This window comes from Streptomyces roseus (assembly GCF_001044425.1).
Lineage (GTDB): Bacteria > Actinomycetota > Actinomycetes > Streptomycetales > Streptomycetaceae > Streptomyces > Streptomyces roseus.
Window position 1 is genome coordinate 56,500 of the sequence record NZ_LFML01000006.1, and the last position, 47,150, is coordinate 103,649.

At 71.5% G+C, this 47,150-nt stretch carries 51 protein-coding genes (1 of these 51 running past the window's edge); 21 read left to right on the top strand and 30 right to left on the bottom strand.

Annotated features, from left to right (window positions below; all coding sequences use genetic code 11):
* On the top strand, nucleotides 1-680 hold the 3' portion of the coding sequence (locus ACS04_RS00915) for an AraC family transcriptional regulator (RefSeq protein WP_048474503.1). It extends 331 nt beyond the left edge of the window; the window shows 680 of its 1,011 coding nt (coding positions 332-1,011); its start codon lies beyond the left edge, outside the window; it ends in the stop codon at nucleotides 678-680.
* Between the two features lie 170 nt (nucleotides 681-850).
* On the top strand, nucleotides 851-2,056 hold the full coding sequence (locus ACS04_RS00920) for a lipase family protein (protein WP_048474504.1): 1,206 nt from the start codon (nucleotides 851-853) through the stop codon (nucleotides 2,054-2,056).
* 81 nt (nucleotides 2,057-2,137) lie between these two features.
* On the opposite strand, the gene ACS04_RS00925 is transcribed toward ACS04_RS00920, so the two are convergent.
* On the bottom strand, nucleotides 2,138-2,569 hold the full coding sequence (locus ACS04_RS00925) for a MarR family winged helix-turn-helix transcriptional regulator (protein ID WP_048474505.1): 432 nt from the start codon (nucleotides 2,567-2,569) through the stop codon (nucleotides 2,138-2,140).
* Nucleotides 2,570-2,689: 120 nt separating this feature from the next.
* Here ACS04_RS00925 and ACS04_RS00930 point away from each other — a divergent pair, with 120 nt between their 5' ends.
* A complete protein-coding gene (locus ACS04_RS00930; protein WP_048474506.1) occupies nucleotides 2,690-3,151 on the top strand; it encodes a GlcG/HbpS family heme-binding protein in 462 nt (153 codons plus the stop codon).
* 114 nt (nucleotides 3,152-3,265) lie between these two features.
* Here ACS04_RS00930 and ACS04_RS00935 read toward each other — a convergent pair whose 3' ends face one another.
* A complete protein-coding gene (locus ACS04_RS00935; protein WP_048474623.1) occupies nucleotides 3,266-5,125 on the bottom strand; it encodes an AMP-dependent synthetase/ligase in 1,860 nt (619 codons plus the stop codon).
* Nucleotides 5,126-5,357: 232 nt separating this feature from the next.
* Between ACS04_RS00935 and ACS04_RS00940 the strand changes: the two genes are divergently transcribed.
* A complete protein-coding gene (locus tag ACS04_RS00940; protein WP_048474507.1) occupies nucleotides 5,358-6,977 on the top strand; it encodes an ABC-F family ATP-binding cassette domain-containing protein in 1,620 nt (539 codons plus the stop codon).
* A gap of 174 nt (nucleotides 6,978-7,151) precedes the next feature.
* On the top strand, nucleotides 7,152-8,339 hold the full coding sequence (locus ACS04_RS00945) for an NHL repeat-containing protein (protein WP_063839218.1): 1,188 nt from the start codon (nucleotides 7,152-7,154) through the stop codon (nucleotides 8,337-8,339).
* 12 nt (nucleotides 8,340-8,351) lie between these two features.
* Here ACS04_RS00945 and ACS04_RS00955 read toward each other — a convergent pair whose 3' ends face one another.
* Together ACS04_RS00955 and ACS04_RS00960 are read right to left on the bottom strand one after the other, a co-directional pair.
* A complete protein-coding gene (locus tag ACS04_RS00955; RefSeq protein WP_245236229.1) occupies nucleotides 8,352-9,173 on the bottom strand; it encodes a helix-turn-helix domain-containing protein in 822 nt (273 codons plus the stop codon).
* A gap of 325 nt (nucleotides 9,174-9,498) precedes the next feature.
* A complete protein-coding gene (locus ACS04_RS00960) occupies nucleotides 9,499-9,837 on the bottom strand; it encodes an ATP-binding protein (protein ID WP_342449350.1) in 339 nt (112 codons plus the stop codon).
* 223 nt (nucleotides 9,838-10,060) lie between these two features.
* Here ACS04_RS00960 and ACS04_RS00965 point away from each other — a divergent pair, with 223 nt between their 5' ends.
* Both ACS04_RS00965 and ACS04_RS00970 read left to right on the top strand, forming a co-directional pair.
* Nucleotides 10,061-10,921 (top strand): helix-turn-helix domain-containing protein, encoded by an 861-nt coding sequence (locus tag ACS04_RS00965; protein ID WP_048474510.1) that lies wholly within the window; start codon nucleotides 10,061-10,063, stop codon nucleotides 10,919-10,921.
* A complete protein-coding gene (locus tag ACS04_RS00970) occupies nucleotides 10,918-11,109 on the top strand; it encodes a DUF397 domain-containing protein (protein ID WP_048474511.1) in 192 nt (63 codons plus the stop codon). Before ACS04_RS00965 ends, ACS04_RS00970 begins: the two co-directional genes overlap by 4 nt.
* A gap of 10 nt (nucleotides 11,110-11,119) precedes the next feature.
* Here the strand turns inward: ACS04_RS00970 and ACS04_RS00975 are convergent, their stop codons facing one another.
* Nucleotides 11,120-11,776 (bottom strand): hypothetical protein, encoded by a 657-nt coding sequence (locus ACS04_RS00975; protein ID WP_158977148.1) that lies wholly within the window; start codon nucleotides 11,774-11,776, stop codon nucleotides 11,120-11,122.
* 84 nt (nucleotides 11,777-11,860) lie between these two features.
* On the opposite strand from ACS04_RS00975, the gene ACS04_RS00980 reads away from it, so the two are divergent.
* The gene (locus ACS04_RS00980) at nucleotides 11,861-12,172 is read left to right on the top strand and encodes a hypothetical protein (protein ID WP_158977150.1); all 312 of its coding nucleotides are present in this window, start codon (nucleotides 11,861-11,863) and stop codon (nucleotides 12,170-12,172) included.
* Between the two features lie 180 nt (nucleotides 12,173-12,352).
* Here ACS04_RS00980 and ACS04_RS00985 read toward each other — a convergent pair whose 3' ends face one another.
* The 5 genes from ACS04_RS00985 to ACS04_RS01005 all read right to left on the bottom strand — a co-directional run bounded on the left by ACS04_RS00985 (nucleotide 12,353) and on the right by ACS04_RS01005 (nucleotide 16,725).
* A complete protein-coding gene (locus tag ACS04_RS00985) occupies nucleotides 12,353-13,672 on the bottom strand; it encodes a dicarboxylate/amino acid:cation symporter (protein ID WP_078864326.1) in 1,320 nt (439 codons plus the stop codon).
* Between the two features lie 329 nt (nucleotides 13,673-14,001).
* Nucleotides 14,002-14,268, bottom strand: a complete 267-nt coding sequence (locus tag ACS04_RS00990) for a DUF4229 domain-containing protein (protein WP_048474625.1) — start codon at nucleotides 14,266-14,268, stop codon at nucleotides 14,002-14,004.
* 145 nt (nucleotides 14,269-14,413) lie between these two features.
* Entirely contained in the window at nucleotides 14,414-14,938 is a 525-nt protein-coding gene (locus tag ACS04_RS00995) for a GNAT family N-acetyltransferase (protein WP_048474515.1), read from the bottom strand.
* A 95-nt stretch (nucleotides 14,939-15,033) separates the two neighbouring features.
* Nucleotides 15,034-16,197 carry an aminofutalosine synthase MqnE gene (gene mqnE, locus ACS04_RS01000; protein ID WP_048474516.1) on the bottom strand — a complete coding sequence of 388 codons (1,164 nt, stop codon included), beginning with the start codon at nucleotides 16,195-16,197 and terminating at the stop codon, nucleotides 15,034-15,036.
* Between the two features lie 72 nt (nucleotides 16,198-16,269).
* A complete protein-coding gene (locus tag ACS04_RS01005; RefSeq protein WP_030161227.1) occupies nucleotides 16,270-16,725 on the bottom strand; it encodes an Lrp/AsnC family transcriptional regulator in 456 nt (151 codons plus the stop codon).
* A 138-nt stretch (nucleotides 16,726-16,863) separates the two neighbouring features.
* Between ACS04_RS01005 and ACS04_RS39975 the strand changes: the two genes are divergently transcribed.
* Nucleotides 16,864-16,998: a hypothetical protein gene (locus ACS04_RS39975; protein WP_268257432.1), complete on the top strand. Its 135-nt coding sequence runs from the start codon at nucleotides 16,864-16,866 to the stop codon at nucleotides 16,996-16,998.
* On the opposite strand, the gene ACS04_RS01010 is transcribed toward ACS04_RS39975, so the two are convergent.
* From ACS04_RS01010 to ACS04_RS01025, 4 genes are all read right to left on the bottom strand, one after another.
* Entirely contained in the window at nucleotides 16,995-17,681 is a 687-nt protein-coding gene (locus tag ACS04_RS01010) for a UbiX family flavin prenyltransferase (RefSeq protein ID WP_048474517.1), read from the bottom strand. The genes ACS04_RS39975 and ACS04_RS01010 overlap by 4 nt on opposite strands.
* An 80-nt stretch (nucleotides 17,682-17,761) precedes the next feature.
* Nucleotides 17,762-18,682, bottom strand: a complete 921-nt coding sequence (gene mqnP, locus ACS04_RS01015) for a menaquinone biosynthesis prenyltransferase MqnP (RefSeq protein WP_048474626.1) — start codon at nucleotides 18,680-18,682, stop codon at nucleotides 17,762-17,764.
* Entirely contained in the window at nucleotides 18,682-19,158 is a 477-nt protein-coding gene (locus ACS04_RS01020) for a hypothetical protein (protein ID WP_048474518.1), read from the bottom strand. Before ACS04_RS01020 ends, mqnP begins: the two co-directional genes overlap by 1 nt.
* Nucleotides 19,155-20,612, bottom strand: coding sequence for a menaquinone biosynthesis decarboxylase (locus ACS04_RS01025; RefSeq protein ID WP_048474519.1), 1,458 nt, complete (start codon nucleotides 20,610-20,612; stop codon nucleotides 19,155-19,157). Before ACS04_RS01025 ends, ACS04_RS01020 begins: the two co-directional genes overlap by 4 nt.
* 90 nt (nucleotides 20,613-20,702) lie before the next feature.
* Here ACS04_RS01025 and ACS04_RS01030 point away from each other — a divergent pair, with 90 nt between their 5' ends.
* The 3 genes from ACS04_RS01030 (at nucleotide 20,703) to ACS04_RS01035 (ending at nucleotide 21,921) form a co-directional block, all read left to right on the top strand.
* Nucleotides 20,703-20,993 (top strand): PLD nuclease N-terminal domain-containing protein, encoded by a 291-nt coding sequence (locus ACS04_RS01030; protein WP_048474520.1) that lies wholly within the window; start codon nucleotides 20,703-20,705, stop codon nucleotides 20,991-20,993.
* 115 nt (nucleotides 20,994-21,108) lie between these two features.
* A complete protein-coding gene (locus ACS04_RS39125) occupies nucleotides 21,109-21,249 on the top strand; it encodes a hypothetical protein (RefSeq protein WP_245236231.1) in 141 nt (46 codons plus the stop codon).
* 201 nt (nucleotides 21,250-21,450) lie between these two features.
* Nucleotides 21,451-21,921 carry a hypothetical protein gene (locus ACS04_RS01035; RefSeq protein ID WP_053080656.1) on the top strand — a complete coding sequence of 157 codons (471 nt, stop codon included), beginning with the start codon at nucleotides 21,451-21,453 and terminating at the stop codon, nucleotides 21,919-21,921.
* Here the strand turns inward: ACS04_RS01035 and ACS04_RS01040 are convergent.
* The 8 genes from ACS04_RS01040 to hemL form a co-directional block, all read right to left on the bottom strand.
* Nucleotides 21,897-22,391, bottom strand: a complete 495-nt coding sequence (locus ACS04_RS01040) for an SRPBCC domain-containing protein (RefSeq protein WP_425337805.1) — start codon at nucleotides 22,389-22,391, stop codon at nucleotides 21,897-21,899. The two genes, ACS04_RS01035 and ACS04_RS01040, sit on opposite strands and share 25 nt — an antisense overlap.
* Nucleotides 22,392-22,475: 84 nt before the next feature.
* Nucleotides 22,476-23,588, bottom strand: a complete 1,113-nt coding sequence (gene ccsB, locus ACS04_RS01045; protein WP_048474522.1) for a c-type cytochrome biogenesis protein CcsB — start codon at nucleotides 23,586-23,588, stop codon at nucleotides 22,476-22,478.
* Nucleotides 23,585-25,282, bottom strand: a complete 1,698-nt coding sequence (gene resB / locus ACS04_RS01050; RefSeq protein ID WP_048474523.1) for a cytochrome c biogenesis protein ResB — start codon at nucleotides 25,280-25,282, stop codon at nucleotides 23,585-23,587. Before resB ends, ccsB begins: the two co-directional genes overlap by 4 nt.
* Before the next feature lie 13 nt (nucleotides 25,283-25,295).
* The gene (locus tag ACS04_RS01055) at nucleotides 25,296-26,003 is read right to left on the bottom strand and encodes a cytochrome c biogenesis CcdA family protein (protein WP_078864341.1); all 708 of its coding nucleotides are present in this window, start codon (nucleotides 26,001-26,003) and stop codon (nucleotides 25,296-25,298) included.
* Between the two features lie 76 nt (nucleotides 26,004-26,079).
* Complete coding sequence (locus tag ACS04_RS01060) at nucleotides 26,080-26,676, bottom strand: TlpA family protein disulfide reductase (protein ID WP_048474525.1); 597 nt, start codon at nucleotides 26,674-26,676, stop codon at nucleotides 26,080-26,082.
* Between the two features lie 67 nt (nucleotides 26,677-26,743).
* Nucleotides 26,744-27,994, bottom strand: coding sequence for a polysaccharide deacetylase family protein (locus tag ACS04_RS01065; RefSeq protein ID WP_398024265.1), 1,251 nt, complete (start codon nucleotides 27,992-27,994; stop codon nucleotides 26,744-26,746).
* Nucleotides 27,995-28,069: 75 nt separating this feature from the next.
* Complete coding sequence (locus ACS04_RS01070; protein WP_048474527.1) at nucleotides 28,070-28,744, bottom strand: histidine phosphatase family protein; 675 nt, start codon at nucleotides 28,742-28,744, stop codon at nucleotides 28,070-28,072.
* On the bottom strand, nucleotides 28,741-30,075 hold the full coding sequence (hemL, locus tag ACS04_RS01075) for a glutamate-1-semialdehyde 2,1-aminomutase (protein WP_078864327.1): 1,335 nt from the start codon (nucleotides 30,073-30,075) through the stop codon (nucleotides 28,741-28,743). The genes ACS04_RS01070 and hemL overlap by 4 nt, the downstream gene beginning before the upstream one ends.
* A 305-nt stretch (nucleotides 30,076-30,380) precedes the next feature.
* Between hemL and ACS04_RS01080 the strand changes: the two genes are divergently transcribed.
* The gene (locus tag ACS04_RS01080; protein WP_030161262.1) at nucleotides 30,381-30,818 is read left to right on the top strand and encodes a hypothetical protein; all 438 of its coding nucleotides are present in this window, start codon (nucleotides 30,381-30,383) and stop codon (nucleotides 30,816-30,818) included.
* Nucleotides 30,819-30,876: 58 nt separating this feature from the next.
* On the opposite strand, the gene ACS04_RS01085 is transcribed toward ACS04_RS01080, so the two are convergent.
* The 3 genes from ACS04_RS01085 to ACS04_RS01095 form a co-directional block, all read right to left on the bottom strand.
* On the bottom strand, nucleotides 30,877-31,938 hold the full coding sequence (locus tag ACS04_RS01085; RefSeq protein WP_245236232.1) for a serine hydrolase domain-containing protein: 1,062 nt from the start codon (nucleotides 31,936-31,938) through the stop codon (nucleotides 30,877-30,879).
* Nucleotides 31,939-32,038: 100 nt separating this feature from the next.
* A complete protein-coding gene (locus ACS04_RS01090; protein ID WP_078864328.1) occupies nucleotides 32,039-33,499 on the bottom strand; it encodes an FAD-binding oxidoreductase in 1,461 nt (486 codons plus the stop codon).
* Nucleotides 33,500-33,561: 62 nt separating this feature from the next.
* Nucleotides 33,562-34,461 carry an NADP-dependent oxidoreductase gene (locus tag ACS04_RS01095; RefSeq protein ID WP_048474630.1) on the bottom strand — a complete coding sequence of 300 codons (900 nt, stop codon included), beginning with the start codon at nucleotides 34,459-34,461 and terminating at the stop codon, nucleotides 33,562-33,564.
* A 163-nt stretch (nucleotides 34,462-34,624) separates the two neighbouring features.
* Between ACS04_RS01095 and ACS04_RS01100 the strand changes: the two genes are divergently transcribed.
* Together ACS04_RS01100 and ACS04_RS01105 are read left to right on the top strand one after the other, a co-directional pair.
* Nucleotides 34,625-35,035 (top strand): winged helix-turn-helix transcriptional regulator, encoded by a 411-nt coding sequence (locus ACS04_RS01100; RefSeq protein ID WP_048474529.1) that lies wholly within the window; start codon nucleotides 34,625-34,627, stop codon nucleotides 35,033-35,035.
* 104 nt (nucleotides 35,036-35,139) lie between these two features.
* A complete protein-coding gene (locus tag ACS04_RS01105; RefSeq protein WP_048474530.1) occupies nucleotides 35,140-35,880 on the top strand; it encodes a Mut7-C RNAse domain-containing protein in 741 nt (246 codons plus the stop codon).
* Between the two features lie 53 nt (nucleotides 35,881-35,933).
* On the opposite strand, the gene ACS04_RS01110 is transcribed toward ACS04_RS01105, so the two are convergent.
* Complete coding sequence (locus ACS04_RS01110; protein ID WP_053080658.1) at nucleotides 35,934-36,440, bottom strand: hypothetical protein; 507 nt, start codon at nucleotides 36,438-36,440, stop codon at nucleotides 35,934-35,936.
* A gap of 122 nt (nucleotides 36,441-36,562) precedes the next feature.
* Between ACS04_RS01110 and ACS04_RS01115 the strand changes: the two genes are divergently transcribed.
* Together ACS04_RS01115 and ACS04_RS01120 are read left to right on the top strand one after the other, a co-directional pair.
* Nucleotides 36,563-36,898 (top strand): YnfA family protein, encoded by a 336-nt coding sequence (locus ACS04_RS01115; protein ID WP_048474531.1) that lies wholly within the window; start codon nucleotides 36,563-36,565, stop codon nucleotides 36,896-36,898.
* 86 nt (nucleotides 36,899-36,984) lie between these two features.
* The gene (locus ACS04_RS01120) at nucleotides 36,985-37,749 is read left to right on the top strand and encodes an SDR family NAD(P)-dependent oxidoreductase (RefSeq protein WP_048474532.1); all 765 of its coding nucleotides are present in this window, start codon (nucleotides 36,985-36,987) and stop codon (nucleotides 37,747-37,749) included.
* A gap of 13 nt (nucleotides 37,750-37,762) precedes the next feature.
* On the opposite strand, the gene ACS04_RS01125 is transcribed toward ACS04_RS01120, so the two are convergent.
* Nucleotides 37,763-38,065, bottom strand: coding sequence for a polysaccharide deacetylase family protein (locus tag ACS04_RS01125; RefSeq protein ID WP_048474533.1), 303 nt, complete (start codon nucleotides 38,063-38,065; stop codon nucleotides 37,763-37,765).
* Nucleotides 38,066-38,072: 7 nt separating this feature from the next.
* A complete protein-coding gene (locus tag ACS04_RS01130) occupies nucleotides 38,073-39,266 on the bottom strand; it encodes an RtcB family protein (RefSeq protein WP_048474534.1) in 1,194 nt (397 codons plus the stop codon).
* A gap of 175 nt (nucleotides 39,267-39,441) precedes the next feature.
* Here ACS04_RS01130 and ACS04_RS01135 point away from each other — a divergent pair, with 175 nt between their 5' ends.
* The 3 genes from ACS04_RS01135 to ACS04_RS01145 all read left to right on the top strand — a co-directional run bounded on the left by ACS04_RS01135 (nucleotide 39,442) and on the right by ACS04_RS01145 (nucleotide 42,776).
* Entirely contained in the window at nucleotides 39,442-40,290 is an 849-nt protein-coding gene (locus ACS04_RS01135; RefSeq protein WP_245236233.1) for a DUF3558 domain-containing protein, read from the top strand.
* A gap of 177 nt (nucleotides 40,291-40,467) precedes the next feature.
* Complete coding sequence (locus ACS04_RS01140) at nucleotides 40,468-41,244, top strand: DUF3558 family protein (RefSeq protein ID WP_048474535.1); 777 nt, start codon at nucleotides 40,468-40,470, stop codon at nucleotides 41,242-41,244.
* Between the two features lie 128 nt (nucleotides 41,245-41,372).
* Entirely contained in the window at nucleotides 41,373-42,776 is a 1,404-nt protein-coding gene (locus ACS04_RS01145; protein ID WP_048474536.1) for a DUF2637 domain-containing protein, read from the top strand.
* A gap of 103 nt (nucleotides 42,777-42,879) precedes the next feature.
* Here the strand turns inward: ACS04_RS01145 and lysS are convergent, their stop codons facing one another.
* Complete coding sequence (gene lysS / locus ACS04_RS01150) at nucleotides 42,880-44,619, bottom strand: lysine--tRNA ligase (RefSeq protein WP_048474537.1); 1,740 nt, start codon at nucleotides 44,617-44,619, stop codon at nucleotides 42,880-42,882.
* A gap of 181 nt (nucleotides 44,620-44,800) precedes the next feature.
* On the opposite strand from lysS, the gene argS reads away from it, so the two are divergent.
* Complete coding sequence (gene argS / locus ACS04_RS01155; RefSeq protein WP_048474538.1) at nucleotides 44,801-46,561, top strand: arginine--tRNA ligase; 1,761 nt, start codon at nucleotides 44,801-44,803, stop codon at nucleotides 46,559-46,561.
* Nucleotides 46,562-46,768: 207 nt separating this feature from the next.
* On the opposite strand, the gene ACS04_RS01160 is transcribed toward argS, so the two are convergent.
* Nucleotides 46,769-47,041 (bottom strand): DUF1876 domain-containing protein, encoded by a 273-nt coding sequence (locus ACS04_RS01160; protein ID WP_048474539.1) that lies wholly within the window; start codon nucleotides 47,039-47,041, stop codon nucleotides 46,769-46,771.
* Nucleotides 47,042-47,150 lie beyond the last annotated feature (109 nt).

A 47,150-nucleotide genomic window follows, 5' to 3' on the forward strand; every position in this document is an offset into this window, starting at 1 on the left:
AGCTGCTGCTGGAAGTGGTGGGCGCCGAGGCTCGTTTCACGGTGCGCAACGATTTCGCGCGGGACGAGGAGCGGTTCCTGACCGAGTGCGTGCTCGCGATCTGGCACCGGCTGAGCAGCTGGCTGATCGGGCGGCGGATCCCGCTGGCGTACGCGGCGTTCGCCTATCCACCGCCGCCGCACGAGGCGGAGTACGAGGTCCTGTTCGACTGCCCGGTCCGCTTCGGGGCCGACCGGACGGGGGCCGCTTTCGACGCGCACTGGCTGACCGCACCGCTCGTACGGGACGAGGCGGCCATGGACGCGATGCTGCGGCGGGCCCCCTTCGACCTGCTGTCGCGGCCGGAGTACGGGACGACGGTCGCGGAGCAGGTCCGCCGGGCCCTGGCGGGGCAGTTGCGGACCTCCCCGCGACTGCCGGCGCTGGGCGAGGTGGCGGCGCGGCTGGCGGTGTCGCCGGCGACGCTGCGGCGGCGGCTGCGGCAGGAGGGCACCTCGTTCCAGCAGCTGAAGGACCACGTCCGGCGGGACGCGGCGATCGCGGGGCTGGCGGAGGGCACCGAGCCGATAGCGGAGCTGGCGGCCCGCCTCGGCTTCTCGGAGGACACGGCCTTCCACCGCGCGTTCCGCCGCTGGACGGGCACGACCCCGGGCGCGTACCGCATCGCGTCGGGCGGCTGAGCCGGGCGCGTCCCACGCACGTACGGGTGGCAGGGGCCGGGCCGTGAGGGCGGGGTGTGAAGGCGGGTCAGGAAAGGTGAGCTGCGCGGTCAGCGACGTTCCGACCGGTCGGTCACTACGTTCTCCTCACCCATCCCCCGCACGAAAACGATTCGTTGGGAGAGCCGCCCATGCGTTTGCGCATCCCCGTGGTCTTGGCCGCACTGGCCCTGTCACTTACGGCCCCCGTCACGGCGTCCGCCGCCCCCACCGCGACCGTCCCCGGAGCCGCCACCGAAGCCGCCACCGAAGGCGACACCGAAGGCGCGACCGGAGCCGGCCGCCCCGGAGACATCGTCGATGTCGCCCCGTCCGCCTTCCATCCGCTGCCCGGACAGCCGACCGGCACCAAGGCGTGGAAGATCCACTACCGGTCCACCACCGCCGACGGCCTCCCGGACACCGTCTCCGGCACGGTGATCGTCCCGCAGGACGGCCGGACCGGCCCGCGGCCGCTCGTCACGTACGCCGTAGGCACCGTCGGCATGGGCGACTCCTGCGCCCCGAGCAACAACCTCCCCTACGGCACCGCCATGGAGGCCAACCTCATCCAGCAGCTCACCCTGCGCGGCTGGGCCGTGGTCGTCACCGACTACGAGGGGCTCGGCACGCCGGGGGTGCACACGTACACGGTCGGCCCGTCGGCCGGGCGGGCCATGCTCGACGCCGCCCGCGCGGCCACCCGCCTGCCGGGGACGGGGCTGGCTGCGGACACCCCGGTCGGCATCATGGGCTACTCCCAGGGCGGCCAGGCCAGCGGCTGGGCCGCCGAGCTGCAGGGTTCGTACGCCCCCGAGCTGAACGTGAAGGGCACGGCGACGGGCGGGGTCCCGGCCGACCTGCTGAAGGTGGCCGACTTCAACAACGGCTCGTACGGCTCGGGGCTCATCTTCATGGCGGCGGCGGGGCAGGACGCGGCCTTCCCGGAGCTGCGGCTCGACTCGTACCTCAACCCGGCGGGCAAGGCGCTGGTCGCCGGAATGCGGGAGAACTGCGTGGCCATCGACGCCATCGCCGGCTCCTTCAAGCGGATCTCCGACCTCACGACCCGCAACCCGCTCGAACAGCCGGACTGGCAGGCCCGGCTGAACCAGAGCCGGCTGGGGCGGACGGCCCCGGCCGCGCCGGTGTACCAGTACCACGCCCTCGGCGACGAGCTCATCCCGTACGCGGTGGGGCGGCAGCTGCGCTCGGAGTGGTGTGCGAAGGGCGCGAACGTCGAGTGGCAGACGATCTGGGCCGGTGAGCACGTCAGCGGCGCGATCACGCACTCGGTGGCGGCGGGGAACTGGCTCGCCGACCGCTTCGCGGACCGCCCGACGCACGCCGACTGCTGAGGGACGGGCGACCGGGTCCCGGAAACCGGCCCCGGGCCCCGGGCCCCCTTGCCCCCGCCATCGGCACCCGGGCCCCGGGCCTCAGCGGCCCGGGGTACCGGCGTTGCGGACGATGCGGGCGAGGAGGTCGCGTACGGCTGCCACCTCGTCCGGCGTGAGCCCCTCGGCGAGGCGGGCGTCGAGCTTCGCCACCAGCGCGTCGGCCTGGGCGAAGACCTCCTCGCCGCGCTCGGTCAGCCGGATCTCGATGAGCGTGCCGTGGATCGGGTGCGGGGTGCGGGCGACGAGGCCGCGGGCCTCCAGCCGGCCGAGCAGGCTGTTCATGGTCTGCGGGGTCACCGAGAGCTTGCGCGCGAGCTCGGCGGCGTTGATCCCGGGGTTCTCGCTGAGTACGGCGAGGGCCGCCTGCTGAGCAGCGGTGATCCCGGCCTCGCGCACCGCGGCCTCCTTGGCGGCCTGCGTGATGCGCTCGGCCTGCTTGATGTGGATCAGCAGCCGCTCGGAGTAGTGCATGCGCCGAGTGTAGGAGACGGTCACCAGGCCCCGTCGAGATGACAGGCAGCTTGCGTGTACCTATCAGCATGCTGTTAGCTGCATGCATACGAATAACCGCTCTTCCGCAAGGAGCTCACCATGAGTGCCGTCCGCACCCGCCCCGCCCTCGGCAACGACCTCGCACGCGCCATCGTCGACTCCGCCCTCGCCGCGGCCCGGGAGACCGAGCTGCGGTTCGCCATCGCCGTGGTCGACGAGTCCGGCCACCTGAGCGCCTTCGCGCGGATGGACGGCTCGGGGCTGATGACCATTCAGATCGCCCAGGACAAGGCCTACACAGCCGCCGCCTTCGGCCTGAGCACCACCGACTGGCACGAGTTCGTAGAGAACGACGTCCAGCTCGCGCCGGGCGCCCGCACCGGGATCGACCGCCTGGTCACGTTCGGCGGCGGCCTGCCGATCGTCGTCGACGGCCAGCTGGTCGGCGGCATCGGAGTCTCGGGCGGCCACTGGTCGGACGACGTCAAGATCGCCGAAGCCGGCCTCACCGCCATCACCTCCCTCACCTCCGCCGGCTCCGCCCGCTCCGCCACGGCGTAACCCAAGGCCCACACCGCGACCGCCCCGCGACGCCCGTCCAGAAGGGCGGCCGGTTCACCCCGGCCGGCCCGTCGCGGTTCCCGGACACGCGGGACGGCGCCGGGGGCGAGGGCGTCAGGCCCGCCGGTAGAGCGCTTCGATCTCGCGGTCGAACTCGCGGGCGATCCTGGCGCGCTTCAGCTTCAGGGACGGCGTCAGGTGTCCGGCCGCCTCCGTGAAGTCGGCCGGCAGGACCGTGAAGCGACGGATCGACTCCGCGCGCGAGACCAGGCGGTTCGCCTCGTCCACCGCGCGCTGGAGCTCGGCCCGCAGCTCCTCGTCCCGGACCAGCTCGCGCATCGGCATCGCCGTCTTCTTGTGCATCTGCCGCCAGTGCGCCAGCCCCTCGGGTTCCAGGGTGATCAGCGCCGTGATGTACGGGCGGTTGTCGCCGATCACCATGCACTGGCCGACCAGCGGGTGGGCGCGCAGCCAGTCCTCCAGCGGGGCCGGGGCGACGTTCTTGCCGCCGGAGGTGATGATCAGGTCCTTCTTGCGGCCGGTGATCGTCAGGTAGCCCTCGCCGTCCAGCTCCCCTATGTCCCCGGTCGCGAACCAGCCGCCGACCGCCTCCCCCGAGTTCCAGTACCCCGCGAACACGTGCCGCCCCCACAGCAGCACCTCCCCGTCGTCCGCGATCCGCACGGCGGTTCCCGGCAGCGGCCACCCCACCGTCCCGAGCCGCGGTTTCAGCGGCGGGGTCACGGTGCTGGCCCCGGTCGTCTCCGTGAGTCCGTACCCCTCGAAGACGTCGATCCCGGCGCCGGTGTAGAAGGCCGCGAGCCGGCGCCCCAGCGGGGAGCCCCCGCTCAGGACGTACCGCACGCGCCCGCCCAGCGCCGCCCGGATCCGCCGGTACACGAGCGGGTCGTACAGCGCCCGGGCCGCCCGCAGGCTCACCCCCGGGCTCCCGCCCTCGGCGAGCTCCCCGTACCGCTGGGCGATCCGCGCCGCACGGTCGAACGACGAGGCACGGCCCATCCGTTCGGCCGTCGCGCGGGCGGTGTTGTAGACCTTCTCCAGTACGTAGGGGATGGCCAGCAGGAACGTCGGACGGAACCCGGCGAGGTCGGCGAGCAGCTCCTCGGTCGCGATGCTCGGCGCGTGTCCGAGCCTGACCCGCGCGCGCATGCACCCCACCGCCACCATCCGCCCGAACACGTGCGAGAGCGGCAGGAAGAGCAGCGTCGAGGCCGCCTCGGTGGTAGCGGACTTGAAGACGGGGTGCAGGAGCTCGACCGCGTTGTCGGCCTCGGCGAAGAAGTTGGCGTGCGTGATCACGCAGCCCTTGGGCCGCCCCGTCGTGCCGGACGTGTAGATGAGCGTGGCCACGGAGTCCGGCGTACGGGCGGACCGGCGCGCGTGCACGACGGCGTCGGGCAGGTCCTCCCCGGCCTTGACCAGCCGCGCCACCGCGCCCGTGTCGAACTCCCACAGGTGCGCCAGCCAGGGCAGGTTGGCCCGCTCGGCACTGATGATGCGGGCCTGCGCGGTGTCCTCGACCGCGCAGGCGACCGCCCCGGAGTCCTGGATGATCCAGCGGGCCTGGAGCGCGGAGGAGGTCGGGTAGATCGGTACGGTGACCAGCCCGGCGGCCCAAGCCGCGAAGTCGAGCAGGGTCCACTCGTAGGTGGTCCGGGCCATGATCGCGAGGCGGTCCCCCTCGCGCAGCCCCTCCGCGATCAGGCCCTTGGCGACGGCCGTCACCTCGGCCGCGAACTCGGCGGCGGTGACGTCGCGCCAGCTGCCGTCGCGCTCCTTGCGGGCGAGCACCACCTCGCCGGGGGCCTCGCGGGCGTTCTGGTACGGGATGTCCCCGAGCGATCCGCTCACCGGCACGCCGGCCAGCGCCGGCACGGCCGCCTCCCGCACCACCCCGTCGACGACGGTCAGGACGGGCGGTACCAGGGCGGGCGGCACCTGCTGGTGCGGCACCTGCTGGGGCGGCACGGCTTCCACGACGGTCTCCTCGACTGGACTCGACTCCGGAGTTACCGCCGGTAATCTACGCACGGGTAACCCCTCTGACCAGCCCCTGCGCACCCCTTGGACGAACCCACCCCACTCCTCCACACCCCCCGCACCACTCGCACCGCGTGCACCCCGTGCACCCCGTGCACCGAAAACGCGTTGTGCCCCCGCCGCGCCGCGCGGCAGGGTTCAGGACATGGGACATCTGGAAGCCTCGCACCTGGAGTACTACCTGCCCGACGGGCGTGTACTGATCGGCGATGCCTCGTTCAGAGTCGGTGAAGGTTCGGTGGCGGCCCTCGTCGGCGCCAACGGCGCGGGCAAGACGACCCTGCTCCGGCTGATCTCGGGCGAACTCCGGCCGCACGGCGGAACGATCACCACCAGCGGCGGGGTCGGCGTCATGCACCAGTTCGTCGGCTCCGTACGGGACGACCGCACGGTCCGCGACCTGCTGGTGTCGGTGTCGCCGCCGCGGATCCGGACGGCCGCGGCGGCCGTGGACGCCGCCGAACACCTGATCATGACGGTGGACGACGAGGCCGCCCAGCTGAAGTACGCGCAGGCGCTCAGCGATTGGGCCGAGGCCCGCGGGTACGAGGCCGAGACCCTCTGGGACATGTGCACGACGGCGGCCCTCGGCGTGCCGTACGACCGGGCGCAGTTCCGTGAGGTGCGCACGCTGTCGGGCGGCGAGCAGAAGCGGCTCGTGCTGGAGGCGCTGCTGCGCGGGCCGGACGAGGTCCTCCTGCTGGACGAGCCGGACAACTACCTCGACGTCCCGGGCAAGCGGTGGCTGGAGGAGCGGCTGCGCGAGACCCGCAAGACGGTCCTGTTCATCTCCCACGACCGGGAGCTGCTGGCGCGGGCCGCCCAGCGGATCGTCGCGGTGGAGCCCGGCCCGGCCGGATCCGACGCATGGGTGCACGGCGGCGGCTTCGCCACCTTCCACGAGGCACGGGAGGAGCGGTTCGCGCGCTTCGACGAGCTGCGCCGCCGCTGGGACGAGAAGCGCGCCCAGCTGAAGCGGCTCGTACAGGACATGCAGCAGTACGCGGCGCGCAGCGACGAGATGGCCTCGCGCTACCAGGCGGCCAAGACCCGCCTGCGCAAGTTCGAGGAGATCGGGCCGCCGCCGGAGCCGCCGCGCAAGCAGGACATCCGGATGCGCCTCCAGGGCGGCCGGACGGGGGTACGGGCGGTGGTCTGCGAGGAGCTGGAGCTCACGGGGCTGATGAAACCGTTCTCACTGGAGGTCTTCTACGGGGAACGGGTGGCGGTCCTCGGCTCGAACGGCTCGGGCAAGTCCCACTTCCTGCGGCTGCTGGCGGGCGGGGACGTCGCCCACACCGGGGGGTGGAAGCTGGGCGCACGGGTGGTCCCCGGCCACTTCGCGCAGACGCACGCCCACCCCGAGCTGATGGGGCGCACCCTCGTCGACATCCTGTGGACGGAGCACGCCAAGGACCGCGGCGGGGCGATGTCGGCGCTGCGCCGCTACGAGCTGGAGCGCCAGGGCGACCAGCCCTTCGACAAGCTGTCGGGAGGCCAGCAGGCCCGCTTCCAGATCCTGCTGCTGGAGCTGGCGGGCAGCACCGCCCTGCTCCTCGACGAGCCGACGGACAACCTCGACCTGGAGTCGGCCGAAGCGCTCCAGGAAGGGCTGGCGGCGTACGAGGGCACGGTGCTGGCGGTGACGCACGACCGCTGGTTCGCCCGCTCCTTCGACCGCTACCTGGTCTTCGGCTCGGACGGGGTGGTCAGGGAGACCCCGGAGCCGGTCTGGGACGAGCGCCGGGTGCAGCGGGCCCGCTGAAGGCCGTACCGGCTCGGTCGGCATCGTCGCCACGGCCCCAGTGCCAACCGGCCCCAAGTCGTCAACCGAGCAGGCGACCTTCCGGCCGTGGCTGCCGGGGGATCGGCCTGCCGGGACGTCACCTCTTCCTTGTGCCGCGTTCCCCGGCACCTCGCGCCGCCCAAGGAGAGCCCCGTGCCCCGACTCCCCCGCCTGGCCACCGCCGCCACTGCCGCCGCCGCCCTCGTCCTGCTCGTCCCCGCCGCCGCGTCGGCCGGCGAGCCGACCCTGTCCGATCCGCGCATCGTCGCGCAGTTCAGCCGGACCGCCGGGCAGACGCCGGAGAACATCGCCCTCGAACCCGACGGCGCCGCGAACCTGACCCTGTCCTTGGCCCGGCAGGTCGTCCGCGTCGACAAGCACGGGTCCGCCCGGCTCCTTGCGGAACTGCCCGCCGTGCCGAACCCGCAGACCCCTCTCTTCCGCTCGGCCGTGGTGATGGGCATCGTGCGCGCACACGACGGCACCCTGTACGTCAACTACGCCACCGGAACGAGCGAGACCGGCATCTGGCGCATCGGACCCCACGGCGGTACGCCCGTCCAGATCGCGCAGCTTCCGGCGGACTCGCTCCCCAACGGCCTCGCCCTCGACGAGAAGCTCGGCGTGTTCTACGTGGCCGACACGGCCCGCGGACTCGTCTGGCGCGTCCCGCTGAAGGGCGGCACGGCCACGATCTGGGCCGCGGGTGACGTGCTCCAGCCGCTCACCACCGGCGACGGCTACCGGGTCGGCGCCAACGGCATCAAGATCCACAACGGCGCCGTGTGGGTGTCCAACACCGACCGCCAGACCCTGCTGCGCATCCCCGTACGCCGCGACGGCAGCGCCGGCACGATCGAGACCAGGGCGGCCGGACTCGGCTCCATCGACGACTTCGCCTTCACCGGGAAGGACGACACGGTGCTCGCCGCGCTGATCAGGGAGCACGAGGTCGCGCTCGTCCGCCCGAACGGCACCCACGTCATCGTCCTCACCGCACCGGACGGGCTGTCCAACCCGACCGCCGTGGCGGTGTTCGAAAAGCCGAACGGCAAGGACGACAAGGACGGCAGGGACGGCAAGGACGGCAAGGACGGCACTGACGCCACGGTGGACAAGCAGGACAAGGAGGGCAAGGAGAAGCAGAAGGACCCGGAGAAGACCGTCTACGTGACGAGCTCGTCCTACCTCAACCTCACGACCAACCCCAACCTCCTCACGGCCCGCCTCGGCGACGGCGACGAGCACAAGGGCGAGGACGGGAACGGGGACGGAGGCAAGGACAAGGACAAAGACAAGGACGGGGACAAGAGCAAGGCCAAGGGGCAGGGGCAGGGCTAGGACGGCCGGAGGTCAGGCTGCGGCGCGGGACCCGGGGGGCGGGCAGTCGCGGCAGCGGCCGGGATGGGGGGCCCGGAAGGCCCGGTCGCAGCCGTCGCAGGTCTGGAAGGGGTCCGGCCTGCTGACCGGAGTGGGGGCCGGGGGCGCCGGGAGGCGCGGTGGGAGCAGCGCCTTGAGCCGGTACGCGAGTACCGAGGCGGGGCTGCGCATCCGCTCGGGGAGGTTCGCGGACAGGGTCAGCCCGACCGCCGCGGGGTCGGCCCCACGGTCCAGCCAGGCCGAGACGTCGGGCGCGAGGCGTTGTACGTCGCGCTCGGACAGGAGCAGGCGCGGGTCGTGGAGGCGGAGCCCGGCGAGCAGACCGGCCGCCCCGGGGTGGAGGGGGCGCGGGACCGCCTCGGATACGGGGGCCTGCGGCGGCGGCGCGGGCTCCCCGGCCGGTACGGGGGCGGGCTCCCCGGCCGGTACGGGGGCGGGCCCCGGATCCGCTCCTTCGGCCGCACCCCGGGGGTCGGCCGGGCCCGGCTCCGGATCGGGCTCGCGGGCCGGTGGGGGCGGGGGCGGGGCGCCCGGGGTGGGGTGGTTCGGCTGGTTGTACGAGTAGGTGCGCGTCACCACCCGGCCCGTGTCCAGGCGCTCGCGGCGGCGCTCCAGGTAGCCGTGGCGCTCCAGCTCGCGGAGGGCGGCGCTGATGCGCATCTCGCCCTCCGGAAAGCGGGCGACCAGAGCCCTGATGCCGATCGGCGCGCCCTCCGGCAGCGACTGGATGTACCCCGCCACGCCGATCGCCGTCGCCGACAGCCCGCGGTGCTGGAGGAGGTGGTTGCCGACCACGGTGAAGTGACTCGCATGTCGCCTGTTGACGTGGATGACACCGGATCGGGGGGTCCCCGGGTGAAGTCCGGGCGAGGTGCGCGTGGGCGCGCTAGGGTGCTCAAGAGCCATTGGGAAGCCGCTTACTTCCTAGTTGGTCAGGCCCTCGGCCGGGATTGCAGTCCCGTCGGGGGCCGTCTCATGTCTGCGGTTGTCGGGGCGAGCATATGCCCGCCAACCGGCTGCTAATCCAGCTCAGTTGGCACAGTTCACCCGACCGAGCGACGCGGACCGGTGGGGTCGGGTCGGTTGGTTCTTCCTGCCGGTTCTTTGGGTCCTTATGCGTCTAAGCACGCCGGATCGCGGTAACCCGGAACCCGGCCGCGAGCGACAGCTCCGCCCACACCACCTTGGACGGGACCGGTCCTTCCCTTACGCCCCAACGGTCGGCCAGCGCCTCCACCAGGACCAGACCCCTGCCCGTGTCGCGGATCTCCGGCATACGGTCACCCCGGGTGTCGCTCACCTCGATCAGCAGCGTCCCGGGGGTGAGGGTGAGGGCGAGCCTGAAGTCCCGGCCCGGCACGCGACCATGGGTGATCGCGTTGGCCGAGAGCTCCGCGATGATCTGCCCCGGCGCCTCCAAGGGCATGCCCCAGGAGCGGAGTTGTTCGATGGCGAGCATGCGCCCGAGTCGAGCCCCGCGCGGGGTCGCGGACAGCTGGACGTGAAAGTCGGCGAGTTGAGGAATCACGTCACTCAGCGTGGCCGGGCGTGCGTACCGTGGGAAGCGACATCGTCTGTACGTCCCGCGTTTGTCCGGCGCTTGTCCAGCGCTGTCACGGCTGTCCGGACCGGGGTGACGGGTACGGGGCGCTGAGACATCGGCTCGTCGGAGGTGGGCGCGCATGGGCGTGGACGGCAGTGACGGTACGGAAGAGCCCGGCTGGGACGTGGACCCGGAGGACGAACAGGGCGTGGCGGTGCTCGCCGCGCTGGCCCGCCAGCTGAAGGCATGGCGCGCGTCGGCCGGCATGCGGACGGCCGAGTTCGGGGCGGCCATCCAGTACGGGGAGGACCAGGTACGCAAGGTCGAGGCGGGGAAGAGGATCCCCCGCCCCGAGTACCTGGATCGGGCCGATGAAGTCCTGGGGGCGGGGGGCAAGATCGCCGCCATGAAAGCCGACCTGGAACAGGTCCGCTACCCGAAGAAGGTCCGGGATCTGGTGAAGCTGGAAGGCCGAGCGGTCGAACTGTCCGCTTACGGCAACCACAACATCCATGGCTTGTTGCAGACGGACGACTACGCGCGGGCCCTGTTCGAGATGTGGCAGCCTCCGCAGACGACGGAAGAGGTGGAACGTGGTCTGACCGCGCGCATGGCGCGACGGTCGATCTTCGAACGCGTCCCCGCGCCCGCTCTGTGCTTCGTCCAGGAAGAGGTGACCCTGCGGCGCCGTATCGGGGGGACAATGGTGATGCGTGGGCAGCTCGAACGCCTGCTGGAGCTTGCCGAGCTCCGGCACGTCACGATCCAGGTCATGCCGACCCATCTCGAAGAGCATGCCGGAATGGGTGGGTTGATCCAACTGATGAAATTCGCGGACGGATCGGCGGTGGGGCGCTCCGAAGGGGCGTTCAACGGCCGCCCCGTCTCAGATCCGAGGCAGGTCCGGGTCCTCGACCAATGCCATGCCATGATCCGGTCCCAGGCTCTCACGCCACGGGAGTCCGTCGCATTCATCGAGCAAGTGCTGGGAGAGACATGATCCACGCGTCCGAACCGGAGTGGTTCAAGAGCAGCTACAGCGACAGCGGCGACATCAACGACTGCGTCGAGGTGGCCAGCACCCCCGGTGCCGTCCTCGTCCGGGACTCCAAGGACGTCGAGCGCGGCCATCTGGCGGTCGGGTCCGGCGCGTGGGCCGGGTTCGTGGCCCACGCCTGCGGCAGCTGACGGCGACGGCTCAGGCGCGGGTGCAGACGTGCACCGATTCGCTGTGTCCGCCCTCGCTGTGCACGATCCGCAGGACGTCGTTCTTGTACGTCACCTTCAACACCTGGCCGTCACTGGCGTCCTTGTGCCCCGGCGGCTGCCACGGGAACGTGAGCGAGACGTCGTCCCCGACCTCCTTGGGGACCGTCAACGCCTGGCCGCCGGTCAGCCGGTCCACCCCCTTGGGGGCCTCGTACACATCGAGCACCAGGTGGCCGCCGCGCAGCAGCCAGCCCCCGTTCCAGGTGACCGGGGCGGGGCCGCCGGTCCAGGTGATGGTCCAGCCGGAGTTTCCGCCGCCGTCCGCGTTGACGGTGGCCTTCCCCTTCACGGTCTTGCCGTTCGGGGTGGTCGACTCCAGGTTCCAGTCGCCCTTGATGAACGCGTCGAAGGCGCGGGCGACGACCCCACCCCCTGAACCGCTCGGCGTGCGGCCGGTCGGCGTGCCGCCGGTCGCCGGGGCGGCCGAGGCCGGCGGCGTCCCGGGCAGGGGATCCTTGCCCTTGCCCCCGCACGCCGCGACCAGGGAGGCCCCGAACCCGATCGCCAGGTAGCGCAGCGCGTTGCGCCGCCCGATCACCTGCGCCGCCGCACGCATCTCCCGTACCGTCACCAGTCCCCCACCCACGGCCAGTTGGTCAACAGCGACTGACTATAGGCGCAGCCTCGGGGACGGCCTCGTCGGCATGTGGGAACCGTAGGATCCTCTCTCGTGCCCTCATCGATGGACCTGCCCGAGGACCGCGGCTGTCTCCAGTGGGTGCTGGGCGTCCCGCTGGTCCTCGTCCACCTGCCCGCGCTGTACCTCTGCACGCTGCTGCTGGCGGCCGACCCGATCGCGGCCGAGGACCACCGCGCGCGCGACGAAGCTCTCTCGATGGGCGTCGTGGCCCTGTGCCTCTGCTTCGCCGGCTTGTTCCTCTCCCTCCTCCCGGTCTACCGCCGGACGATGAACCGCTGGTGGTACGCCCTCCCCCTTACCCTCGGCACCGTCGCCTACCTCTGCGGCGCGTCCCCGGGCTGACCGGCCTCGACCGCTCGCCAACGAGCTCGTCCGGTACGGCGATCGCACTGTCGTGGCGGTGGCGCGGGTCGACGACCGGAGCAGCCGCGTGTACCTGCGGGGCTTCGGGTGAGCGCCGGCCGCCGAACGCGCCGCGGCCCCCGCCCGGACGGGGGCGGGGGCCGCGGGGTGGGCGGGCGGTTACGCGGCTACCGGGACCGGGGTGCGGTCGGTGGCCGGCTCGTCCAGGGGGGAGGAGGAGGCCGTTTCGTAGGCCTTCTTGTCCAGGATCCCCTCGCGGGCCGCGACCACGACCGGGACCAGGGCCTGGCCGGCGACGTTGGTGGCGGTGCGCATCATGTCCAGGATCGGGTCGATCGCCATCAGCAGGCCGACACCCTCCAGGGGCAGGCCCAGGGTGGAGAGGGTCAGGGTCAGCATGACCGTGGCACCCGTCAGGCCGGCCGTGGCGGCCGAGCCGACCACCGAGACGAAGGCGATCAGCAGGTAGTCGGTGATCGTCAGCTGGACGTCGAAGATCTGCGCGATGAAGATCGCGGCGAGCGCGGGGTAGATCGCGGCGCAGCCGTCCATCTTCGTCGTCGCGCCGAACGGGACGGCGAAGGAGGCGTACTCCCTCGGGACGCCGAGGCGCTCGGTGACCTTCTGCGTGACCGGCATCGTGCCGACCGAGGAGCGGGAGACGAAGGCCAGCTGGATCGCGGGCCATGCGCCCTTGAAGAACTGGATCGGGTTGACCTTGGCGACCGTGGCCAGCAGCAGCGGGTAGACGCCGAACATCACGAGCGCGGAGCCGATGTACACGTCCGCGGTGAAGGTCGCGTACTTGCCGATGAGCTCCCAGCCGTACGAGGCGATCGCGGTGCCGATCAGGCCGACGGTGCCGATGGGGGCGAGGCGGATGACCCACCACAGGGCCTTCTGGAGGAGCTCCAGGACCGACTCGGCGACGGTGAGGATCGGCTGGGCCTTGTCGCCGAGCTGGAGGGCGGCGATACCGGCGACGGCGGCCATGAAGACGATCTGGAGCACGTTCAGCTCGGTGAACGGCGTGATGACGTCCGTCGGCACGATGCCGGTCAGGAAGTCGAGCCAGGAGCCGGTGCGCTTGGGCAGCTTGCCGTCCTGCGGGGTGAGGCCCGTGCCGGCGCCCGGGTTGGTCAGCAGGCCGATCGCGAGGCCGATGCCGACCGCGATCAGCGAGGTGATCATGAACCAGAGCAGCGTGCGCGAGGCGAGGCGGGCGGCGTTGTTCACCTTCCGCAGGTTGGTGATCGACACCAGGATGGCGAAGAAGACGAGCGGGGCCACGGCCAGCTTCAGCAGCTGGACGAAGATGTCGCCGACCTGCTCAAGGGTCTTGGCGAGCCAGCTGACGTCCTGACTGCGGGCGAGCCAGCCGAACAGGACGCCGAGCACGAGACCGGTGACGATCTGGGCCCAGAACGGGAACTTGAAGGAGGCCTTGGCGGGGGCCTGAGGGGTCGCGGACACGGACACACTCCGGTGGGGATGCGCAAAGAGGGGGGAAGAGGAAGAACGGCGTGGGCTCAGCGACAGCCACAACAGGCCGCGGACACGCGGCGGCAGAGGTCGACGTGCAGGCGCGCCACGAGCGGGACGCTCGCGGTCATCTTGTGCGCAACTGTGGTCAACATGTTTAACACGCTAACACTTTCCCTTTGAGGATCTCAAAGGTGCACTTTGAGTCAGGGGCGCACCGCGAAACGCCGAACCGCCCCCGCGCACAGGGCAGTCCAGGCGCGGGGGCGGTTCGGGGTGGTTCGGTGCGGTTCGGAGTGTGACGCAGCTAACGGGTGCGCGGGAACCTACGCGCGGGCGGCGTCGTCGGCCGCGTCCTCCTGGGAGCGGTTCGCGGCCAGCTTCTCCTTCGCGCCGGCGACGCGTCCGGAGATCTGCGCGGACATCTCGTCGCGCTGCTTGCGCAGCAGTACGAAGGAGAGCGGCGCGGAGATCACGAGGGCGAGGAGCACGACCCAGACGGGGTTGGCGTCGCCGAGACCGGCGGGGACCCAGCCCACGTTGACCAGGACGGCGACCAGGACGAGGCATCCGACGAAGATGCCCAGCCGCATCGCGGTGTAGCGGATCGTCGCGCTCGGCTTGAGGGACACGGTGACCCCTTCTCTCTCGTCGGTACGCGCACTCGGTCGACTGCGTGCCCGTCCAGTGAAGCACGGCGCAGGTACGGACAAACCCGCCGGGGTCGCCGCCGGGGGGTCACCGCAGCGGCAGCAGCATCGTGATGTCGTCCCGGTCGTCGTCCGGGGCCACCCGGATGGCGCCCGGGACGCGGCCGACCTCCTTGTAGCCGCAGGCCGCGTAGAAGTGCTCCAGGCCCAGGCCGCCGCGGCAGCCGAGCCGCACCGCCTCGATGCCGTCGAGCGAGCGGGCGGCCTCCTCCACAGCGGCCATCAGCGCGCGGCCCGCGCCCCGGCCCTGCAGCTCGGGGTGGACCATCACGGCGTAGACCCACACCCAGTGCGCTTGGAGGTCGTGCGCGTTGCGGGCGATGACCGCGAAGGCACTGACCCGCCCCGCGGCATCGCGCCCGACGAGCAGGCTGCTGCGGCCCTCGGCGACCGCGGCGAAGTGCTTGGCCACCTCGGGGCGGACGTCGTCCAGGGTGATCTCCGACGCGAAGCCGACCGCGCCGCCGGCGTTGGAGGCGTCGACCCACAGGGCGGCGATGCCTTCGGCCAGGGCGGGGTCGGCTACCGGATCGAAGGTGAAAGTAAGGGCCATGGGCAGAGATTATCTATTACCCATCACCCCCGGCAAACAGATACGCCGAAGGCCCCGGTCCTCGTGGGACCGGGGCCTTCGGTAAGTCTGCGGCGTCAGACGCGCATCGCCTGCGGGGTCTCGCGCAGGTCCGCGTCCGGGCCGGGGTACTCGCGGATGATCTCGTAGCGCGTGTTGCGCTCGACCGGGCGGAAGCCGGCCTCGCGGATCAGCTCCAGCAGATCGTCACGGCCGAGCTTGTTCGGCGTGCCGTAGTTGTCCGCGTCGTGCGTGATCTTGTACTCGACGACCGAGCCGTCCATGTCGTCCGCGCCGTGCTGGAGGGCCAGCTGGGCGGTCTGCACGCCGTGCATGACCCAGAAGACCTTGACGTGCGGCACGTTGTCGAACAGCAGCCGGGAGACGGCGAAGGTCTTCAGGGCCTCCGCGCCCGTCGCCATCGTCGTGCGCGCCTGGAGCTTGTTGCGGACCTTGCCGTCCTGCATGTCCACGAAGTCGTGCTGGTAGCGCAGCGGGATGAAGACCTGGAAGCCGCCGGTCTCGTCCTGGAGCTCGCGCAGCCGCAGTACGTGGTCCACGCGGTGGCGCGGCTCCTCGATGTGCCCGTAGAGCATGGTCGAGGGGGTCTTGAGGCCCTTGGAGTGCGCCAGGCGGTGGATGCGCGACCAGTCCTCCCAGTGGGTCTTGTGGTCGACGATGTGCTGGCGGACCTCCCAGTCGAAGATCTCCGCCCCGCCGCCGGTGAGCGACTCCAGACCGGCCTCGATCAGCTCGTCCAGGATGTCGGAGGCCGACATGCCGGAGATCGTCTCGAAGTGGTGGATCTCGGTCGCCGTGAACGCCTTCAGCGAGACGTTCGGCAGCGCCTCCTTCAGCGCGGAGAGCGAGCGCGGGTAGTACCGCCACGGCAGGCTCGGGTGCAGGCCGTTGACGATGTGCAGCTCGGTGAGGTTGTCGTTCTCCATGGCCTTGGCCAGGCGCACGGCCTCCTCGATGCGCATCGTGTACGCGTCCTTCTCGCCCGGCTTGCGCTGGAACGAGCAGTAGGCGCACGAGGCGGTGCACACGTTCGTCATGTTGAGGTGGCGGTTCACGTTGAAGTGGACGACGTCGCCGTTCTTGCGCGTACGCACCTCGTGGGCGAGGCCGCCCAGCCAGGCCAGGTCGTCGGACTCGTAGAGGGCGATGCCGTCCTCACGGGTCAGCCGCTCGCCGGAGCGGACCTTCTCCTCCAGCTCACGCTTGAGCCCAGCGTCCATCGGCCGGTCGCCTCCTCGGTTGTCCATCTGTCTGTCCTGCCGCCTGCCTTGCCCGACCCCGCAACCGTACTCTTAGCCCTCCTCGGGCAGGTCCCCGACCCGGTTCTCCCACTTGGTGGAGAGCACGATGGTGGTGCGGGTGCGGGAGACGCCCTTGGTGCTGGAGAGCTTGCGGATGATCCGCTCCAGCCCGTCCACGTCGCCCGCGCGGACCTTGAGCATGTACGAGTCGTCGCCGGCGATGAACCAGCAGTCCTCGATCTCCGCCAGGTCGCGCAGGCGGCGGGCCACGTCCTCGTGGTCCGCGGCGTCGGACAGGGAGATGCCGATGAGCGCCGTGACGCCGAGGCCGAGCGAGGCCGCGTTGACGGTCGCCCGGTAGCCGGTGATCACGCCGGCCGATTCGAGCCGGTTGATCCGGTCGGTGACGCTGGGGCCGGAGAGGCCGACGAGCCGGCCGAGCTCCGCGTACGAGGCACGTCCGTTCTCACGAAGTGCCTGGATGAGCTGCCTGTCCACCGCGTCCATATACCTGGAGCCTTCCATTATTCGGCGATCCCGCAAGTTTACGTATAGAATCAAAGGCACACAGGGTCAACACCCTGTGAATCTTTCAACAGATCGGCGATGATCTCGCTGATCTGACGACATCAGGAGTGGTTCACCGTGTACACGATCGAGATGGCCTACGCGCACATGCGACAGCTTCAGGAGCTGGCCAACCGATCCCGCACCGACCAGCCCGCCGCGGCCCACCGCGTCGACCGGACCCGCAAGCTGCGCACCGACAAGAAGCGCTAGTCACCGCTTGCCTCCCGGGGGCGGGACGCTCCACCGAGCTCCCCCTCCCACCTGCGGTAAAGCCGGTGCGGCACCCCTGCCGCATCGAGCACCCGCCCCGCGACGAAATCCACCAGGTCCTGGATGTGCGTCGCACCCGCGTAGAACGCCGGAGAGGCGGGCAGCACCACGGCGCCCGCCTCGTCCAGCGCCACCAGATGCCGCAGCGTCTGCCCGTTCAGCGGGGTCTCCCGCACCGCGACCACCAGTCGGCGCCGCTCCTTGAGCGTCACGCTCGCGACGCGCTGGAGCAGGTCCTTCGACAGTCCGAGCGCCACTCCCGCCACACAGGCCGTGGACGCCGGCACGATCAGCATCCCCTTCACGGGATACGAGCCCGAGCTCGGCCCGGCGGCCAGGTCCCCGGCGCTCCAGTGGCGGACGTCGTCCAGTTCCGGCCGCGGAAACGTCACGGGCCTGCCGTCCGCCCCGCGTTCCAGCCAGGCGGCGAGATCGTCCCGCCAGTGCGCGTCGCGGAACGCGATGCCCGTCTCGTCGAGGAGCGTCAGCCGCGAGGCACGGCTGACCACGAGGTCCACGCTCTCCCCCGCCGCCAGCAGTCCCCGGATCACCGCCGCCGCGTACGGCGTCCCGGACGCCCCGGAAACCCCGACCACCCACGGGGTGCGCTTGCCGTCAGTCATAGCTCCGAGACTATCCGGCCACTGGCGGACGACGCTGAGTAAGGTGCCCCGAGCACCGGCACCGGCCCCGGGGGTGTCCGTCAGAGGGACAGGCCCCGGGCCACCAGGTCCGCCAGGGCGCAGACGAACAGGGCCATGCCGATGAACCCGTTCACCGTGAAGAAGGCGCGGTTCAGGCGCGACAGGTCGTGCGGCTTCACGATCGTGTGCTCGTACAGGAACGCGGCGACGACGATCAGCAGACCGAACCAGAAGAACGGGCCCGCGTCCGTCGCGAGCGCGTACCAGGCCAGCAGGGTCGTGGTCACCACGTGCGCGCCGCGCGCGCCCCACAGGGCCGCCGGGACGCCGAAACGGGCCGGGACCGACTTGACGCCGTCCGCGCGGTCCGCCGCCACGTCCTGGCAGGCGAAGATCAGGTCGAAGCCGCCGATCCAGACGCCCACCGCCAGGCCCAGGATCACCGCGTCCCAGGACCACTCCCCCGTCACCGCCAGCCAGGCGCCCACCGGCCCCATCGCCTGGGCGAGGCCCAGGATGGCGTGCGGGAAGTTCGTGAACCGCTTGCCGTACGGGTACACCACCATCGGGACCACCGCGACCGGCGCCAGCGCCAGGCACAGCGGGTTCAGCAGCGCCGCCGACCCGAGGAAGACGGCCAGCGCGATCCCGGCCCCGGTCCAGGCCGACCGTACGGACACGGCGCCCGTGACGAGCTCGCGCCCGGCGGTGCGCGGGTTGCGGGCGTCGATCTCCCGGTCGATGATCCGGTTGGCGGCCATCGCGAAGGTCCGCAGCCCCACCATGCAGACGGTGACGAGCAGCAGCTCGGCCCAGTGCATGGTGCGGTCGAGCCGGAACATGGCCGTCAGCGCCGCGATGTAGGCGAAGGGCAGCGCGAAGACCGAGTGCTCGATCATCACGAGCCGCAGGAACGCCTTCACCTTGCCGGTCGGCCGCGGCGCCGGGCCGGACCCGATCACCCCGTCGGCGGTTGTCATCATGCGAGTGCGCTCCGGAAGTCTTCGAGGTCGGCGAGGAGCCGGGCTGCCGGGAGCGCGCCGAGTTCCAGGGTCCGGGGGCCGGCAGCGCCGTCCTGCTCGTCCTCGGGCGGGCTGATCCGGGCGGTCAGCCGCCAGGCGTCGGCGGCCGGGCGGGCGTCGAGGCGCAGGAAGTCCCCGGCCTCGACCGTGAACGGCTCGCCCGAGGCCAGGGCGGCCTGGAACTGCTCCGCGAAGCCGTCCGCCTCGACGTCCCGCGCGCCGGGCAGCTCGAACTCACCCGGGCCGGCCCCGTCCTCGTACATCAGCGCCCAGACGTCGCCGGGGCCGGCGAACTCCTCGGGTGTGACGCCCGCCTGCTCGGCGGCCAGCCGGACGGCCGGGTCCGCCGGGTCGATCTCCGGGCGCAGCAGGGCCACGTAGACCTCACCGGCGCCGAGGAAGAGCTCGGGACCCCCCACAACGATCGGGCTCACAGGCCGTACTCCTTCCAGCGGCGGTCCACCAGGGCCGCCGTCGCCGGGTCGGACTCCACCATGTCGGGCCAGCCGCCGTCGCGGGTGTAGCCCTCCTCGGGGAGCTTCTTCGTCGCGTCGATGCCCGCCTTGCCGCCCCAGAACTGCTGGTAGGAGGCATGGTCGAGGTGGTCGACCGGGCCCTCGACCACCGTGAGGTCGCGGGAGTAGTCCGTGTTGCCGAGGGCCCGCCAGGAAACCTCGTGCAGGTCGTGGACGTCGCAGTCGGAGTCCACGACGATGATCAGCTTGGTCAGCGACATCATGTGGGCGCCCCAGATGGCGTGCATGACCTTCTGGGCGTGCTTGGGGTACTTCTTGTCGATCGAGACGATCGCGCAGTTGTGGAAGCCGCCCGACTCCGGCAGGTGGTAGTCCACGATGTCCGGCACGATGATCTTGAGCAGGGGGAGGAAGAAACGCTCCGTCGCACGGCCGAGCGGCCCGTCCTCGGTGGGCGGGCGGCCGACGACGATCGACTGGAGGAGCGGGCGCTTGCGCATCGTCACGCAGTCGATCTTCAGGGCCGGGAAGGGCTCCTGCGGGGTGTAGAAGCCGGTGTGGTCGCCGAAGGGGCCCTCCGGCAGCATCTCGCCCGGCTCCAGCCACCCCTCGATGACGACCTCGGCGTTGGCCGGGACCTGGAGCGGGACGGTCTTGCAGTCGACCATCTCGATGCGCTTGCCCGCGACGAACCCGGCGAAGAGGTACTCGTCGATGTCGCCGGGCAGCGGCGCGGTCGAGGCGTACGTCACGGCCGGCGGGCAGCCGAAGGCGATCGCGACCGGCAGGCGCTCGCCGCGCTTGGCGGCGACCGCGTAGTGGTTGCGGCTGTCCTTGTGGATCTGCCAGTGCATGCCGATGGTGCGCTTGTCGTGGCGCTGGAGCCGGTAGAGCCCGAGGTTGCGCACGCCGGTCTCGGGGTGCTTGGTGTGGGTCAGGCCGAGGTTGAAGAAGGACCCGCCGTCCTTGGGCCAGGTGAAGAGCGCCGGGAGGGCGTCCAGGTCCACGTCGTCGCCGGTGAGGACGACCTCCTGGACGGGGGCCGACTCGCCCTTCACCTTCTTCGGCGGCACGTGCACCATCGAGCCGAGCTTGCCGAAGGCCTCGCGCACGCCGATGAACCCCTGCGGGAGCTCCGGCTTGAGCAGGCCGCCGATCTTCTCGCTGATCTCGCCGTACGACTTGAGACCGAGGGCCTTCAGGAGGCGGCGGTCGGTCCCGAAGACGTTCATGGCGAGCGGCATCGCCGAGCCCTTGACGTTCTCGAAGAGCAGGGCGGGACCTCCCGCCTTGTTCACTCTGTCGACGATCTCCCCGACCTCCAGGTACGGGTCGACTTCGGCCTTGATGCGCTTGAGGTCGCCCTCTCGCTCCAGAGCCCGGAGCAGCGAGCGGAGATCGTCGTAAGCCATAGGGGCCAGTATCCGTCACCGGCTAGCCTGGGAGTGTCACCGGGGCCCGAGGCGGGTCCCCCGTCACTGCTGGGGAGTCGGTCCCACACCGTGCTGCGCTATCTGCCGTTCCTGCTGATCATCGCGCTGACCATCTACGCCTTCATCGACTGTCTGAACACGCCGGAGGAAGAGGTCAAGCACCTCCCCAAGGTGGTGTGGGTGATCATCATCCTGCTGTTCTCGATCGTCGGTCCGGTGGTCTGGCTGTTCGCGGGCCGGCAGCGGTCCGGGGTGGGCGGCGGACGCGCGCGCCGCACCCAGTGGATCGCCCCCGACGACAACCCCGAGTTCCTGCGCTCCCTGAACGAGGACCGCGACAAGGACAAGGACAAGGACTGACGGCTCCCGTCACAGGGCCGAGGGCAGGACGCGGGGCAACCTTCTCCGTGCGGCCGGCCGAGGTGATTTCCACGGTGCCGGCGGTGACCGTCCAGGCCTGCTCGCGGTCGACGGAGTGCTCCGGGCCGCCGGCGCCGGCCTCGAACTCGGCTTCCTGCTCGGGCTCGGGTTCCAGCTGCTGATCGGCGAGTTCACCCGGCGGCTCGACACGGCCGGGTACGGCGACCTGCGGCCCGCGCACGGCATGGCCTGCTGACCGCCGCCGCGGAGGAGCACCTGGCCGTCGCCGGGCGGATCCTGCACCAGCTCGAGGCCGAGCTCGGCACCCGCGTCGACCTCCCCGCCCTGCGCCGGGAACTCACCGGTCTGCTGCGCACGCTGAACGGTGACGGGGAGCTGCCGCCGCTGCGGCCCGTGTGGCATTGAACACGTTCAAGGCGGCTGCAAGAATGTGCGGATGCCGAGGAACAGCGGGGGGCCGCGGGTCGTCGACACGATCCTGCGCAATCTCCTCGCGTACGGGGTCGCCGTCGCCGCCCTGCTCGCCATGGCCGGCGGCGATCCGTACGCCGCCCACGCCACCCCCGCCGTCTACGACGCCCGCACCGACGAGATCGTCGGCACCTGGCGCTGCGTCGACGGCACCGAGGTCGTCTTCCGGGCCGACGGGAGCGCCACCGTCACCCTCCTCAACGGGCAGGAGCGGGACTACGACCACGGCTGGCGCCTGTCCGGCACCGGCACCTGGAAGCTCATCAGCCGCGAACGCGCCGGCTGGAACTACGGCCAGCACGTGCGCCTGCGCCTGCCCGACCTCTACAAGTGGACGTTCGAGCTGCGCCGCGACCACCGGCAGACGCTGGAGCTGTACTTCTTCTACGGCGATCCGCACGCCCGCAGCGCCTACGTTCTGGAGAAGGACCCGTAGGACGCGCGCAGCTCGGCCCAGCGGGCGTCGGTCCACCGGGACCAGTCCGTCGGATGACCCTGGAGGGCGGATTCCAGCAGCTCGAAGTGGTGGTGCCAGGCGGCCAGGCAGTCGAGGCGCTCCTCGTCCGTCCCGGCCCGCTCGTCGAGGAAGCGGATCACGGTCGAGTCCGTGCCCACCGCCTCCAGGTGGAAGCGCATCCGGCCGTGCCCGTCCACCGTGTACTCGACGACCCGCTCGACGTCCCAGGCCGTGACGTGGCCGGAGACCGTCGACCCGCCGTTCAGCCAGTGCAGGGTGACCGCCCCGCCCAGCCTGCGCTCCAGTACGTCCGCCGCGGCCAGCCAGCCGCGCAGCCCGTCCGCCGTGGTCAGGGCGGGCCACACGGCCTCGTACGCGCTCGGCACGTGGACCTCGAAGCGCAGCAGCCAGCGGCCCTCGCCGCGGCTCTCGCTGGTGGCATGACTCACCGGTGCCGGCCTCATGCCACCAGCGTCCCACTCCCGCGGGCCGTGCGCCCGCGGGTGCGCCTCCCGCGCGTCAGCGGCCGCGCGTCAGACGCCCGCGTACGAGTGCTTTCCGCTGAGCAGGATGTTCACGCCGTAGTAGTTCCAGATCCAGCAGGCGAAGGCGAAGAGCGCGAGGTACGCGGCCTTGCGGCCCTTCCAGCCGGCGGTCGCGCGGGCGTGCAGGTAGCAGGCGTACGCCACCCAGGTCACGAAGGACCAGACCTCCTTGGGGTCCCAGCCCCAGTAGCGGCCCCAGGCGTCGCCCGCCCAGATCGCGCCCGCGACGATGGTGAAGGTCCACAGCGGGAACACGGCCGCGTTGATCCGGTACGAGAACTTGTCGAGCGAGGCCGCCGAGGGCAGCCGCTCCAGCACCGAGGAGCGGAAGCGGCCCGGCGTGCGGCCCTGCTCCAGGTGGCTCTCGTAGGAGTCGCGGAAGAGGTAGAGGACCGCGCCGGCCGCACCGATGTAGAAGACCGCGCCGCAGAAGATCGCGGTGGAGACGTGGATCCACAGCCAGTACGAGTGCAGGGCCGGGACCAGCTGGTCGCTGGCGGTGTAGAGCCAGGTGGTGGCGATGCCGAGGTCCAGCAGGACCGTGGTGACCAGGATCAGGCCGAGCCAGCGGACGTTCTTCTTCAGCGCCAGGAGCGCCAGGTAGGCGCCGACGGCGACGGTGGAGAAGGTCACCGAGAACTCGTACATGTTGCCCCAGGGGGCACGCTGCACGGACATCGCCCGGGTCACGACGCCGCCCGCCTCGATGACGAAGGCCAGGGTGGTCAGCGAGACCGCGATGCGGCCGTACAGGTCGCCGTTCTCGGTGCCGCCGGCCGCGCCGGGACCGTCCGGGACGTCGCGGGTGCCGGCGGCGGAGCGTGTCACGACCTTCGGCTTGTCGAGGACCGCGGTCCCCCCGGTCTCACCGGAGCCGAGGGCCCCCTTCTGGCGCACCTGCACGGCCGGGGCGGCGGCAGCGGTCGCGGCCTTCGCGCCGGTCAGCGCCGCGGCCGTACGGCCGACCTTGCTGCGGCTGCCGAAGGTCCACTCGGCGATGTGCGCGAAGAAGGCGAGCATGTAGACCGCCATCGACGAATAGATCAGATAGTTGCTGATCTGCGCCAAATTCTCGTTGACTTCGGCTGCGAGCGGCGTCATCCGCGCTCCCCTTCGACAGTTGCCTTGACAGGTTGGTCGGGCGCCGTGGGCGCCTGCTGGTGGAGGGCGGCGGCGAGCTGCCCCAGCTCCTCCGGGAGCTTGGCCGACTCGCTGCGGCCGAGGCCGGCCATCTCGACGACGGTCACGCCGTCCTCGCCGGCCACCGCGCGCACCCAGACCCGGCGGCGCTGGATGAACAGGGAGGCGGCCAGGCCGCCGATCGCGGCGATCGCGCCCCCGAGGGCGAGGCCGCTGCCGGGCTGGCGGGTGATCGAGAAGGTGGCCCAGCGCTCGATGCCCTCGAACTTCACGGTGCCCGCGCCGTTCGGGAGCTCCATGGTCTCGCCGGGCAGCAGCCGCTTCTTGAACAGCTGCCCGTCGGGGTCCTTGAACTCCTGCATCTTGGAGGTGTTCAGCTGGTACACGTTCTGCGGCAGGCCCGAGTCCACGCCGAGGCTGCCGTGGTAGGCGCTGAGCGCGAGGACCGGGAACTTCAGGTCCGGGAACTGGGAGAGCATCGTGCCCTTGCCCGCGCCGGCGAAGGTCGGCACGAACATGGCGTTGAAGCCGAGCTGCTCCTTCTTGCCGTCCTTGTCGTGGTAGCCGTCCGGCACCTTGACGGCGCCGGAGGAGCTGAGGTTCGCGTCGAAGGGCAGCATCGGCACGGCGTCCTTGTAGATCACCTTGCCGGTCGGGTCGGTCACCGAGATGACCGGCGCGTAGCCGTGGCCCAGCAGGTAGACCTTGGAGCCGTCGACCTCCATCGGCTTGTTGACCTGGATCTCGCGCTTCTGCGGGGCGCCGTGCGCGCCGTCGCTGAAGGTCACGTACGCCTTGAAGTCGCGCGCCGTGCCCTTCTGCGGACCGCTCTCCTCGTACGTGGCGTCGAACTTGTCGAGCGTGAAGGAGAAGGGCGAGAGGTCGTCGGGGTCGAACCAGCTGCCGTACTTGAAGTCGTCGTACTGGGTGAGCGTGTTCGCGAAGCCCTTGCCGCGCAGGACGAGCTTGCCGCCCTCGGACTTGAACAGCTGGCCCCAGGCGAACGCGATCAGCATCACGATCAGGGCGACGTGGAAGAGCAGGTTGCCGGCCTCGCGCAGGTAGCCCTTCTCGGCGGCGACGGCGGACGTGCCCGCCTCGGTACGGAACCGCCTGCCGCCGAGGATGGTCTTCGCCTGCGCGAGGACCTCCTCGGGGGCCGTCTGCGTACGCCAGGTCGCGTACGCGGGCAGCCGGTCCAGGCGCCTGGGGGCGCCGGGCGGGCGCCCGGTGAGCTGGCCGACGAACTGCCAGGTGCGCGGGACGATGCAGCCGATCAGCGAGATGAACAACAGCAGGTAGATCGCGGAGAACCACACCGAGCTGTAGACGTCGAAGAGCTGGAGCTTCTCGGCGGCCGGGACCCAGAAGGAGTGGTCCTTCTTCCACTGGGCCACCTTCATCGCGTCGACCTGGTTCTGCGGGACGAGCGAGCCGGGGATGGAGCCGAGGGAGAGCAGGAATAGGAGGATCAGCGCCACCCGCATGGAGGTGAGCTGGCGCCAGAACCAGCGGACCCAGCCGATCACCCCGATGCCGACGGGACCGCCGGAGTCCTCTGCGGGGGCGGTGGAGAGCTGTGCGCCGGCGGCCGCCTCGGCGGAGTCCTCGGACGGGTTCGACGCCTCGGTGGACGTCCTGTCTGTCGTACTCATTCGTGTGTAGTCCTCAGATCCCCACCGTGAAGGTTTGGGTCCAGCTCTGCATGTCGTTGACGATGCCCGTCCACAGTCCCGTGACGAGCAGCAGACCGGTCAGGACCAGCATGGCGCCGCCGATCCGCATCACCCATGCATAGTGCTGCTTCACCCAGCCGAAGGCTCCGAGCGCCTTGCGGAAGGCGATCGCCGTGAGCACGAAGGGCAGGCCCAGTCCCAGACAGTAGGCGACGGTCAGCAGCGCACCCCGGCCGGCGCTCGCCTGGTCGAGGGAGAGCGTGGTGACGGCCGCGAGCGTCGGCCCCATGCAGGGGGTCCAGCCGACACCGAAGAGCACCCCGAGCACGGGCGCGCCGATCAGACCCGCCGTCGGCTTCCTGTGGAAGCGGAACTCGCGCATCGTCAGGCCCGGGATCAGGCCCATGAAGAAGAAGCCGAGAACGATCACCAGGCCGCCGAGGACCCGGGAGATGACCTCGTTGTTCTCCCGGAGCGTGGACCCGAAGTAGCCGAAGAGCGCCCCGGTGGAGACGAACACTGCCGTGAAGCCGGCGATGAACAGGAGGGCGCCCCCCAGCATCCGTCCGCGCCGCGCCTCGGCGAGGTCGGCTCCGCTGACGCCGGTGACGTAGGAGAGGTAGCCGGGGACCAGCGGGAGCACGCAGGGCGAGAAGAAGGAGACGAGTCCGGCGAGGACCGAGATGGGCAGCGCCAGCATCAGGGCCCCGCCGAGGACCGTCGTGTTCACGCCGGTCGGCTCGGCGGCCAGGGTGAGGAGCTCGGGGACCACTGGGTCACTGCTCCGCGAGCACGGGGTCGATCATGGAGCGCAGCTGCTGCTCGCTGATCGCGACGAGCGTGCGGGCGGCGATCCTGCCCTGCTTGTCGAGGACGATCGTGGAGGGGATGGCCTGCGGGTTGAGCGTGCCGGCGGGGAAGCGGAGCAGCAGCTTGCCGTCCGGGTCGTAGAGGCTCGGGTAGGTGATCCCGAAGTTCTCCTCGAACGACGTGGCGTTCTGCTTGCTCGTGTCGCGGGTGTTGATGCCGACGAACTGCACGTCCTTGCCGGCGTCGGCCAGCTCCTTCGACACCTTCGCGAAGTTCGGGGCCTCGGCGCGGCACGGCGGGCACCAGGAGCCCCACACGTTGAGGACGACGACCTTGCCCTTGAGGGCCGTGGTGTCGAGCGTCTTGCCGTCGACGGTCTCGCCGTCCAGCTTCGGGGCGTCGGTGCGTGCGTCCTTGGAGACGGTGGAGATGCCGCCGGCGCCGGTCACGTAGTTGCCGCCGGAGGAACCGTTCGGCTTGCCGCCGTCGTCGCTGCACGCCGACAGGGTCAGAGCGCTCGCGAGGGTCACCGCGGTGAGCAGGAGAGCACGGCCAATTCTCATGTGAAAAGTTTCGCATGAGCGATTTGCGGATCTTTCCCGCCCCCCGGAGGGTGCGCCGAACCGCTGGTCAGACCGCGGAGAGGTATGCCTTCCAGCCCCCGGCAGGCGACTGACCCGGGGCCAGCTCCTGGAGTTTCGCGAGCAGCTTGGGGTCCTGTGCGTCGATCCAGTCGGTGAACTGCCGGAAGGACACGAGCCGTACGTCCTTTTTGTCCGACATGCCCTTGAGGGCCTCCTCCACGGCATCCATGTAGATGCCCCCGTTCCACTCCTCGAAGTGGTTGCCGATGAACATCGGCGCCCGGTTCGTCTCGTACGCCCTCCGGAAGCCGCCGAGGTAGGAGGCGGTGGCCTGGGTCCGCCAGGCGGGGTAGTTGGAGGGCACGCCGCGGGTGGTGTTCTTCGACTGGTTGGCGAGGATGTTGTAGTCCATCGACAGCACCTCGAAGGAGTGCCCGGGGAAGGGCATGGACTGCAGCGGCAGGTCCCATACGCCCGACTTCTTCACCGGCCACACCTGGACGCCGCCGGGCGAGGAGGCGTCGTAGCGCCAGCCCAGCTTCCGTGCGACGGGCAGCAGGTTGTCCTGGCCCAGCAGGCACGGGGTGCGGCCGCCGACGAGCTCCTTGCGGTAGTCGAAGGGCAGCGGTTCGATGTCGGTGAAGCCGGTGTTGGTCCGCCAGCCCGTGACGAACGACACGGCCTGGTCGATCTCGCTCTGCCAGTCGTCGGCGGTCCAGTGGGCCACGGAGCCGGAGCCGCCGCAGAAGTGGCCGTTGAAGTGGGTGCCCACCTCGTGGCCGTCGAGCCAGGCCCGGCGCACGCAGCCCAGGGTGTTGCGGACGTTCTCGTCCTTGAGGTAGCCGATGTCGGAGGCCCCGACCGGGTTGTTCGGCGGCTTGTACAGGTCCTTCTTCGACTCGGGCAGGAGGTAGAGGCCGGAGAGGAAGAAGGTCATGGCCGCCCCGTGGTCCTTGGCCAGCTTGAGGAAGCGCGGGAAGAGGCCGTTGCCGATCTCCCCCGCCCCGTCCCAGCTGAACACCACGAACTGCGGTGGCGTCTCGCCGGGCTGGAGCGGTACGGGCGCAGCCGGCTGGTGGGGCTGCGGGCCGGTGTCTGCGGTGGAGCCGTCGCCGATCGGCCGGACGGCGGCCGCGGACGGAGACTGGCCGGGACCGCCGCCGGGACCGCCGGGGCCGGGGCGGCCCGGGCGGTCGTCGGCTCCGCAGCCGACGACTCCGGCGGCGACCGCCGCCGCGCCGAGCCCGAGCACTCCCCTTCGGGTGAAGTCGCGCGTCGCCCTACTCATACCGTTCATGAATAGTCACATAAACGGACTTTTCAGCGAAGTCGAGTTCCCCCACGGTGTTTCGCGTACGACTTGTACTACTTTTTAGGCGCCGAACGCCTTGGACTTGCCCTTCACCGGCTTCGCGCCCGCGAGCAGGTGCGCCGGGACCAGGTCCCGCGCCGGCTCGCTGTAGCCCACCGACACCAGCCGGTCCCCGTCGTACGTGAACGACGTCAGCGAGGCCAGCGTGCACTGCCGGCGCCGCGGGTCGTGCCACAGCCGGCGCTTCTCCGCGAAGCTCCGCACGATCCAGATCGGCAGCTGGTGGCTGACCGCCACCGCCTCGTGGCCGCGCGCCGCGTCGCGCGCCGCCTCGATGGCGCTGGTCATGCGGACGACCTGCTCCACGTACGGCTCGCCCCAGGACGGCCGGAACGGGTTCGTCAGGTGCTTCCAGTTCGCGGGCTTGCGCAGCGCGCCGTCGCCGACGCCGAAGGTCTTGCCCTCGAAGACGTTCTCCGCCTCCAGCAGCCGCGCGTCGCTCGCCACGACCAGGCCGTGGGCCTTGGCGACCGGCGCCGCCGTCTCCTGCGCCCGCTCCAGCGGCGAGGAGACCACGTACGTGATGTCACGGTCCTGCAGGTGGTCCGCGACGCGCTCGGCCATCTCGCGGCCCAGCTCGGAGAGGTGGTAGCCGGGCCGGCGCCCGTACAGGACCCCGTCCGGGTTGTGCACCTCTCCGTGGCGCATCAGGTGGACGACGGTGATCTCGCTCATGCGGTGGCCTCCGGGGTGGCCTGCGCGGCGGCGCGGGCGGCGGCGGGGAGCGCGGCGGCGATCCGCTCGACCGCCCGCTCGTCGTGGGCGGTGGAGACGAACCACGACTCGAAGGCCGACGGCGGCAGGTAGACGCCCTGCGACAGCATCGAGTGGAAGAAGCCGTTGAAGCGGAAGGACTCCTGCTTCTTGGCGTCGTCGTAGTTCTTGACCTCGTCCTCGGTGAAGAAGACGGAGAACATGTTGGACGCGGTCTGCAGCCGGTGCGCCACGCCCTCCTTGGCGAGCGCATCCGTGACCAGGCCCTGGATCTGCGCGGAGACCGCGTCGACCTTCTCGTACGCGGCCGCGTCCAGCAGGCGCAGCTGCGCGAGGCCCGCGGCGGTGGCGATCGGGTTTCCGGAGAGCGTGCCCGCCTGGTAGACCGGGCCGACCGGGGCCAGGTGGCCCATGACGTCGGCGCGGCCGCCGAAGGCCGCGGCCGGGAAGCCGCCGCCCATGACCTTGCCGAAGGTCATCAGGTCGGGCTTGACGCCGTCAACGCCGTACCAGCCGGCGCGGGAGGTGCGGAAACCCGTCATGACCTCGTCGGAGACGTACAGCGCGCCGTTCTCGCGGCACAGGTCCGCCAGGCCCTGGTTGAAGCCGGGCGCCGGGGTCACGACGCCCATGTTGCCGGGCGCGGCCTCGGTGATCACGCAGGCGATCTCCCCGGGGTGCGCGGCGAACGCCGCCCGTACCGCTTCGAGGTCGTTGTACGGCAGCACGATCGTGTCGCCGGCCTGCGCGCCCGTCACGCCGGGAGTGTCCGGCAGCGCGAAGGTCGCGAGCCCGGAACCGGCGGCGGCCAGCAGCGCGTCCACGTGACCGTGGTAGCAGCCGGCGAACTTCACGACCTTGGCCCGGCCCGTGAAGCCGCGCGCCAGCCGGATCGCCGACATGGTCGCCTCGGTGCCCGAGGACACCAGGCGGACCTGCTCGACGGGTGTGACGCGGGCGACGATCTCCTCGGCGAGGGCGACCTCGCCCTCGCCGGGCGTGCCGAAGGAGGTGCCGCGGGCGACGGCGGCCTGGATGGCCTCCACCACGGCCGGGTGGGCGTGGCCGAGAATCATCGGTCCCCACGAGCAGACCAGGTCGACGTACTCGCGGCCGTCGGCATCGGTCAGGTACGGACCGGTACCGGACACCATGAACCTGGGCGTTCCGCCCACGGCGCGGAACGCGCGCACCGGAGAGTTCACGCCGCCAGGCGTCACGAGGGACGCACGGTCAAAGAGAGTCTGCGAGACTTTGGCTTCATACGGGTACGGGTAGCTCACACCAGCCATGGTCTCATCAGGCCGCGACTGACTTGCGGACGGGCGTTTCACCGCGCCGCCCCGGGGGAGGTCACTGCCATGATGATCAGGCTGCGTGGCGGGGGCCGCGGGGCCGGGGCAGGCAAGACCAGTCGGGTGGAGATATGCAACGCGGTGGTGGACCGGGCGAGGGTACGGACGGCCTCGACCCGCAGCGCGCCCGCGAGGCCCGCGAAGCCCGCCGCCGCGGCAGGCACCGGCGCCGGGCCGCGGACGCGGTCGATCCGGTGCCGGGACCGCCGGAGTCCCCGGACGGCCTGCCAAAGGGCCGCGGCATGGGCGTGACGTACAAGTACTTCGGCGCGCCCGACGGCGCGACCGCCGCCCGGGTCCCGGTCACGATGCGGCCGGAGGAGCTCGGCGGTGACGAGCTCGGCATGGGCGGCCTCTTCACCAAGATCAAGCCGGAGACGGTGGCCGCGATGGTCCTGACCGGCATCGAGGGCATACCCCTGCACAAGGTGCCCCCGCTGGAGCTGGTCGTCCTCCACCCCGACTACGCGGTGGTCAAGCTCCCGATGACGGTGGTCGACCCGCTGCGCGGGATCGGCGAGGAGTCGGTCGGCGCGGCGGCCTTCATCTGGTCCACGGTCCCGGACCGGGGCGGCCCGCGCGACGCGTTCAACGTCTACCAGCTGCTGCACGAGTGGCAGGACTTCAGCCACCGCCTCCACGAGGCGGGACACCAGCCGTACTGCCTCGTCTGGCCCTGAGCCGCGGCCCGGGGGCCGCGGATGCGGGTGCCCGGTGCGGCCAGGGGGCCGGATCCGGTCAGCCCGCGGCCAGGATCTTCTGGGCGCAGTCGCGCAGCGGTGTGATGCGGATGCGCGCGGCGGCTCCGTTGTGGACCGCGTTGGTGAGAACGACCACGTACCGGCCCGTGGCGGGGGCCAGGAACAGGCTCGTACCGGTGAACCCGTGGTGGTACGCCACGCTCCCGCCCGCCCCCAGGATCCAGCCCAGCCCGCGCTGCAGGCCAGGCTCGATCTCCGCCTGCGGGACCAGGCTCATCCGGAACCACCGGCCCAGCGGGCTCTCGCCCCCGGCGAGCAGGTGCTCGGCGTACGTGGCGAGATCGGCCGCCGGGGCGAAGACCCCGGCGTGGCCGGCGACGCCCCCCATGATCGCCGCGTTCCCGTCGTGGACGGCGCCCCAGAGCCGGTCGTGCCCCTCGGGCCGCTCGGTGGGCGCGACGCGTGGCTCCTGCCGGACCGGGCCGTAGGCGGTGTCGGGCATGCCCAGTCCGGCCCACAGGTCCGCGGCGAGCTCGTCGAGGGGCCGGCCGTGGACGTGCGCGAGGGCGAGGCCGAGGAGGATGTAGCCGCGGTTGACGTAGCGGTGGGTGCCCGGGAGGTTCTCCATCAGCTCGTGGCAGATCAGCTCGTGCAGCGGGCGCTCCGTCAGGTCGTAGAGGTCGAAGCGGGTGGCGGCCCGCAGGCCGCCGGTGTGCGAGAGCAACTGCCGCACGGTGGCCTCCGCACTCGGCATCGCACCCTCCATCGGCGGCAGGAACTCCCGTACGGGCGCGTCCAGGTCCAGCAGCCCCGCGTCGAGGGCGCGGCCCACGAGCGGCCAGGTGGCGGTGACCTTCGTCAGGGAGGCGATGTCGTAGACGGTGTGCTCGTCGGGGGTGCCGGGGCCGGTGAACGGGGAGACGACCCCGGCCGAGAGCACGGCCCGCGCGCCGGGCGCCGTACCGCTCGCCTGCCGCGTACCGCAGACGACGACACCGCCCGGGGTGGCGCCCTCGGCGACGATCTCGTGCAGCACGTCGTGCAGCGCGCCGATCTCGGCGGTCGTGAACATCGGTGCGGCCTGGTCCATCGGGTTCATCTACGCCTCCGGCTCGGTGGATAGTCCCGCCGTCCAGCGTGGCCACGGCGCCCGGCGAGCGCCCGGCGCCGCGCCGGAGGCGACCGGAGGTGATCGAACGCTACGGGCCGTCCGCCGGGGGGATGTTCTGGTTCAGGCGGAACACGTTGCCCGGATCCCACTGCGCCTTCAGCGCCCGGAGCCGGCCGAGCTTGCGCTCCCGCGCGCCGTACGCCTGGCGCACGCGCCGCTCGCCCTCGTCCATCAGGAAGTTCACGTACACGCCGGCGTGGTACGGCTCCATCGCGGTCCAGAACTCCCGGACCCACCCGCACTCCTCGGCGAAGCCCTCGGGCGTGTCGCGGATCCCGTTGATGTTCAGCATGTGGCCCAGGCGGCGGCCCGCGGCCGCCGTGTCGTCCTCGCCGACCCGGGCGACCGCCCCGCCCAGCTGGAACAGCGGGAACCCGCTCTGCGGGGAGGCGATCCGCCCCGCGTACCGCGCCATCGTGTCCAGCGCCCCGTCGTCGAGCCGGTCGAGGCCGCAGCCCCGGAAGTAGTACCGCCAGCCGTGCGGGAACGAGGCGTCGAACATCGCCTGGTGCGCCAGGTACGGCTTCGGCCGGCACAGGTCGAGCAGCGGCCGCCCGAACTCCCGCATCGGCCGCATCACTTCCTCCCCCGCTTCCGGCCCGCCCACCCAGCAGGCGATCACCATGACCACCGGCCGGCCGTGCAGCTCCGGCGGGATCGCCGGTGACGGCGGGGCCTTGCGGTGGACCACGATCGTCGTCAGCTCGTCCGGCACGTCCGCGATCCAGTCCCGGTAGAACCGCATGACCTGCGGCGAATCCTCCACCGGCCACAGCACGGGCCCGGCGAGCACGGTCGGACCGACCGGATTCAGCCGGAACGTGAACTCCGTGACGATGCCGAAGTTCCCGCCCGCCCCGCACATCCCCCAGAACAGCTCCGGCTCCCGCGCGGCACTGGCCGTGAGCCGCTCCCCGGCCGCCGTGACCATGTCCACCGACAGCAGCTGGTCCACGCTCAGCCCGTACTTGCGGCTCAGCCAGCCGATCCCGCCGCCGAGGGTCAGCCCCGCGACGCCGGTGTGCGTGACGATCCCCGACGGCACCGCCAGCCCGAACGGCTGTGTCGCCGCGTCCAGCTCGCCGAGCAGCGCCCCCGCACCGACATGGACCGTACGGGCCTGCGGGTCGACCCGGATCTCCTTCATCGGCGACAGGTCGATCACCAGGCCGCCGTCGCAGACCGAATGCCCCGGGAAGCTGTGCCCGCCGCCGCGCACCGCGACCGGCACACCGCTCTCCACCGCCCACTTCAGTGCCGCCACGACATCGGCCGAACCGGTACAGGGCGCGATCAGGGCGGGATGCCGGTCGACGGCTCCGTTCCAGATCCGCCGGCGCTCCTCGTACGAGGCGTCCCCGGCCCGCACCAGGCTGCCCCGGAACCCGCGGGCCAGCTCCTGGTACGCGCGGTCGTCCAGGCGTACCGGCGCCGGTACGGGTGTCGCCGCCGGTGCCCGTGACCCCGTCGGCGCGGTCGATGCACCCATGGGACGAGTCTTCCACCGCGCCGATGCGCGGGCCAGCCGTGGACCGCCCGCGCGGGCCTCCGTCAGGCGGTCGTCAGGACCAGGCGGCCGCGGGTGCCCGGCTCGGCCAGGCGGGCGTGGGCCTTCACCGCGTCCGCCAGCGGGATCGCCTCGGAGACCCGCAGGGTCAGTGCCCCCGCGTCGACCAGGCCCACCAGCTCCGCGAGGAGCGCGCCGTCGGCCGCGACCTCCTGCTCCACCACCCGGATCCCCCGCTCCGCGGCCGGGCCGGCGTGCGGGCGCAGGCCCACGTAGACCCCGCCGTCACGGACGAAGCCGAGCGCCCGCTCCCCCAGTACGGCCGCGTCCAGCACCCCGTCCACCGGTCGGGCCGGAGCCGAGCCGCGCGGGACGAACTCCGCCGCGCCCAGCGACCGTACGAACTCCTCGTCCGACTCCCCCGCCAGGGCCGTCACCACCAGCCCCGCCCGTACGGCGAGCTGCACGGCGAGCCCGCCGACCACGCCGGCCGCCCCGGTGACCAGCACCGAGGACCCCGGAGCCAGCCCCAGCAGTCCCACCGCCCGGGCGGCGGTCAGCCCGCTCAGCGGGAGCGCGGCCGCGGCCGCGTCGTCGACGGTGGCCGGGGCGGCGGCCACCGCCGAGGCGTCGAGCACCGCGTACTCGGCGTGCGTGCCCAGCGGCTTGACCGGCCCGTAGTGCAGTGCGACCACCCGCTGCCCGGCCGTCCAGCCGGTGACCCCGGCGCCGACCTCGTCGATCTCGCCGGCCACGTCCCAGCCGAGCCCGAGCCGCGTCCCGGCGCCGCCGAAGACCCCGGCGCGGACGGCGCCGTCCACCGGGTTCACGCCGGCCGCCGCGACCCGGATCCGGACCTGGCCGGCGGCCGGCCGCGGGACCGGCACCCGCACGATCTCCACCTGCTCCGGTCCGCCGAAGGCGGTCACGACGGCCGCCCGCATGGTCTGCTCGCTCTGCTCGGTCTGCGCGTTCTGGCCCATGGTCTCTCCCCGATTCGGTCGGTTTCGTTCGCCCGTTCCTGCGAGCACTAACCTAGGGAGAGGTACTCTCCTTTCGTAAGTACGTACTCGAAGGTGCGTACCCGACCCGGAAGTGGGGCACCCGATGGCCACCCGTACCGCCGCGACCCGCCGCGAAGAGGCCCGTCACGCCTACGACGCTTTCCTCAAGGAGTGCCCCACCAGCCAGCTCCTGGCCCGCATCAGCGACAAGTGGGTCGGCCTCATCGTCGCCGCGCTCGCCGAGGCCGAGGACAACTCGATGCGCTACAGCGACCTCGGCCGCAAGATCCCCGGCGTCAGCCAGAAGATGCTCACCCAGACCCTGCGCTCCCTCGAACGCGACGGCCTCGTCACCCGCACCGTGACCCCCACCGTCCCCGTCCGCGTCGACTACCGCCTCACCGGACTCGGCTCCAGCCTCGCCTGCCTCCTCTCCTCCGTGAAGCAGTGGGCCGAGCACCACTTCGACGAGGTCGACGCCCACCGCACCGCCTACGACGGCGCCGGCGCGTGATCCCGGTGCGTGACCGGCGGCGCGCTTCGGCCGCGTGATCCGGCCGCGCGCTCGGGCCGCGTAATTCGGCCGCGACGGACCGGCCCCGATGGCATGCTGGCAGCGTGAACGGACCCGGCATTCAGCTCACCCTCGCGCCCGAACTGCGCCTCTTCGCCCCGCCCAGCCGGCGCGGCGACCGCGTACCGACCGCCACCGACGGCGCCTCCAGCCTCGGCCACGTCGTCGAATCGGCCGGCGTCCCGCTCACCGAGGTCGGCCGGCTCCTCGTCGACGGGCGCGAGGTGCCCGTCTCGTACGTGCCCGGCGCCGGGCAGTCCGTCGAGGTCTTCGGCGTCGACCGCCCCCAGCGCATCCCCGGCGACGCGCCCCTGCGCTTCCTCCTCGACGTCCATCTCGGCACGCTCGCCCGCCGCATGCGCCTGCTCGGCGTGGACACCGCGTACGAGAACGAGGACATCGGCGATCCCGCCCTCGCCACCCGCTCCGCCGCCGAACAGCGCGTCCTGCTCTCGCGCGACCGCGGACTCCTGCGCCGCCGCGAGCTGTTCGCCGGCGCGTACGTCTACAGCGACAACCCCGACGAGCAACTCCGCGACGTGCTCGGCCGCTTCGCCCCCGCCCTCACCCCGTGGACCCGCTGCACCGCGTGCAACGGGCCGCTGCGCCAGGCCGACAAGGACAGCGTCGGGGACCGGCTGGAGAGCGGGACGCACCGCTCGTACGACGTCTTCGCGCAGTGCACGGCGTGCGAGCGCGTCTACTGGCGCGGCGCCCACCACGCCCGGCTGGAGCGGATCGTCAGCGAGGCCGTCGAGGAGTTCGGCGGCGTGGCCACCCCGTAGCGGCCACCCCGTGACGGCCACGCCGTGAGGGCCACCCCGCCGCCCGGAGCAGGTCAGAAGGCGTACGAGTCGCCCGTGTCCAGCGCCAGCACCGCGTGCTGGTTGTTGGACGCGTCGCGGTCGGACGCCCCGCCGTTCCACCAGGTGTCGATCCGCACCACCACCTCCGGCACCGGGTCCTTCAGCTCCAGCAGCAGCCCGATGTGCCGGCCGCGCCCGTGCAGCGGCAGCGCGCCCGTCTCGCACACCACCTCGCGCAGCCCGGCCCGCGCACAGCCCTGCGCCAGCTCCTGCCGGTCCGCGAGGTCCGCCGACAGCCGCACCCGCAGCGCCGCGTTGGGCAGCGCGGCCGGCCCCTCGTTCTGCGGTACGACCCACACCCGCAGCCTCCCCTGCGACAGGGACACCCGCCCGTGGTACGCCACGTCGGCCTCGGGGCCGCGCCGGGCGGCCGCCCCCGCCTCCCCGGACGTTCCGGCTGCCCCGGACACCCCGAGGACCAGCAAGCCCGCCACCACCACACTCCGTACGGCACCACGGCGCACCGCCACCACCTCCACGCGCGGAGGCTAGCCAGCACCGCCCCCGGCCGGTCGGACCATCACACGAACGAGGGCGCGCCCCTCGCCCGACCGGCGGCCGCCGACCCGGCCCCGGAGCCCCTCTGCGTACGCTTCGAGCCATGCTGATCGCCCGCTCCGCCGCCCTGTTCGCCCTCGCCGCCGTCCTGGAGATCGGCGGTGCCTGGCTCGTCTGGCAGGGCGTGCGCGAGCACAAGGGCTGGGCCTGGATCGGCGCCGGGGTCATCGCCCTGGGCCTCTACGGATTCGTCGCCACCCTCCAGCCCCAGGGCGACTTCGCCCGCGTCCTCGCCGCGTACGGGGGTGTCTTCGTCGCGGGCTCCCTCGTGTGGGGCGCGGTCGCCGACGGTTACCGCCCCGACCGCTGGGACGTCACGGGCGCCCTCGTGTGCCTCGCCGGCATGGCGGTGATCATGTACGCCCCGCGCGGCCGCTGAGCCCCGCCTATGCTGGCGGGTATTCGTCCGTACGAACGACCGAACGACCTGACGACCGAATGACCGAACGACCGAGGAGCCCGCACATGAGCACCGCCGCCACCCGGACCGCCGTAGTCACCGGCGCGAGCAGCGGCATCGGCGCGGCCACCGCCCGGCAGCTCGCCGCCGCCGGCCACCACGTCGTCCTCACGGCCCGCCGCAAGGACCGCATCGAGGCCCTCGCCGCCGAGCTGACGGCGGCCGGCCACTCCGCCGCGGCCCACGCGCTCGACGTCACCGACCGCGCCGCCGTCGACGCCTTCGCGGCCTCCCTCGACCGCTGCGACGTGCTCGTCAACAACGCGGGCGGCGCCATCGGAGCCGAGCCCGTCGCCACCGGCGACCCGGCCGACTGGCGCACGATGTACGAGGTCAACGTCATCGGCACCCTCAACGTCACCCAGGCCCTCCTGCCCGCCCTGATCGCCTCGGGCGACGGCACGGTCGTGGTCCTGTCCTCCACGGCGGGCCACGCCACGTACGAGGGCGGCGCCGGCTACGTCGCCGCCAAGAACGGCGCCCGCGTCCTGGCCGAGACCCTCCGCCTGGAGATCGTCGGGGAGCCGGTCCGCGTCATCGAGATCGCCCCGGGCATGGTGAAGACCGAGGAGTTCGCGAAGACCCGCTTCCGCGGCGACGCCGAGAAGGCCGAGAAGGTCTACGCGGGCGTGGCGGCCCCCCTGACCGCCGACGACGTGGCCGACACCATCACCTGGGCCGTGACCCGCCCCAGCCACGTCAACATCGACCTGCTGGTGGTCCGGCCCCGCGCCCAGGCCTCGAACACCAAGGTCCACCGCGACCTGTAGGCGCCGTACGCCCCTACGGGACCAGCCCCGCGCTCCTCAGGGCGGGCATGAGGGCCGCCGGCTTCAGCCCGGCGGCCCTCGCCGCATCCAGGGCCCGGCCCAGGTCCGCGGCCAGTGTCGGCGTGAAGTGCGGCAGCACGATGTCCCCGGCCTCCAGCGGCCGGGCCGGCGCGGGCACGTCGGTCCAGGTGGTGACGTCGTACGTCCACGTGACCAGCGCCTTCACCCCGCACGCCTTGGCCGCGGCCCGCACCTCGTCGTTCACCACCCCGAACGGCGGCCGCAGCAGCTTCGGCTCCCGCCCGAACGCCGCCATCGGATGCTCAGCCCTTGATGCAGATGACCTGCTTGAGCTTGGCCACGACCTGGACGAGGTCCGTCTGCTGGTCGATGACCTGCTCGATCGACTTGTACGCACCCGGGATCTCATCGACCACGCCCGAGTCCTTGCGGCACTCGACGCCCTTGGTCTGATCCGCCAGGTCGCGCGCCGAGAACCGCTTCTTCGCGGCCGTCCGGCTCATCTTCCGGCCCGCGCCGTGCGAGGCCGAGTTGAACGACTTCTCGTTGCCGAGGCCCTTGACGATGTACGAGCCCGTCCCCATGGAGCCGGGGATGATCCCGTAGTCGCCGCTCCCGGCGCGGATCGCGCCCTTGCGCGTGACCAGCAGGTCCATGCCGTCGTACCGCTCCTGCGCCACGTAGTTGTGGTGGCAGCTGATCTCCCGGTCGAAGGAGACCTTCGCCTTCCGGAACTCCCGGCGGAGGACTTCCTTGAACAGGCTCATCATCACGGCCCGGTTGTACTTGGCGTACTCCTGGGCCCAGAAGAGGTCGTTGCGGTACGCCTCCATCTCGGGCGTAGCCGCGAGGAAGACCGCGAGGTCACGGTCGACCAGCCCCTGGTTGTGGGAGAGCCCTCGGGCCACGTTGATGTGGAAGTCGGCCAGCTCGTTGCCGATGTTCCGCGAGCCCGAGTGCAGCATGAGCCACACCGAACCGGACGAATCAATGCACACTTCGCAGAAGTGGTTTCCCTGCCCGAGGCTTCCCATTTGCCGCATCGCCCGGTCCCGCCGGAACTTCACCGCGTCCGCGATGTGGTCGAACCGCTCCCACAGGTCCCCGAACCCCGCGTCGGGGAAGCCGTACAGGCGGTCCGGGTCGACCGGGTCGCGGTGCATGCCCGCGCCCACCGGGATCGCGCGCTCGATCTTCGAGCGGAGGGGGGACAGGTCGCCCGGGAGGTCGTTCGCCGTCAGGGAGGTCTTCACCGCCGACATTCCGCAGCCGATGTCCACGCCCACCGCCGCCGGGCACACCGCGTCCTTCATCGCGATCACCGAGCCGACCGTGGCCCCCTTGCCGTAGTGGACGTCCGGCATGACGGCCAGGCCCTTGATCCAGGGGAGACCGGCGACGTTGTGCAGCTGCTGCATCGCGCTCGCCTCGACCGACGCGGGGTCGGCCCACATCCGGATCGGGACCTTCGCTCCCGGTACCTCTACATACGACATACGGCTTCAATCCCCCGAATAAGAAAAAACGTCACCCTTGACCACAAAGCAGACAGGGGACCGGCGCCGGCACCAGCGCGTGCGATAGACATTGTGTTCATCCGCGTCCAAAGCGCGGCAACGCAATTTTCCTGACTGCCGGGCGGCCCCGGCCGGTCGAAGGGGGCCAGTGGACGTGCAGCGCAAGGCGGTACGGCAACGACGACGGGTCCTGCCGGGCATCGCGATGCTCACCGCGCTCATGGCCGGCGCGGCCGGCCTGACCGGGTGCACCAGCGGCGGCGGCTCCGGGTCCGACACCGACTCCAAGGCGGGCGACAGCAGCCCCCTACCCGCGCCCGCCGGCAAGTACCGCATCCTGCCCGCGCCCTGCAAGGCCGTCGACGGCAAGCGCCTCAAGGCCATGCTCCCGGCCGGGGACAGCCTGACCGACGCGCAGCGCGCCCAGCTGTACGCCGGGGTCGCGGACACCTCGTACGACGGCGACCGGCACGTCGGCTGCCGCTGGACGGCGCAGTCGCCCGAGGAGACCCGGCTGCTGTCGGTCGGCTTCGAGCGCGTGGTGTCGTACGACCGGACGCTCATGAGCGACGACGACAAGGCCCGGCAGGTCTACGTACGGCGGCTGACGGACGCGCACCTGCCGTTCCCCGGCCCGACCACGAGCCCCACAGCGAGTACGGGCTCCAGCGCACCGGCGTCCCCCGGCGCACCGCCGCCTGCCGCCGGGCAGTCGCCCTCCCCGGGCGTCTCCGGGAGCCCGTCCGCACCGCCGCCGGAGCTCGGCTCCCGGGTGCTCGAAGGGCTCGGGGCCGAGGCGTACGTCGAGGACAAGCTGAGCGCCGCGGGCGCGAGCGCGGCCCAGGGACGGACCGTGCGGATTGTGTTCCGCACCTCGAATGTCATCGTCACGGTCGAGTACGTCGTACAGCCCGCGCTCCCCGGCACGGTGCCGCCGAGCCCCGAAACCCAGGACAAGGCACGCCAGTTGGCGCAGGCCCTCGTCGAGCGTTTCAACGAGTGAGCGGGGGCGCGCGGGGCTCGGCGTGACGGCGCGCACAGCAGGCGCGCGCCGGGTCGGGCTACCGTTGTCCGCGTCCCGCGCCCGCCCCCGAACCCGCCCCCGAGTCCGAACCGAGCCCGTTCCGGGCCCGCACCGCGTCCCCGGAACGCGCCCCACCACGTACTGACTGAAGGAACCATGCACCGATCTGCCTCGCGCCTGACCCGCGTTCTCGCCTGCGCAGCCGTCCCGGTGATCCTCACCGTCGCCGGCTGTTCGTCCGACTCGGGCAAGGACTCCGCTTCGGGCGGGGACAAGAAGCCCGGCGCGTCCTCGTCGGCCAAGCCGAGCGGCAAGGCCTCGGCCGCGCTGGAGAAGCCGGCGTTCGCGGCGCTGCCCGACCCGTGCAAGGCGATCCAGACGAAGACGGTCGAGACCCTCGTCCCGGAGGCGAAGGACAAGAACGGCACCGCGACCAAGTCGAACGACCTCGCCGCCCGCGCCGGCTGCTCCTGGAACGGCCTGGACGAGGACGGGCTGAAGGGCTCGCAGTACCGCTGGCTGTCGATCTCCCTGGTCCGCTACGACTCCCACTCCTCCCTGGGCGGTGCGAACAAGCGCGCCGAGGACCAGCTGAACAAGCAGGTCGAGGCGGCGAAGGCGACCGAGGGCGCGACGAACGTGAAGGTCGAGCAGGCGAGCGGGATCGGCGACCAGGCGTCGTCGATCGTGTACGGCGTGAAGAAGGAGGTCGACTTCTTCAACACGACGATCGTGGCGCGCACGCAGAACGTGGTGATCACGCTCGATTACAACGGTGCGGCCTACGAGGGCGCCGGCGCACCGGATCAGGCCAAGCTGCTCGAGAACGCGATCGCCGCGGCGAAGGAGGCGGTCGGCTCGGTCGCCGCCGCCAACCAGCCGCAGGCCCCTCAGCAGCAGCCTGACCAGCAGGCATCCCCCTCCGCGCAGTAGGCGCCGGCGGGTCCGGGCGGCGCGGCGGGCGGCGCGGACGGCGCCCGACGGGAGGCTGACATTCAGTCACCTGTGCGGTCACCCGTACGCTGTGCCTGCCATAGCTCGACAAGGGGAGGGGATCGCGGGTGGCCGCGATGCAGCTGACTCGTACGCACCGGATACTCATCGGCGTCGTGGTCGCAGGAGCCGTGGTCATCGCGGGGATCGGTTTCGCCGGTTCGTACGCGGCGGTCCGCGCGCTCGCCCTGCAGAAGGGGTTCGGGAACTTCTCGCTGGTGTTCCCGATCGGCATCGACATGGGCATCTGCGTGCTGCTGGCCCTGGACCTGCTCCTGACGTGGATCCGGATCCCGTTCCCGCTGCTGCGCCAGACGGCGTGGCTGCTGACCGCGGCGACGATCGCGTTCAACGGCGCGGCGGCCTGGCCCGACCCGCTGGGCGTGGGCATGCACGCCGTGATCCCGATCCTGTTCGTGGTCACGGTGGAGGCGGCCCGGCACGCGGTGGGCCGGATCGCGGACATCACCGCGGACCGGCACATGGAGGGTGTCCGCATCACCCGCTGGCTGCTGTCGCCGCTGCCGACGTTCAAGCTGTGGCGCCGGATGAAGCTGTGGGAGCTGCGCTCCTACGAGCAGGCCGTCGGCATGGAGCAGGACCGGCTGATCTACCAGGCCCGTCTCCAGGCCCGGTACGGGCGCGCATGGCGGCGCAAGGCCCCGGTGGAGGCGCTGATGCCGCTGCGCCTGGCCCGCATCGGCGTCCCCCTGGCCCAGACGGCGCCGGAGGGCCTCGCGGCGGCGGGCATCGACCCGCTGCTGCTGCCTCCGGCGGCGGCGTCGGTCGCGGCGGTCGCGCCGGGAACGGCCCCGGCGGCCCCGGCGGCTCCGGTGGCTCCGGCCCTGGAGGCGGCCGCGCAGGAGGTCCCCGGGCCGCAGGCGGCGCGGCCCGCCCAGGCCCCGGCGGCGGTGTCGCCGGGAGCGGTGCCGACCGGGGCGGTCCCCCCGGTGACGCACGCCCCGCCGCCCTACGCGGTGGAGCCCACGGCGATGCCCGCGGCGCACGACAGCGCCTGGTTCGCGGCGCCGCTGGCCCCGCAGGCGGCGTACGAGGGCGGCTACAACCCGCAGTACGTGGAGGGGCTGGAGCCGACCCCGGTCATGCCCCCGACCGGCCCGGACCAGGAGCAGGAGCAGGACCCGGGGCAGGTCCGGGAACGGCTCCAGGGACAGCTCATGGAGCCGCAGCCGGGGCAGGAGCAGCTGCCGACTCCCCGGCAGGAGGCCCGGCCGGGAACCGGTGAGCCCGTCTCCGACATCGACGAGGCGAAGTTCACGGAGGCGGCGTACGAGGTCTTCCGGACCTACATCGAGGAGAACGGCAAGGTCCCGAGCCCCGAGCAGGTGGACATATACCTCTCGGACCGCCACGGGATCAACCACCCGCTGGCCTTCCGGACGATCAGCCGGCTGATGCCCGAGCTGAAGCAGCGCTACCAGCGCGACCTGGAGAACGAGCACATCTCGTAGCCACCCCCCGGCCGCCGCGCCCCGGCCGCCGGGACCGCGCCAGGCACGCGGAAGGGCCCGTACCCCGAGGGGTGCGGGCCCTTGCGCGTACGTATCGGACGGCTCAGGCGGCCAGCAGCTTGCGCACCCGGTCCGCGCCCACGGCGAGGAGCAGCGTGGGCAGGCGCGGACCGGTCTCCCGGGTCACGAGCAGGCGGTACAGCAGCGCGAAGAAGGTGCGCTGCGCGACCTTGAGCTCCGGCGTCGGCTTGGCGTCGGGCTCCAGCCCCGCCATCACCTTCGGCACGCCGTAGACGAGCGTGGTGAGCCCGTCGAGCGACCAGTGCGAGTCGAGGCCGTCCACCAGCAGCCGCAGCGACTCACGGCCCTCGGCGTCCAGGGAGGACAGCAGCTCGGTGTCGGGGGTCTCGCGCACCAGCGTCCGCTGGTCGGCCGGGACCTGGGTGGTGATCCAGTTCTCGGCGCGGTCCAGCCGCGGCCGCACCTCGTCCAGCGAGGTCAGCGGCTGCGACGGGTCGAGGTCGGCCAGGATGCGCAGGGTCTGCTCGTCGTGCCCGGCGGTGATGTCCACGACCGAGGCGAGCGTGCGGTACGGCAGCGGCCGCGGGGTGCGCGGCAGCTCGTGCGAGGCGACGCGTACGGCACGGGTGTGCGCGGCGGCGTCGGCCGGCAGCACCGAGCCGTCGGCGACCTTGGCCTCCAGCTTGTCCCACTCGTCGTAGAGCCGCTGGATCTCCTGGTCGAAGGCGATCTTGAAGGACTGGTTGGGCTTGCGGCGCGCGTACAGCCAGCGCAGCAGCTGCGGCTCCATGATCTTCAGCGCGTCGGCCGGGGTCGGGACCCCGCCCTTCGACGAGGACATCTTGGCCATGCCGCTGATGCCGACGAACGCGTACATCGGTCCGATCGGCTGCTCGCCGCCGAAGATGTGCACGATCTGGCCGCCGACCTGGAACGAGGAGCCGGGCGAGGAGTGGTCGACGCCCGAGGGCTCGAAGATCACGCCCTCGAAGGCCCAGCGCATCGGCCAGTCGACCTTCCAGACCAGCTTGCCGCGGTTGAACTCGCTGAGCTTGACCGTCTCGGTGAACCCGTCCTCGGTGCAGACGTAGGTCATCTCGGTGGTCTCGTCGTCGTACGAGGTGACCTTGGTGAAGTCCTTGCCGCACTGGCCGCAGTAGGGCTTGTACGGGAAGTAGCCGCTCTCGCCGGCGCTGCCGTCGTCCTCGGCGGCCGCGCCGGAGCCCTCGGCGGCCTCCAGCTCGGCCTCGTCGACCTGCTTCTGCTGGGGCTTCTTGCCGCCCGGCTTCTGCTTGGTGCGGTACTGGTCGAGGACGGCGTCGATGTCGCCGCGGTGCTTCATCGCGAACAGGACCTGCTCGCGGTACGCGCCGGAGGTGTACTGCTCGGTCTGGCTGATCGGGTCGTACTCGACGCCCAGCTCGTCCAGCGCCTCGACCATGGCGGCCTTGAAGTGCTCGGCCCAGGTCGCGTACGCCGATCCGGCCGGCGCCGGGACGGAGGTCAGCGGCATGCCGATGTACTGGCCGTAGGTCTCGGGGTCGACGCCGGGGATGCCGGCCGGGACCTTGCGGTAGCGGTCGTAGTCGTCCCAGGACAGGACGTGGCGGACCTCGATGCCGCGGCGGCGGATCTCGTCCGCGACCAGGTGCGGGGTCATGACCTCGCGGAGGTTGCCCAGGTGGATCGGGCCGGAGGGGGAGAGTCCGGAGGCGACGACGACGGCTTTGCCCGGGGCTCGGCGCTCCGCCTCGGCGATGACCTCGTCCGCGAAACGGGAGACCCAGTCGGTCTCGGTGCTGCTCTGGGCGCTCTGAGCCACGACACGTCCTTCTATCTCGAATGCTGGCTTCTCGCCATTCTCCCAGACGGAAGCAGCCCCTCCGAGGTTGCCCGCGGGGCTCCCTTATCCCGGGAAACGGGACGGCCCCGCGTGGGATACTCGGGGCTTGTCGGAACAACCAAGTGCAGCTTCAGGCACGACCTCACAGGAACGGCAGCTCATGGCCTCGGTCCCTTCCCTCGCTTCCTCCGTCAATCAGCGCGTCGCGGACGCCCTTGCCTCGGCACTGCCGGAGGCCGGTGGCGCCGACCCGCTGCTGCGACGAAGCGACCGGGCCGACTTCCAGGCCAACGGCATCCTGGCGCTCGCGAAGAAGGCCAAGGCCAACCCGCGCGAGCTGGCGACGACCGTGGTCGAGGGCATCGCCGCCGGTGACCTGATCGAGGACATCGAGGTCTCGGGCCCCGGCTTCCTCAACATCACCGTCTCCGACCGGGCGATCATGGAGACCCTCGCCGCCCGCGCCGGCGACGACCGCCTCGGTGTCCCGTACGCCGCGAACGCCGGCACGACGGTCATCGACTACGCGCAGCCGAACGTCGCGAAGGAGATGCACGTCGGCCACCTGCGGTCCGCCGTCATCGGCGCCGCGATGGTCGAGATCCTGGAGTTCACGGGCGAGAAGGTGGTCCGGCGCCACCACATCGGCGACTGGGGCACCCAGTTCGGCATGCTCATCCAGTACCTGCTGGAGCACCCGCACGAACTGGACCACAAGTCGGAGGCGGAGGTCTCCGGCGAAGAGGCCATGTCCAACCTGAACCGCCTCTACAAGGCCTCGCGCGCGCTCTTCGACTCCGACGAGGAGTTCAAGACGCGGGCGCGGGCGCGGGTCGTGGACCTCCAGGCGGGCGACGAGCAGACCCTCGCCATGTGGCAGCGGTTCGTGGACGAGTCGAAGATCTACTTCTACTCCGTCTTCGACAAGCTGGACATGGACATCCAGGACCAGGACGTGGTCGGCGAGTCCGGCTACAACGACATGCTGGTCGAGACGTGCAAGCTGCTGGAGGACTCGGGCGTCGCCGTCCGCTCCAACGGCGCGCTGTGCGTGTTCTTCGACGAGTACAAGGGCCCGGACGGCAACCCGACCCCGCTGATCGTCCAGAAGTCGGACGGCGGCTTCGGTTACGCCGCGACCGACCTGTCCGCGATCCGGGACCGCGTCGGCAACCTGAAGGCGGACACCCTCATCTACGTGGTCGACGCCCGCCAGTCGCTCCACTTCAAGATGGTCTTCGAGACGGCGCGCCGTGCGGGCTGGCTGAACGACGAGGTCAAGGCCGTGCAGCTGGCCTTCGGCACGGTCCTCGGCAAGGACGGCAAGCCGTTCAAGACCCGCGAGGGCGAGACGGTCCGGCTGGTGGACCTGCTGGACGAGGCGGTGGAGCGGGCCGCCTCGGTCGTGCGCGAGAAGGCGCAGGACCTCACCGAGGCCGAGATCGCGGAGCGTGCGGCCCAGGTCGGCATCGGCGCGGTGAAGTACGCGGACCTGTCGACTTCGGCGGCCCGTGACTACAAGTTCGACCTGGACCAGATGGTGTCGCTGACGGGTGACACCTCGGTGTACCTCCAGTACGCGTACGCCCGCATCCAGTCGATCCTCCGCAAGGCCGGCCAGGCTCGGCCGACCGCCCACCCGGAGCTGGCCCTCACGCCGTCCGAGCGGGCGCTGGGCCTGCACCTGGACCAGTTCGGCGAGCTGATCGCCGAGGCGGCGCAGGAGCACGCCCCGCACAAGGTGGCGGCCTACCTGTACCAGCTGGCGTCGCTGTACACGACGTTCTACGCGGAGTGCCCGGTCCTCAAGGCCGACACCCCGGAGCAGGTCGAGAACCGCCTGTTCCTGTGCGAGCTGACCGCCCGGACGCTCACGAAGGGCATGTCCCTCCTGGGCATCCGCACGCCCGAGCGCCTCTGACCCCGCCCGCGGGCGCGCGGCTTACGACGATCGGCCTCCCCTGCTGACGGCAGGGGAGGCCGATCGTTCAGGGATCCGCTCAGTGGCGCAGTGGATCAATGGATCAGTGGATCAGTGGATCAGTGGATCAGTGGATCAGTGGATCAGTGGATCAGTGGATCAATGGATCAGTGGATCAGTGGATCAGTGGATCAGTGGATCAGTGGATCAGTGGCTGATCGGGTAGGAGTGCCGACCCGTCGCCTCGTCGATCTCCGAGTGGGCCTTCTGCAACATCTGGGACGCGAGATCCATCAGCGCGCGAGCGCCGGCGATCTCTTCCCCGACCCGCAGCTGCTCCGGATCGGAGGGGTGGCGCATGGCGTAGCCGTGCGCCCTCATCTCGGAGCCGTCACCGAGCCTGACCATGGCCGCCGCGCTGGTGCGTTGGCCTTCCTCGGTGAATTCGAGCTCCACGTGCCACCCGACGAGTGTGGGCATGGTGCATCACCTCCAGGGGGTCACCCTGCCTCCAGGGTGCGCCCGGGGCGGTGGGAGCGCGAGCGGGCTCCGGGGGGGCGGGGTGGGGAGGCGGGCCGGGGTGCCGGGG

Excerpts from the sequence above, each read along its gene's own strand:
- ccsB (WP_048474522.1), bottom strand. The coding sequence starts at position 23,588 with ATGACGCCGCTCGCAGCCGAAGTCAACGAGAATTTGGCGCAGATCAGC.
- ACS04_RS01095 (WP_048474630.1), bottom strand. The coding sequence starts at position 34,461 with ATGCGGGCGGCCGTCGTGACCGCCTTCGGCGGACCGGAGCAGGTGGAG.
- ACS04_RS00930 (WP_048474506.1), top strand. The coding sequence starts at position 2,690 with ATGAGTGCCGTCCGCACCCGCCCCGCCCTCGGCAACGACCTCGCACGC.
- ACS04_RS01085 (WP_245236232.1), bottom strand. The coding sequence starts at position 31,938 with ATGAACCCGATGGACCAGGCCGCACCGATGTTCACGACCGCCGAGATC.
- ACS04_RS01100 (WP_048474529.1), top strand. The coding sequence starts at position 34,625 with ATGGCCACCCGTACCGCCGCGACCCGCCGCGAAGAGGCCCGTCACGCC.
- ACS04_RS00970 (WP_048474511.1), top strand. The coding sequence starts at position 10,918 with ATGATCCACGCGTCCGAACCGGAGTGGTTCAAGAGCAGCTACAGCGAC.
- ACS04_RS00925 (WP_048474505.1), bottom strand. The coding sequence starts at position 2,569 with ATGCACTACTCCGAGCGGCTGCTGATCCACATCAAGCAGGCCGAGCGC.
- ACS04_RS01090 (WP_078864328.1), bottom strand. The coding sequence starts at position 33,499 with ATGGGTGCATCGACCGCGCCGACGGGGTCACGGGCACCGGCGGCGACA.
- ACS04_RS01140 (WP_048474535.1), top strand. The coding sequence starts at position 40,468 with ATGCACCGATCTGCCTCGCGCCTGACCCGCGTTCTCGCCTGCGCAGCC.
- ACS04_RS00920 (WP_048474504.1), top strand. The coding sequence starts at position 851 with ATGCGTTTGCGCATCCCCGTGGTCTTGGCCGCACTGGCCCTGTCACTT.
- ACS04_RS01070 (WP_048474527.1), bottom strand. The coding sequence starts at position 28,744 with ATGAGCGAGATCACCGTCGTCCACCTGATGCGCCACGGAGAGGTGCAC.
- mqnE (WP_048474516.1), bottom strand. The coding sequence starts at position 16,197 with ATGGACGCTGGGCTCAAGCGTGAGCTGGAGGAGAAGGTCCGCTCCGGC.
- ACS04_RS01060 (WP_048474525.1), bottom strand. The coding sequence starts at position 26,676 with ATGAGAATTGGCCGTGCTCTCCTGCTCACCGCGGTGACCCTCGCGAGC.
- ACS04_RS01010 (WP_048474517.1), bottom strand. The coding sequence starts at position 17,681 with ATGACTGACGGCAAGCGCACCCCGTGGGTGGTCGGGGTTTCCGGGGCG.
- ACS04_RS00995 (WP_048474515.1), bottom strand. The coding sequence starts at position 14,938 with ATGGCCCTTACTTTCACCTTCGATCCGGTAGCCGACCCCGCCCTGGCC.
- ACS04_RS01065 (WP_398024265.1), bottom strand. The coding sequence starts at position 27,994 with ATGAACGGTATGAGTAGGGCGACGCGCGACTTCACCCGAAGGGGAGTG.
- ACS04_RS00940 (WP_048474507.1), top strand. The coding sequence starts at position 5,358 with ATGGGACATCTGGAAGCCTCGCACCTGGAGTACTACCTGCCCGACGGG.
- mqnP (WP_048474626.1), bottom strand. The coding sequence starts at position 18,682 with ATGACAACCGCCGACGGGGTGATCGGGTCCGGCCCGGCGCCGCGGCCG.
- hemL (WP_078864327.1), bottom strand. The coding sequence starts at position 30,075 with ATGGCTGGTGTGAGCTACCCGTACCCGTATGAAGCCAAAGTCTCGCAG.
- ACS04_RS01055 (WP_078864341.1), bottom strand. The coding sequence starts at position 26,003 with ATGCTGGCGCTGCCCATCTCGGTCCTCGCCGGACTCGTCTCCTTCTTC.
- ACS04_RS00965 (WP_048474510.1), top strand. The coding sequence starts at position 10,061 with ATGGGCGTGGACGGCAGTGACGGTACGGAAGAGCCCGGCTGGGACGTG.
- ACS04_RS01125 (WP_048474533.1), bottom strand. The coding sequence starts at position 38,065 with ATGGCGGCGTTCGGGCGGGAGCCGAAGCTGCTGCGGCCGCCGTTCGGG.
- ACS04_RS01120 (WP_048474532.1), top strand. The coding sequence starts at position 36,985 with ATGAGCACCGCCGCCACCCGGACCGCCGTAGTCACCGGCGCGAGCAGC.
- ACS04_RS00960 (WP_342449350.1), bottom strand. The coding sequence starts at position 9,837 with ATGCTCGCCATCGAACAACTCCGCTCCTGGGGCATGCCCTTGGAGGCG.
- ACS04_RS01130 (WP_048474534.1), bottom strand. The coding sequence starts at position 39,266 with ATGTCGTATGTAGAGGTACCGGGAGCGAAGGTCCCGATCCGGATGTGG.
- ACS04_RS01005 (WP_030161227.1), bottom strand. The coding sequence starts at position 16,725 with ATGGACGCGGTGGACAGGCAGCTCATCCAGGCACTTCGTGAGAACGGA.
- ACS04_RS01035 (WP_053080656.1), top strand. The coding sequence starts at position 21,451 with ATGCCGAGGAACAGCGGGGGGCCGCGGGTCGTCGACACGATCCTGCGC.
- ACS04_RS01080 (WP_030161262.1), top strand. The coding sequence starts at position 30,381 with ATGGGCGTGACGTACAAGTACTTCGGCGCGCCCGACGGCGCGACCGCC.
- ACS04_RS01160 (WP_048474539.1), bottom strand. The coding sequence starts at position 47,041 with ATGCCCACACTCGTCGGGTGGCACGTGGAGCTCGAATTCACCGAGGAA.
- argS (WP_048474538.1), top strand. The coding sequence starts at position 44,801 with ATGGCCTCGGTCCCTTCCCTCGCTTCCTCCGTCAATCAGCGCGTCGCG.
- resB (WP_048474523.1), bottom strand. The coding sequence starts at position 25,282 with ATGAGTACGACAGACAGGACGTCCACCGAGGCGTCGAACCCGTCCGAG.
- ACS04_RS00990 (WP_048474625.1), bottom strand. The coding sequence starts at position 14,268 with ATGCGGCTGGGCATCTTCGTCGGATGCCTCGTCCTGGTCGCCGTCCTG.
- ACS04_RS01115 (WP_048474531.1), top strand. The coding sequence starts at position 36,563 with ATGCTGATCGCCCGCTCCGCCGCCCTGTTCGCCCTCGCCGCCGTCCTG.
- ACS04_RS01025 (WP_048474519.1), bottom strand. The coding sequence starts at position 20,612 with ATGGCTTACGACGATCTCCGCTCGCTGCTCCGGGCTCTGGAGCGAGAG.